Raw genomic sequence first — 57,671 nt, 5'->3', positions numbered from 1 at the left:
ATATTTTGAAGAAATTATAACTCGTTTAGAAAAAGTAACCGGGCAAACTGTAAAAAAACACGTTATATTTAAAGAATCCTTTTGCATCAATGATTTTATTTCTGAATACAATAGTTATAAAGGGAATGCCTATGGTTTGGCAAATACGTTATTGCAAACTGCATTTTTAAGACCAAAATTAAAGAGTGGAAAAGTAAAAAACTTATTCTTTACAGGACAGCTCACTGTGCCAGGGCCAGGAGTTCCACCAGCTTTAATATCTGGAAAATTAGCCGCAGGATTGATTGATAAGAACAACACAAAGTGAAAGAAATATTCGACATACTATCAGACGAGTGCTCTAAAAAGACGACTCAGGCTTACAGCACTTCCTTTTCTTTGGCAACGAAGATGTTGGGACCATCTATACGTCAAGATATTTACAACATTTACGGATTTGTTCGTTTTGCCGATGAAATAGTCGATTCATTTCATAAATACAACAAGGAAAAGCTTTTCGAGTGTTTTGAAAGAGACTTACAGCTTGCTTTAGATGACAGAATAAGCTTAAACCCTATTTTAAATTCGTTTCAGAATACCGTTCATAAGTACAATATCGACAGGGAGTTAATCCAAACTTTTATGAGTAGCATGCGGCAGGATCTCACCAAAAGCGTTTACACTACTGTAGAAGAATTTAACGATTATATTTATGGCTCGGCAGATGTTGTTGGCTTGATGTGCCTTCAGGTTTTTGTGAAAGGTAATTCCGAAAAATACGATGAACTGAAAAACGCTGCCACGAATTTGGGTTCTGCTTTCCAGAAAGTGAATTTTTTACGCGATATAAAAGAAGACGAGGAAATTTTAAGTCGAACTTATTTTCCAAATATCGACCTAAACACCTTAGATGAAATCTCAAAAGAAAAAATCATTTTAGAAATTGAAGATAATTTTAAAAAAGGATATCTAGGAATTCTGAAGTTACCACACGAAGCAAGATTGGGAGTCTTTGTGGCCTATAAATACTATCGAAGGTTATTAAAAAAATTACAAAAAACTCCTGCAGCCGAAATAAGAAACTCAAGAATTAGAGTTCCGAATATTGAAAAAATCGGACTTTTGACCGGCAGCTATCTGAAATATCAATTAAATTTGGTGAAGTGAGGTCTTTGATACATTCCGATTGCATCGGAATACTCAGAAACATTATAAATGAACAAAAAATAATACTATTAGTTTAATCAACGAATAAAATAAAGAGGCTCTATCTTATTTTGAGTGGGTAAAAGTAAGTGATTTATACCAACAATGTCACCTCGAGCCCGCGCCTGTCTGCCGACAAAGGTAGGCTCGACCAGACACAGTACAGACAATTTTCATTACCCACTATATTCAAAATCGAGTCAAAAAAGATGGCGGAGAAATACCATCCCGATAATAAATTGCATCGGGATTGTACCAAAGCCTTAACAACTATAATAAAATGTCTACCCTAATTTGGATTTTAATATTTGTAACAACCTTTTCGCTTATGGAATTCATGGCGTGGTTTACCCATAAATACATTATGCATGGCTTTCTATGGTCGCTACACAAAGATCACCACAAAAAAGACCACAACAGTTGGTGGGAGCGAAATGATTATTTCTTCCTCTTTTATGCTTTAGTGAGCATCGGTTGTTTTATTGGATGGAGCTATTTTGAATTTTGGGCGGGATTGCCTATCGGATTGGGTATCTTCGCATACGGATTGGCTTATTTTTTCGTTCACGATATTTTTATACACCAGCGCTTTAAGCTATTCCGAAATGCTAATAATAGATATGCTCGCGGCATTAGAAGAGCACATAAAATGCATCATAAACACTTGGGAAAAGACAAAGGCGAATGTTTCGGAATGTTGCTTCCCCCTTTGAAATATTTCAAAAAATAAATCATGTGGCATCTTTACTTTATATTGGACTTGGCTTCGCTAAGCATTCCATTTTTGTTCAGTTTTCACCCAAAACTTCAATTTTATAAGCTCTGGAAATATTTCTTTCCGGCAACATTGCTTATGATGGCGTTTTTTGTAACGTGGGATGTCATTTTTACTCATAATGGATTCTGGGGATTTAATGAAGCATATCTTTCTGGAATACGATTGGGGAATTTACCCATTGAAGAATGGCTGTTTTTTATTTGTATTCCTTACGCCTGCTTATTCACTGTATATTCGTTTAAAAATTTACTTCCAAAGTTTAAACTTTCAGAAAAAGCCACGTCAATCATTTATTTTAGTTTACAAACCATACTGATTTTGGTGTTATTGTATAATTATAACCGTTGGTACACCGCCGTAAATTTTGGATATGCAGTAATTCTATTGGCCTGGATTTTTAATAATGAACGCGATTTGTTAAAAGAGTTTCTACCAGTTTTCGCCATACTTTTAATTCCTTTTTTTATTGTAAACGGTTTTCTTACCGGAAGTTGGATAGACGAACAAGTTGTATGGTACAACGATGCTGAAAATCTTGGAATTCGAATCGGTACTGTTCCTATTGAAGATAGTATTTACGCACTTACAATGCTTTTGACTGTGTTTTTATTAATGGAAAAGCTTAAATCTTGGAACAGTAAAAGAATTCAGGACTAGTGAAATTTTTCTTCTGAAAAAATCGGCAAATAAACAGTTTTAATAAATAATATCCAATAGCTTACACTCGTATTACACATTGTTTTTCGCACTATTTTTGTATAAAAAATAGGCAATGATACATCCAAAAACAGAACTAAAACTTATAAGCGAAGAAATTGGTTATGGTGTTGTAGCAAAGGAATTTATTCCCGCTGGTACTATTACGTGGGTTTTAGATGAATTGGATAGGGAATTTACTCCTGACCAAGTTAAAAAGTTACAACCAATATATCAACAAGTATTAGAAACTTACAGCTACCGAAACAATAAGGGAAACTTAGTGCTATGCTGGGATTATGGACGTTTTGTAAACCACAGTTTTAAAAGCAACTGTCTTTCTACAGCTTACGATTTCGAAATTGCAATACGTGATATCCAAGCAGGAGAAGAGCTAACCGACGATTATGGATACTTAAATGTAACCGAGCCTTTTAAAGGTATAAATGAAGGAACGCGAAGAAAAACAGTTTACCCAGACGATTTGTTGAAGCACTATAAAACTTGGGACAAAAAATTAATTCAAAACTTCCCGAAAATTATTGAAGTAGCGCAACCTTTACACGTATTATTTACTCCAGATCGTTGGAACGAAATTGAAGAAATTGCAAAGGGCAAAAAAGAAATGGAATCTATTAAAACAAACTATTATCCAAGCTAAATTTATTCAGCTATAAGTCGATCTAATAAGCTTCTTATTTTTTTGCTATTCCAATCTGCCACTCCTGTTTCATTTACCACGATTTCCCCTGATTTTGACAAAACATAAGTTGTTGGCAATACACTTGACTGCATCTGCTCTGGAGCTTCAAAAAATTGTAAAAATACGGGAAGGGAGTAGTTGTGTTTTTCTAAAAACCTATTCACCTTATCAGGCTTCTCTGAAGTAACAAAATAAAAGTCTACGTTTGAACCATAAGCGTCGTATAGTTTCTGAAATGAAGGCATTTCTGCAACACAAGGTGGACACCAGGTAGCCCAAAAATTTACGACAACAACTTTGCCTTGAGATTGTGAAAAATTGATTTCTTCTGAATTCAAGGACACAAGTGACCAATTGTAATCCTGAAGTGTTTCTCGTTTTTCTTCCGAAGTTTCTGATGGAGAAAAAGAAATAAGGCGTTGTACAAAAACCTGAATAGGCATCCGTGTTTGGGGGATTATCATTAAAACAACTAACACCCCAAAGAGAATATTACTCCAATGCTTTTTAAAAAATTTCTCCATAATTTATATAAATAAAAAAACCTCACAGGTCTCGGAGAGCTGTGAGGTTTAGATCCTATTAAAATATTTTAAGCGTTTTGCTTTTTAATTAAGTTTAAAGCGGAACCTTCGTGATACCATTTAATCTGAGCATCATTATAGGTATGGTTTGCTTTAATAGTGTCTTTACTACCATCAGCGTGGACGATCTCAATTGTTAACGGCTTGTTTGGTGCAAAGTCAGCTATATCAACAAAGTTGAAAGTATCATCTTCTTGGATTAAATCGTAATCTGCTTCATTAGCAAATGTTAACCCTAACATTCCTTGTTTTTTCAAGTTTGTTTCGTGAATTCTTGCAAACGATTTCACTAAAACAGCAGCTACACCTAAAAATCTAGGCTGCATTGCAGCGTGTTCCCTAGAAGAACCTTCACCGTAATTATGGTCACCAACAACAATGGTTTTTATACCATTAGCCTTGTATTCTCTTTGAACGTTTGGAACTCCGCCATACTCTCCAGTGAGTTGATTTTTAACAAAATTTGTTTGCTTATTGAAAGCGTTCACAGCACCAATTAAGGTGTTGTTTGCAATATTATCTAAGTGCCCTCTGTAACGCAACCAAGGACCAGCCATAGAAATATGGTCTGTTGTACATTTTCCGAATGCTTTAATCAACAACTTCACTCCTTGTAATTCCGAGTCTTTAATCGGCACAAAAGGCTCTAATAACTGAAGACGCTCGCTATCTGGAGCAACTTTAACTTCCACAGCGCTTCCGTCTGCCGTAGGTGCTAAATATCCGTTATCATCAACGGCAAAACCTTTTGGAGGCAATTCAAGCCCAACTGGTTCGTCAAGTTTTACTTCTTGGCCATCTTCGTTAATAAGTGTGTCGTTCATCGGGTCAAAGTCCAAACGACCTGAAATTGCAATTGCTGCAACCATTTCTGGTGAACCTACGAATGCGTGGGTGTTTGGGTTACCATCGGCACGTTTTGAAAAGTTTCTGTTAAAGGAATGTACAATTGTATTCTTCTCATCTCCTTTTCTATCACTTCTGTCCCATTGTCCAATACAAGGTCCACAAGCGTTTGTAAATATTGTAGCGCCAAGATTTTCAAAAACATCTAAAAGTCCGTCGCGTTCAGCAGTAAAACGAATTTGTTCTGAACCTGGATTAATTCCGAAGTCACTTTTCGACTTTAAATTTTTATCAATTGCTTGTTGTGCGATAGAAGCCGCTCTAGACAAATCTTCGTAAGACGAGTTTGTACAAGAACCTATCAAGCCCCAATCAACTTTAAGAGGCCAGTCATTTTTTCTAGCTTTTTCGCCTAAATCACCAACTTCAGTTGCTAAATCTGGTGTAAACGGCCCATTTAAGTGTGGGCGAAGTGTTGATAAATCGATTTCAATTACTTGGTCGAAATATTTTTCTGGATTTTCATATACTTCATCATCTCCAGTTAAGTATTCACGGATTTTATTTGCTTCGTCAGCAATTTCGTGTCTATCGGTAGCTCTTAAAAAGCGTTCCATAGAATCGTCATATCCAAAGGTTGAGGTGGTTGCCCCAATTTCGGCTCCCATATTACAAATGGTTCCTTTTCCTGTGCAAGAAAGGTTTTTTGCTCCAGGTCCAAAATATTCAACGATAGCTCCTGTTCCTCCTTTTACTGTAAGGATTCCAGCCACTTTCAAGATAACATCTTTAGACGCTGTCCAGCCATTCAATTTACCAGTTAATTTCACACCGATTAGCTTCGGAAATTTTAATTCCCAAGGCATACCCGCCATTACATCAACCGCATCTGCACCTCCTACTCCAATGGCCACCATTCCTAATCCACCAGCATTTACAGTATGACTATCGGTACCAATCATCATTCCTCCTGGGAAAGCGTAGTTTTCAAGAACTACTTGGTGGATAATTCCAGCCCCTGGTCTCCAAAATCCTATTCCGTATTTATTTGAAACAGATTCTAGGAAGTCAAAAACCTCATTACTCGTTTCATTGGCACGCATTAAGTCTTTCGCAGCGCCTTGTTTTGCCTGAATTAAGTGATCGCAGTGAACTGTAGTTGGAACAGCAACTGTCTTTTTTCCTGCTTGCATAAACTGAAGCAAGGCCATTTGAGCTGTTGCATCCTGACAAGCGATACGATCGGGAGCAAAGTCGACATAATCCTTTCCGCGTTCAAACGATTTATTAGGAGTTCCGTCCCACAGGTGAGAATAAAGTATTTTTTCTGAAAGAGTTAAGGGCTTTCCAACTAGCTCGCGTGCCTTATCCACACGCTCAGCCATTTGAGAATACACCTCTTTAATCATGTCTATATCAAATGCCATATAATGTAAGTTTTTAAGATTTTTGAAAGTTCTGCAAAAATACAAAATTTTGATATAATTCAAAAGTATTTAACAGAAGGACTCTTTGACTGCGATATATTTATTAAATAATCAATTAAGCTAATATTTAATAAACAAACCATAAGAAGAAGCTGTTTAAAATATGAAATTCACAATTCAGATTTATAGAATTTCTTGATAGAATCTATTTAGAAGTTAACTACTTACCCAACACTATTCACGATTGAATAAAAATGAAGAAAAGAATTGAATTGAATTGAATTGGCAGTTATAAAACGACATAGTTAAAACAGACTCTGAATAATTTTTTCAATACTCAGCCCTTCTGCTTCAGCTTTGTAATTTTTAATCAAACGGTGTCGTAATATTCCGATTGCTGTTTTTTGAACATCCTCGATGTCTGGAGAGAATTTTCCATTAAGCACTGCGTTGGTTTTGGCAGCTAAAATCAGGTTTTGAGAAGCTCTTGGCCCGGCTCCCCAATCGACATAGTTTTTAACAATTTCAGGCGCTGTAGGACTGTTTGGTCGTGTTTTCCCCACAAGACCTACCGCATATTCAATAACATTGTCTGCTACTGGAATGCGTCTAATTAACTGCTGAAAGCCAATAATTTCTTCACTATTAAATAAAGGAGTTACTTTTTCATTTGTTCCAGCCGTTGTCATTTTTACAACTTCAACTTCTTCTAAAAATGTAGGATAGTCTAAGTTAATGGCAAACATAAATCTGTCCAACTGCGCTTCGGGCAACGGATAAGTTCCTTCCTGCTCGATGGGGTTTTGCGTAGCCAGCACAAAATATGGTAAGTCTAATTTATAGTGATGCCCAGAGACAGTAATCGATCGCTCTTGCATAGCTTCAAGTAATGCTGCTTGGGTTTTAGGTGGCGTACGGTTAATCTCATCTGCAAGAATAATGTTTGCGAAAATGGGTCCTTTAATAAATTTAAACTCTCTGTTTTTATCGAGAATTTCAGAACCTAAAATATCACTTGGCATTAAGTCAGGAGTAAACTGAATTCTTTTAAATTCTAATCCTAACGCCTGCGCCACAGTGTTTACCAATAGTGTTTTTGCAAGACCAGGAACCCCAATTAAAAGGGCGTGACCCCCGGAAAATATAGCTAGTAAAACCTGCTCTACTACCTCATCTTGGCCAACGATAACCTTTTTTATCTCGGTTCGAAGTGCATTATATTTGGAAACAAGTTGCGAAACCGCTGTTACGTCTGACATATCTTTAATTTCAATATTATTTTTTCAACCAATTTGCAGCAAAATCACAATCTTGATAATCGTCATTAACGTGAACATAAGTTTTTACGATGACCTCATCCTGCCACTTATTAATTTCTTTAATTTGTTTTTCGCGAAGAGCAAGTTGTTTAATACGTTCGTAATCTTCAACATAATCGGCGTTGTGTTCAGGGTAACGTCTTGTTACAGTGTAAATTTTCAGCAATCCTTTACCCGTACGGTCTCGATCGGTAATAACTTTAGAAACATCTCCTTCTTTTAGGTTATACACTTGTGCACTAAAGGTCGGGTCCATTTTGGTTAGATCAAACTTAGTATCAAACGTAAGTGGATTCACAATTTGACCTCCATTATTTCTAGTTTCTTTGTCTTCGGAGTATTTTCGTGCTGCTTCAGCAAAAGTAATTTCGCCTGCAACAATTTGTTTTCTAATATCTTCAATTTTGTTTTGAGCTGCTTCTATTGCTTCTTGTGAAACTTCTGGAAATGCAAGAATGTGTCGAACATCTACTTCTTGCCCTCTAATTTTTTCAACGTAAAGTATGTGCCAGCCAAAATCTGTTTCAAAAGGCTCACTTACTTCTCCTTCTAAAAGAGAAAAAGTCTGATCCATAAATTCCTTGGCAAGAGGGGAATCGCGCTTAATTCCAGTAATGAGACCTCCTTTACTTGCGGTACCAGGATCTTTAGAATACAGCACAGCTTTGGTTGAAAAGCTTGCCCCATTGTCTATAATGTCTGCTCTCATTTCATTTAATTTGGCAACGGCATCGTCTATTGCTTTTTGCGAAATTTCTGGTTCAATTACAATTTGCGCGACCTCAATTTCGGCTCCAAAAACGGGACGTTCATCTTCTGGTATGGAATAGAAAAAACTACGAACCTCTTCTGGCGTAACCTCCATTTTATCTATAATTTTTTGCTGCATCTTCGTAGCCAACGCATTGATTTTATTGGCATCATAAAGCTCTTGTCGAAGATCGGCAATATTGTCTTTTCGGTAATATTGTGCTACTTTCTCTTCACTTCCCAACTCACTAGCCATATATTGAAGTTGCTGATCTGTTCGTGAATTAATTTCAGCTTCTGAAACCATCAAGCTATCTTGTTTTGCTTGGTGTGCATATAGTTTGTCTTCCATTAGTTTTCCTAAAAGTCGACAACGAGAAATACCTTCTACTGAAATTCCCTGAGATTGCATTTCAAGATATCCTTTATCTATATCGGAATCGAGTATAACGTATTCGCCAACCACTGCGTTAATCCCCTCAGCTTTAAAGCGCTCAAAAGGTTTTAAGGTGTCGTTAGCAACGTTTTTTGCAGGAACCGTAATAGCATCACTGCTCTTTACTACTCCGGTACTATCAGGAACTACTACATTCTGTGCCTGTAAAATACAGGTGGATAGAAGTAGTAACAGGGAAAATTTATTCATTGTTGTAAATTTCAAATTTATTGTGTTCAATGGCATCTCTTGTAATATCTGTTTCAAGTTTTCTAATAAGTTCAAGCTTTCGCTTATTGAGTATTATCTGTCTCAAAGTAGGCTTAATATAAGAAAGAGGCGCAATTTCATTTTGGTTTAGGATATCTTCAATTTTCACCAAATATACTCCTATTGAATCTTGCAATTGTGTGAAATTTGATTTCTTTAACACTTCATCTTTTGCTGATCTCAATATGGGAATCGTCTCAAATAGAACTTCCTTTTTAATCCAAACAGAATCGTTCAAATTTGAGGATGCAAATTGCAGATTGCGATCACTAAGAAACTCTTTATCTTTTTGGTCGTAACGCACAAACTTTTCTTTTATAGTCTCAAAGCCTTCATAGCTCTTCGGCAGCTGAACAAACCTCATTTTAAGAAGCATATAGTTCAGCTTAAAGTTCTCTTTATTTTCTTGGTAATAGCTTTCAAATTCACTTTCGGTAATTGTGCTATCCAATTGTTGCCCAACTATTACATTTTTATATGCACCTGTAAGTAAGTCGTTTTTGTATTCTTCGACCAACTTGTCAAACCTTCCTAATTTATCGCTGGTAAGGTTGATTTTGGCCTGACCTATCAATAATTTTTGAGTAGCCCAGCGCGTAATATAATTGTTGACGATAAGTGTACTATCCTCTGGCGTTGTGTTTTCTGAAATTAAAGCTTGAATATCGGATACATATAAGTAATCATCGTGTACTCGAGCAACTATTCCCTCTTTCGGTTCTTGTTCAAAATACCCACAAGACGACACCAATAGGCTCGCTACCGCTATGTAAAGCCACGTTAATCTCACTTCAATCTTCTTTTCAACTTTCTAAGTGTTTTGCTATTTACTTCAACCTTATACTTGGCGTGAAGCTCATTCATCCACGTAGTTTCTAATTCATTTTGGTAATTACTAATAACCCTTCCTTTAACATCTTCAAGATCTTTGATGCTCTCAGGAAGTATTTCTTTAACGTTTACCACTGTAAATGAATCATTACTTGGATAAACAGAAGAAACGCCTTTTTTGATATCAAGATTCTCTGGAAGTTCTTTTTCGCCTATTTCAAACACACCTTGAGTAAGCAATACGTTTACCGACCCGTCTGGGTTAAGTTCTGTTTTAATATCTTCAGGAGCCATTCCTTCTTGAATCATTTTTTGAACGCGCTGCGCATAAATTTGTGATGTAGCTGAAAAAATATCAACATCTAATCTTTTTTTCCATCGGTAATTTTCCTTGCTTTTATTATAGAAGTTCTGTAACCCGATTGTATCATTTTTGGCCTTACTCCAAATGTTTTTATCCATTACATCAAAAATGAGTAGACCGTCACGGTATTCACCTAAAATAGCGGCATATTCTTCATTTTCAATTTCTAATTGGTCTCTAAAGTACTCTTTTAATTCATTTGTTTCAAGCTCATCGTACATTCCAATTAGCAGCTTCTCTTTGTCTTTAAAAGGCATTGTTGTTCCTTGTCTTTCTTCTATATAGGAAGCGAAGTCTGAATACTTAACAGCTTTATTTCCAATGGTAAAAAGTGTTTTGTTTTGTGCAGCGGCAATAGGCTCTTTTTTCCATTTTCTTGAAAGTACACTATCTGTTACATAGGTATCGAAAAAAGGTAAATAACTTTCTACTTTTTTAAAACCGTATATTTCTTTTATTTTGTTGTTAACCGCATTTATAACAACTTTACCACGATCTCCTTGTTTTACTTTTTTCTCTAACTGAACTCTTTGTTCTTCAAAGGTTGGATCTGCTACAATTTCATCTAGGCGAATAATATGCCATCCAAAATCTGTTTTTACAGGCTCACTAATGTCTCCTATATTCTTCAATTGATATGCTACTTCTTCAAATTCTGGGGCGCGAAGTTCTCCTTTAGTAAATGGTTTTAAAGCCCCTCCTTTTACTCCTGAGTTTTTATCGTCTGAATATTCTTTAGCGAGGTTCTCGAAAGATTGTCCTTGCTTTAACATTGTAGAAATTTCGTTAATACGCTCTTTAGGATCAAACGTTTTAGCGCCTTTTTTATCCGAAATCATAATATGCGAAACTGCTACTTTTGGAAGTCTTTCGCGACGGTCGTTCACTTTAATTATATGATATCCGAAGTTCGTGCGTACAATTTCAGAAACTGCACCTACTTTTGTGTTGTAGGCTGCGGTTTCAAATGGATAGACCATATTGAAAACAGAAAAATATCCCAATTTACCACCAGAACTTTTTGCATTAGGCTCTTCTGAGTTTTCTTTTGCTAATTGTTCAAAATCGGCTCCATTTTTTAAAGCTTTTTCACGAATAGACTTAATTTTATTATATGCCGCAAGGGTATCTTGTGGCGTAGCTTCATAACTCACCTTAATCAAAATGTGATTGGCGTTAATTTCTTCTTTACCCCTATCGTATGCTTCTTTTGCTAAGTCTTCTGTGAATTTATTTTCGAAGAGATAATTGCGTGAAAGTTGATCACGGTACTTGGTGAGCTCTGCTTTATACACTTCACCCTCGTCGAGACCTTGGGCCTTTGCTTCAAATATTTTTAATTTATAATCTATGAAGAGTTGTAAGTAGCCATCAATATCCTTTTGGGATTCATCTTGAACCAACTCAAGGTTTTTCTCATAGACTCTTTTAAACTCATTGGCATAAACGGGTGTACCGTCTATCGTTAACAAAACATCTTTCTTGTTTTGGGAAAAAATTGTGGTTCCACCAAGGAATACCAAGAACAATACAGTAAGAAAATTTTTCATTTTTACTAAAATATTAATTTTAAAGATTCCACAAGCGCCCTTATATGGCTTTGGCGCACAAAGTTGCAAAAATAGCAAAAGCAACGTAACTCATGCCCGAAAAATAAACGAATATAATTTAAAATGATTGTCCTTAGAATCGCATAAATAACAGCTACAATAATGAGTGAATAAACTCACCTCAGACATTTACTTACTTCAGACTATTTCAGTAATAAATTAGATTGTTTAGAAGAATGTTTCTATCCAACCTATTTTTGTATTTCAATAAAAATCAACCGTGATTTATTACCTAAAAAAATGTGTAATTACGACAGCAGTAGTTTCACAATGTATTTCTGAATTCCGTACTTTGCAATATGCTAAACAACTAAATAAAAAGGTTTCTTTTCGATACGACCTAATTTCAAAAACAAAGCACTATGACTGAAAGAATAAAATTTATATGGGATTTTCATGGCCCCAATGGCAAGCCTACAGCTGAGCATCACGTGAAGCATTTAGGAGAATTTATAACCATTAAACAACTTGACAACATTCCGCTTGGCGTGGAGCAAATTAGTTCGACACACCACATTGCTTATATGGCAGTTGAAAAAGAAATGGTTGATGATCTAAGAGCAATTTTAAAACCCAACCGAGGTCAACACTATAAAGAATAACGGTGATAATAAATAGATCTAAGCAAATATGCTATAAATCTTACTTCAAACCTCAATAGTGCCTATTTAAAAAACTTAGCGATTTGAACCTATTCCGAAGTTTGTTCTCGATCAACATCTTCCGCACCTCCTCATTTTCAATATTTATAGTAACTTTGCGCACTAATTTTATTAAACCTACAATTATGAGATTTCTAAAAATCGCCATTTTTTTCATAAGCCTTTCTGCATTTTCACAAGGAAAAGTAGGAGCTGTTGATATTGACTACATACTTTCCAACATGCCCGAAATGACTTCTGTGCAATCACAATTAGAAGCCTATGGAGCACAAATGGATCTTGACCTTAACAAAAAGATTGACAAATACAGATCTCTAGCTGAAGCGTACCAAGCAGAAGAAAAAGAACTGACAATTGCACAAAAGAAGGAAAAACAATCTGCGTTGATAGAAATTGAAAATGATATCCAGAAATTTCAGCAAAATGGAGCTAAATTAATGGAAATAAAACAACAAGAATTCCTGCAGCCGCTCTACAGTAAAATTGCAGCTGCCTTAGACAAGGTGGCAAAGGCACAAGGTTTTACACAAGTAATGCAAGTTACCGCAGATGTTGTCTATCTAGACCCAAATTACGACCTTACGACCTCAATTATTGCAGAATTAGGTATTACTATTGAGGAAAAAGTGGAAGGTGAAGAATAAACCCATCTCAACTTTATTTTAAGAAACAGAACGTGAAGTGCACAATGCTTCACGTTTTGTTTTTTCAGGGACAAAATCAATGTGCTAAAACACCTGCCTAAAACTAAAGAATGAATATTTCAATGATTTTATAATTATTACATTTCAATTGTACGATATAAATTAATGGTCCATTCCCTCCATAATAACAACCTAGAAACAGCAATTCAAATACATTCGCTTTTTCAATTATAGTATGCTGTTGAAGCCAAGACTTTAGAGTCAACAGATTTTCCACCACTTATAAGACCTATTGAAAATTATTTAGAAAGCGAGAATGATTTTTTTGGATACTTTGAAAATGGCGAATTAGCAGGAGTTATAGAGGCTAATCACGATGATAGCCATACCGCTATAAATAGCTTGGTGGTGCACCCCCTGTTTTTTAGACGTGGAATAGCGAAAACGTTATTACTTTTCGTTTTCAATAAATTTAATTCCGACCTTTTTACTGTTGAAACTGGCATCAATAATAAACCAGCGACTGAGTTATATAAAAAGCTCGGTTTCGTTGAAATTAAACAATGGAATACCGAATTAGGAATTAAAAAAGTGTTGTTTGAAAAACGAGGGGAAAATTAAACTAACACAGTTCAAAAAAAGAACGACACCAATTGCTTAATCGATATCGTTCGTTATAATCTTAAAGTTAAAATCTGGCAAAAGAAATGCCTTTCACCCTACCTATCTACTGTAATTAGGAGCTTCTTTAGTTATGGTTACATCATGAGGATGGCTTTCTGCAATTCCTGAAGAGGTTATTTTAACAAACTTTCCATTTTCTTTTAGGCTTTCAATATCTTTAGCGCCGCAGTATCCCATACCAGCTCTCAATCCACCGATGAACTGTGTCATACTCTCCAATAAATCTCCTTTATACGGAACACGTCCAACGATTCCTTCGGGAACAAGTTTTTTTATATCGTCTTCTACGTCTTGGAAATAACGATCTTTACTTCCTTGCTTCATTGCCTCTACAGACCCCATTCCTCTATACGATTTGTATTTTCTGCCTTCATAGATTATCGTTTCGCCTGGCGACTCTTTAGTTCCTGCAAGTAATGACCCTAGCATTACGCAGTCTGCACCAGCTGCAAGGGCTTTAGGGATGTCGCCAGTATATCGAATCCCACCATCGGCAATCACTGGAACTCCGCTGCCTTTAATTGCCGCAGCAACTTCCAAAACAGCTGAAAACTGAGGAAAACCAACACCAGCAACCACTCGTGTAGTACATATAGAACCTGGCCCAATCCCAACTTTTACGGCATCGGCACCAGCATCGACCAAATATTTTGCAGCTTCTGGAGTAGCAATATTTCCTACCACCACATCCAATTCTGGGAATCTTTCTTTCACACGCTTCAACACCTCTACCACGCCTTTTGTATGACCGTGAGCGGTGTCGATTATAACTGCATCAATTTGTGCATTTACCAGAGCTTCGGCTCTCTCCATTACATCTGGAGTAACCCCCAAGGCAGCAGCTACGCGAAGACGCCCAAACTGATCTTTATTGGCACTAGGTTTTTGAGTGAGCTTTGTAATATCCCTAAATGTGATAAGGCCGAGGAGTGATCCGTCGTCTGTTACCACAGGAAGTTTTTCAATTTTATGTTTCTGAAGAATTATTTCCGCCTCTTTTAAAGAAGTTCCTTGAGCAACAGTAATAAGGTTTTTGGAAGTCATAACCTCGCTTAGCTCGTGGTTCAAATCACGTTCAAAACGAAGATCACGGTTAGTAACGATTCCTATTAACTTTCCTGAATCATCAATAATTGGTATTCCGCCGATGCTGTACTCCCGCATTGTCTTTTGAGCATCGCCAACTGTATTGTGCTTTTGAAGCGTAACTGGGTCAATAATCATCCCACTTTCGGCACGTTTTACCTTTCTAACTTCAGCCGCCTGCTGTTCAATAGTCATGTTCTTGTGTAGAACTCCAATTCCACCTTCTCTTGCAATAGCAATAGCCATAGCACTTTCGGTAACAGTGTCCATTGCTGCGGAAACAATAGGTACATTAAGCGTTATATTGCGTGAAAATTTAGTAGCGATAGAAACTTCGCGAGGCAGTACTTCGGAATAAGCGGGAACTAAAAGGACATCGTCGTAAGTAAGTCCTTCTCCTAAAATTTTATTTTGATGTTCGTTCATGGCAATTAAATTAACTTCCGAGGCACAAAGTTGAAGATGAGTAAAGTCGGAATGTGTTTATGGATTAATTGCGTGCAAATATACAGGAATTAATTCAGAAATATATACTCCGAATTCAGTTTTATACTGCAAGGTTTTCAATACGTCCTGCAAGATTTCAAAAAACTTGTAGGTATAACGATATGCCAAAATCATGATGATTTCCTAAACCTCAATAGCCCTTGTGGAATTTAATTGAGAATTTTGAATTATCGAGCACGGTTTCAAAAACCTTGTCTAAATAAAACTAGACCTACAAAGAGCCCCGCTCAAAAGCGGGGAACACCTTGTAGGTCTAAAAGCTAAAACTTCATCTGCAAGGTCGCATACCAAGTTCGTGGTTGGCTTGGCAAAATTCCTGGTCCCGGGTATCCCGTCGCTCTTCGTGTAAAATAACTCGTATCCAACACGTTGTTTAAGCCGCTTTCGATTTTAAAATGACCAATCGTATAGGATACCGAGAGATCCATAATTCCATAAGCAGGTATTTCGCCGATAATGCCACTCTGACTTTCAAAATCACGCTCGCTATTGGTTGCGTCTGTAAATTGTTTACTTAGATAAGTATACTGAAGGCTTCCCAAAAAATCTTTATAACCAAAACCAAGTCCTGTTTTCAGGTTTACGGCTGGAATGAATTCTACCTTTTTTCCCTTCACATTCGTTTCTTCTGAAGAAGTGTACTCGCTATTTGTAAGCGCTAGGTTTGCGAAATAGTTCAATCTAAAACTTCTATCAATAGAAAAAGTCTCTAAAATATTCCAATCTACAAAGCTTTCGAAGCCATACGTAATAGCGTCGCCAATATTACCACGAAAACGTTCTTCTTGAATATCGCTTACTTCTCGAACAATCACACCTAATCGATCTTTATAACTCAGGAAAAAAGCACCAACATCATACGAAACATATTTTCCAAATCGACCTCGAGCTCCAATATCAAATGTATATCCTTCTTCATCCGAAATATCTGGATCAACAACCAATGAGGGGTTTGTTATTCGAATATCATTAAAGGTTACTGATCGGTAATTCTGGCTTAAGTTTCCGTAAAGCTCGGTTTGTTTTGTGGGTTTATAGCTTACACCAACGCCCAACAGCACAAATGCTCGTTCAAATTCACGATTATCGGGAATGTCCTCATTTAAGATCGGGTTTCCAGCAATGTCAAAATTAATTTTTTTGTACTCACCTTCACTTTGAGTCTTTATATATTCAAATCGAAAACCGGGTGTAACAGAAAACTTAGATGAAAGATTAAAAATGTTTTCACCAAAGGCTGCGAAATTTAAATTTGGAAATGTAAAATCACTCTGACGCTCGTAATTAGGATATGTGGAGGAAGCAAAATTAAAATTTGCGTCCATTCCATTGGTTCCTGGACCTTGACGCTCATCATTATTTGACTGGTAATATTTCCCTCCAAAAAGAACTATATTCTCTTTTCCTAAAAAGTCATAACGCGTTAAAATTCGTGCTTCGGCGCCCCAGTTATTGAAGTTTCCTGAAATTAACTCGCGTGGTTTCTCTAAATCGTCTACTTGTGAAACACGATTTTCCCTAAACCCAACTGTTTTTCGGCTGGCATCTAAAGCGAATACGTTTAGGCTAAAATCTGTTCTTTCTGAAAAACTATGATCAAAACGCAATGAATATAATTTCCAATTTACTTCAAACCAGTTGCGTGTGCGGTTGCTGAAAGTTGGATCTTCTTCAAATTGCCTGTCTGTTAAGCCTCCAGGCTGTTGTGCCAAATAATGAAGGTAACTCATTTCAAAAGTGAGCTTAGTCTTTTCAGAAAACGCATAGTCTAAGTGTGCAAAGGCGTTATGCGAATCGAATTGCGAATTAGGACGGAAATCATCGCCCGTTTTAAAATTATAATAAGTGTAATATCCCAATTTCCCTGCCGTTCCGCTAAAACTATTGAAGCTATTAAACAAGTTGAAGGAACCCAACGATTGCCGGGAAACCCATTCAAACTTCTTATCTGGATTTGGTTTTTTAAGAACAAAGTTGATCAACCCTCCAAATTGGGTTCCGTACTGAAGCGAAGCCGCACCACGAACCACTTCAATCTCGCTTAATGCATCGGCTGGCGGGGTGTAATAACTCTCTGGATAGCCCAAGACATCAGCAGAAATATCATACCCATTTTGACGTGTATTGAAATTGGCTGTCCTATTTGGGTTTAGACCTCTTCCGCCAATATTAAGTTGTAGACCACCATCATTGTTTTCGTAAATATTCAACCCTACAACCTGAGCGTAAATCTGTCGCGCATTGTTGGTTGCGGTATTGGAAGTGAGGTTATCAATCACTACTACTTCACTCTTTTTCCCAGCGTAAATGGCGGTTCCCTCTACTTGTTTTAAACTGCGTAAGGCAAAAACCTCTTCCTTCCTTCTCTTTATAACAACTTCGGAAAGCTGTTCGCCCAAGGGTTCTAATTCAAAATTTACAATTGTGTTTTGAGAAACAGTAATCGACTCCTTCAAAACCTTGTATTCCATATCAAATACAGCAAATTCGTAGGTTCCGGCAGGCACGTTATCGAATTGAAAACTTCCTTCGGTATCGGTAATTGTCGATTTCCCTAAATCGAGATTGTAAACTTCAGCATTTTGAATAGGCAGATTATTGGCTTTATAAAGCACTTTTCCCGAGACGGAAAACTGCGCGAAAAGAGGAATAGTAATAAATAAGAAGAAAACAGTGAGAAAAAGATTTCTGCTAAGATGAAAAACTTCATTCGGAATAATATCGTGGTTCCAAACCACAAAGGTTTTAAAAACCCTTGGGGTCTTCTTTGAGTGTCCCCAGACCTCACAGGTTTGAAAAACCAGTGAGGTCTCAACTGAAACCTGTGAGGTCTTTCGCAATATATTGGTTTTAAATTCTATCATTTTCAGTCGGATGACCTTTTTTTATAATCCTTTAATCTCATCGTTAAACGGCAGTATCCAATCTTTTCGGCAAAAGGACTCATTTTTCTTCAATAAATCAACTTTTGGGTCAATAAAAGGTTGACTTAATCGTCCGTTTAAGGCTACATAACTTTCAACAAACACGCTTACATTTTCATGACCTTGCTTTTTGAAATGATTTCCTAAGTAATGTGCATATTCCAAAATAAAATCGGGTTGAAAGCTCATTTGTTTCTCTTGAAAAGAAGTCAAAAAATCATCGTTATCAACAACAAACTGCTCCTCTGTTTCTGTGTTTTTTATCGTGAATTGTGCATACCCGGCTTTTTCCATCAACATAACGCGCCACGAAAATCGAAATCCTTCTTCCGTCCAAAACAATTCATTTGGATACAATAAATAGCGCCAAGGTAACAGTAGCTGAACAGCAAAAAAGATTGCAACAATTGGAAGCGTAAAGTTTCTTTTAAAGCGAAAACTTTTTTCATTGGCCATAGAAATAACCTTTGAATAATTAATCCGAAATATTCTTGAAATAAATCCGAGAATTCGATGATGTACTCCTGCGTCAAAAAAGATTAGCGCACTGACAATCATGATAAAAGGGAACATTCCTATTGGAAATAAAACCCTGGTTAGCACGTGAAAAATAACAACCAAGGCAAACGCAAACCAACGTGTTGGTTTATAAAGCAATAGAAATGGAATAATTAAATCGTAAGTAGCGCCACTCCAGCTAAACGCATAATGAATCCACTCTTGTTGCAGTAAATCTCCCAATATTGGCAAATCGTATTTTGAAGGAAGCCAAATTTTTAACGGCATTGCTTTAAAAAGCCAATCACTGTTTAATTTTGCCAAACCTGCGTGAATATAAACTAGTCCCAAAAGAAACTTGATGCTATCCACCGTCCATCTTGGAATTCTTAAAAATGCTTTGGATGGATTTTTATAAGCATCTAGCGAGAAAAAGGCATTTGCAGGAAGAAATACCATTAAAAACCCAACACAGCTTATAAAGTAATAGTGATTGAGATAGGTAGTTTTATCCATCAACTCAATATAGGTGAAGCTTAAAAAGAAAACAATAATCGCCAATCGGTATTTATAGCCTAAAGCCACAAAAAGAGAGGCTATTCCACAAATAATAAAAATGAGATAGGTGTAATCGCCAAGCGGTTGAACCCATTCAAAGCCGTAGTAACTGAAAAAGAATTTGGGTTCGATATAAAGTTTGTAAACCCAACCATTGAGCATAAACCGAATGATGCTAACCAACATCATCAACCCAAAAAACACACGAAAGACCGCAAGAGGTGCGGCCGATGTGCTTTTATTCAAATATTTTGAAAACGTTGGAAACATAGCTCCTAAACAACGGTATTGGTTATTAGATTGGTTCTCAGCATTAAAACATTAAAAAATGTTCCAATAAATTGCTAATCCCCATCTGCATCAACATAGTTGATTGAAATATTTAGGGCTTGAACCATATCTACTTTCATCAAAACTACATTTCGCTGTAGCTCATCAAAAGTTTGCAGCATTTTTGTGTTATCTGTTGCTATTTGTTCTACAAAATTAGGATTGAGTTCATTTGCTTTGTTGTGGGCAACTGTAAATTGCCCATCAATTAAGGCACTCAAATTTTCCCCATTTTTAATCGTGTTTAAATAATCGAGATAGGTTTTAAAGCTCGGCCCATTTGTGTTGCCATCAAATTTCTTCCCATTAAAAAAATTATGGGTCGCTGTAATCGACTCTAACAAAAGTTTTTTAGAAATATCTTCTTTATAAAATGCTTCCACTTTTTCTGGTAAAACCCCGTTAGAATATACTCCGGCTGGAATTCCAATTTTTCCTGCACGTAGGGACTTTTCATAATAGAAAATGTAGGCATTTGTAAACTTATCTACTGCTCCAGAAGCTGAAGAAGCGGTATTGGAAACAAACACATCGCGATAGCCAGCAGTCCAACTAGTCAATACTTCAGCACTTAAAGATGAAATGGTTGAAGCAAGGGTGTTTACGTAATTTTTATACCCTTCGGCATTAGTGTGTGAAGTATAAAATGAAATAATTTCATAATCATTGGTTGCCAATCCATTTATCATATAATCTAATGCTGGAAAGCCCTGAGCATCGATTGTTGAAGGCAAGTCAAGATTATACTCTCCAGTGGATATAAAACCTTCAATTTGAGCGGTATCGGTAGGATAAATATTAACTCTGTTTCTGAATCTTAGCTCTTCTGCTTTCCCTATTTCGAACATAGAAACGTGTTGAAATGAAACATAAGCGCTTTCCCAAGTGTTTCGAAGTTCTTGAAGCTTTTCGACCGTCGGATTTGTAGAAAATTCGCTGGTTTTAGTTTTTAAATCGGCTGCCTTAGCATTAAAGCTCGTATAAGCTGGTATAATAATATTGTCTGCCCAGTTGGCAAGCATGGCACCACGATCAAAATTATCATCAGCACTTTCTGGATTGTCGCTGCTGTTAGAACAGGAAGCAAGAATTAGCGCGAGTGAAAAAACGATGGTACTCAATTTTAAATATTTCATTTTGCTAGGTTTAAAAATCAAAAAAATCCAACCGAAAGGTGAAATCACGATTCGGTTGGTAAATAACTAAGGCTATTATTAAATGCTTGCTGCCTGCGCAACAGTAAAGTCGAATTTTGCTGCTACAGCTTCAGAAATCGATTCTAAGGTTTCTGGTGTAATTCCCCAAAAGCCATTATCTGCTGGATTGATTAACTGGGCTAACAACGCATCTACTTCAGATCGTGTAAATAGTGGCGTATTGGTTTCAGGATTTCGTGTAAAACGTAAACTATAGACAAATCCGTATGCTTCAGACAAAGCGTGAAATGCGCCTTGTACATTTCCGTTTTCAATTTTGTTTTTACCATTTTGTAAATAGAAAATGCCACGAACTGCAATTACTTTTGAAACATTTTTCTGAATTATTGCAATTTGCGAATCACGAACCTCGTAATTTTTGGCAGCAATAGCAGTACGTCCAAGCTTAAAGGCATCGAAAATATCAGTTGCAATTGATGAGAAATCAGGATCTTTACTAACCTGTCCTACATATTCATTCAAGAAAGCATCGTCTTCTCCTATTGTTAAGTTTGGATTTGTTGGGTCTTGAGAGTTACCATATAAATAGCCATAAGCTTCATCCCACTTATGTTCCATAGTAGTGTACGCTTTGCCTTCTTCTGTAATGTTATTGTCATTATTTATTCTATTGCTTCCTTCATCTAATATCGCATAGCTTAAATAATGGTTAAGCATTTGATCTGTCATTAAGGCTCCCAATAGACTTTTAGCGAAAGCTTGATTGTACTCTAGACCATATTGGTTTACGTAACGCGTTTTATCACCATCGGCAACTTGACCTGCAACGCCAGGAGAGGCAACCACCATTTTATTAGGAAAAACTTCATTTACTTGTGAAGAAATAAAGCCTTCTAAAGTTGCTTTAATGATTGTACTTTCTGAAGCATTTGCCGAGAAATAATCTTTAGAGGCCGCTGTTTTGCTTCGAAGACTTTTATCGGATGCATTTAATTCTGAATCGCTGAAATCATTATTTCCAGCTTCGTGCGCATACATAGCTAATAAGGAATTTTCGGTAGCATTGTCAAAATCCATAAGAGCAGACTTTAACTCACCCGCCATTTTAATTCGCGTAGTTTGACCTCCAAAAGAAACAGTAGATTCACCTCCACGCTTAAATGTATAGGTTGCTGGAGGAACGACCGTGTTATCGTCAGGATTAACAGAATCATCCGAAGAACAAGAAGTAAAGACTAGTGCACTAATTATGGACGCACTAAAGAAGAAATTTTTCATTAGAGTTTATTTAGACTTAATTTAAATAGATTGGTTTTACGCTTGCAAAAGTAAGATTGAAAAATCTAACTCACAAGCTTATTTAGAATAAATAAAGATAATATTTAAAGTTTTTTCAATCAGATAAGAAGTCATAAACACCTATAAACACTAGAAGTAAACAGTGTTTTCTGAAAATATAGAAGTAAAACAAATTACATCCGGAAGACTAACTTGCCAAAAAAAGATATAGTATTTAGTTCTTTTTCAACAGCTTATTTCTTTGAAAGATTGTCTACCCTTAACCTATTACAGCACTAATTTACAGCTATTGAAGCTTGTGGAATCTTGGTGCTATTGTAATTTAAAATACTCGATTATCGCTTTTCGAATATCCGAGGCTGTTTCTTTTTCGATAGGATAATAAACATTTAGCACTTCTGGATTCTCTGGAGTAAGGAAAGGTATATCATAGCCTTTTAATAAGAAATCGCTAAAAGCTACTGAATAGGTGTTTTCATTTTCGACTAAATCGGTTCCAATTTGCCAATTTCCGTTTGTATTTTTAGAAAAATTATAGCGTTGTAAATAAGCTCCTGTTCCACTTTTTTCTACTCCGTAATTCAATATTTCTATTAAAAGGCTACCTTTTAAATCAACTCGCAGAACGCTTCCTCCAAAAGGAAGCACCCTAAAAATATCTGTGCTAGTAATATCGCCAATTAAGTTATCATCAATTCGGATGGAGCCTCCGTTAACCAAGGCAGCATTTACTTTTCCTGTATACGCATTCGCCATAGAGCGGGTAATAATATCGCCCAGATTGGTTTGTTTACTTCTACTCGCTTTATCGGTTCCGTCTAACGGAATTGAAGCGTGATAAATAATTTCATTGGGGTTATCAATCACTTCTTTTAATTTGTTGTTCAATAATTCATTCCATTTGGTAACAACAACTTCTACTTTAGGACTGGAAGGCGTTTTGTCAGTAACCATCACCAAATCAGAATCAACCTGAAGGTTTTTACTATTTAGATTATACGTTAACGTATGAACATAAACACTCTTTGCATTGGCATCTGCTTTGGCTATTATTGTGCTACCTTCTTTTTCAAGCATATTAAAATGTTCGTGACCTCCCATTATTAGAGGAATTGACTGCAGACGTTTTGCAATTTCAAAATCCTCTTCTAAAGCAACGTGGGTAAGTCCTACGACAAAATCCGTATTCTGAAGCGCTAGGTTGTATGCCCTTTCGGCATTTTCATAAATATCGCCATAGTAAACGTAATCTTTCAGGTTTGAAGGAAGTGTAACCCCGAATACGCCGAATTTCAATTTATCACTTCCGGAGCCAACAGCTGTAAAGATTTCATAATCCGAAGTCACTATTTTATTTAGACCACTTCCTGTAACAAAAGGCAAAGTCCCGTTTTCAGTAACATGACGTGTATTAGCTGTAGTCCATTTAAAGGTAGACTCCTCCAATCTTTTTAGAAGCTCCTTTTCTTTTAAATCGAATTCGTGATTTCCGAAGGTTACCAAATCTATTTCCAAGGCGTTTAAAACATCTATCATATGCTTCCCATTAAGGCGTTCCCCATCCACTTTAACTGTTCCTAGAAGTGAAGGGTTTAAAAAATCGCCTGCCAAAAACAAATACGTGTTTGGGAATTTCTCTTTTATAGAATCACGGATAAAACCTACGCGTGCTAGTCCGCCATACTCACCTCCGTTGAGTGGGGCGATTTCATAGATATCATTAATTTGTACAATTTTAATGGTAATCTCACCTGTTTTATTGGTAGCATCTTTGGATACACCGCAACTCGTTAAGAACAAACTTGCGATTGCTATGAATAAGAATCTTCCCATTTCGAAATGTTTAATGGTATTTAGTGAAAATTTTTGTTGCTTCGTTATGTGCGCTTTCAAACGACATAGGGCTGATATTTGAAGAAACCTTGTTTGTTGTAAAGTAACTCAGCATTTTTTCTGTTGGCATATTCCCCGTTAAATCGTCCTTTGCCATTGGGCATCCACCAAAACCTTGAATAGCACCGTCAAACCTTCTACAGCCAGCCTTATAGGCAGCATCAACTTTTTCGAACCACGCAGTCGGTGTGGTGTGTAAATGCGCACCGAATTCTATCTCAGGATATTTCGGGATCAAGTTGGAAAATAAATAGGAAATAATATCAGGCGTAGACGAGCCAACGGTATCGCTTAACGAAAGAATCTTCACGCCCATAGACGCCAATTTTTCGGTCCACTCCCCTACTATATCTACATTCCAAGGATCGCCATACGGATTTCCAAAACCCATAGACAGATAAGCGACAACTTCCTTATCGTTTTTATGCGCTAGATTTAAAATCTCTTGGAGTATCACCAAAGATTCGGCAATCGTTTTATGAGTATTCCGCATCTGAAAATTCTCCGAAATGGAAAACGGGTAACCCAAATAATCTATTTCTGGATGTTTTACGGCATCTATTGCCCCTCGCTCATTGGCGATAATGGCTAGTAACTTACTTGATGTTTTTGAGAGATCGAGTTTTGAAAGTACTTCGGCTGTATCCTGCATTTGCGGAATGGCTTTAGGCGAAACAAAGCTTCCAAAATCAATGGTATCAAAACCACAGCGCAAAAGCGACTGAATGTATTGCACCTTTTTTTCAGTGGGAATCCAATCCTTAATGCCTTGCATGGCATCGCGCGGACATTCTATTATTTTTACTTGCTGCATTGGCTCAAAGATAAGAATTCCCACGAAGTCAGAAATCTTTCCTCTTTAAAAATGGTTTATAAAAAATAATTTGAAATTAGAAAGTGGCGAAAAGTATATTAAGGCAGTAGAATGAAAGTTGCAATCCCCACAAAAACCACAATCTGCAACCATTTTAAAACAACTCCCATATTTTTCCATTCTATAAGCAGCTTAGAGATTCGTCCTGCGGCGAGTGCAATGCTGCTGAAAGTGATAAAGGAAACAATCATAAAAACAATTCCTAAAATATAAAACTGAACTATCGTATTCCCTTCCTTATCCCATAGAAAACCTGGGAAAAACGCCAAGAAGAAAATCATCACTTTCGGATTCACCAAATTCATTATTACACCTGTTTTAAACAGTTGGAGATACGATTTTTTAGGTGCGTTATTAGCTACAGAAATATCCGAATCACTTTTATAAACTTTGTAAGCCAAATAAAGTAAATAGCAAGCTCCCAAAACCTTTATTCCATAAAAAATTTCTTCGGAAGCAATTAAAATAGCCGAAAGACCAAAAGCCAAAAGCGTGGTGTGGACAATGCAGCCACTTATCAAGCCAGCAGTGGTTGCAATTCCGCTTTTAGTTCCATTCGCCAAAGATTGCGTAAGCACATAAATATTGTCAGGCCCTGGAGAAATGGCGAGGGCAAGCGTAGCGATTGAGAAAGAAATTAGGGTTTCTATCATAAAAAATGGCGTAAGACCGCTGCACTATAGGACGTACGATATAAGACTTTCAATTTATTGAATTTAAATTTTATATTAATAGAATTGATTATCCGCAAAATATCATAATGAGTGAATTGTAACATTAAAACAACTTTTATAAGGAGTCTCAAATGCCAATTACCTTTTTTATTCTGCGTTAATCGGCGTGATCTGTGGGATAATTTTCGCGTTCTCAGATTTTCGGTTCCCGTTGATGTCGCACATACTCGCAGACCTATTACTCGTATGACAAAAAACAAATATATAATAAAAGGCGTCCTACGTCGTAAGTCCTTTAATCCTAAGTCCTTTTTAAAATTGCTTTGTTAATCCGCTTAATCAAACCTGGGCCTTCGTAAATAAAACCGGTGTAAAGTTGTACCAAGCTAGCGCCGGCGTCTAGTTTTTCCAGCGCATCTTCTTCGGAATGAATTCCGCCAACTCCAATTATCGGGAACGATTTATTGCTTTTTTCTGACAAAAAGCGGATTACTTCTGTCGCCCTGTTAGTTAATGGTTTTCCACTAAGGCCGCCCATTTCCTTTTGTTTTTCTGAAGTAAGTTCGTCGCGTGAAATAGTAGTATTGGTAGCGATAACCCCAGCTATTTTAGTTTCAGAAACGATATCTATTATATCCAAAAGTTGGTCGTTCGTTAAATCGGGTGCAATTTTTAGAAGAATAGGTTTGCAAGTTTTCGACTCATTTCGAGCTGACATTGCTTTGTTTCTATCTTGAAGTGTTTGCAGTAATCCGGTTAAAGGCCTCTTCTCTTGCAGTTCCCTAAGGTTTGGCGTATTTGGCGAACTAACGTTTACTACAAAATAATCGACATAATCATACAGCGCATCAAAACAGATTATGTAATCGTTGACCGCTTCTTCGTTGGGAGTGACTTTGTTTTTCCCGATGTTTCCACCGATTAAGACCCTTCCAATTCCTTTTGGATTCTCTTTCAGCCTTTCAACCGCTTCTTCCACCCCTCCATTATTAAAACCCATTCGGTTAATGACGGCCGAGTCTTCTTTCAATCTGAAGAGTCTCGGCTTTTCATTTCCAGCTTGTGGCTTTGGGGTTACAGTTCCTATTTCAATAAACCCGAATCCAAAATTCGAGAGTTCTTTGTAAAGTTTCGCATCTTTGTCAAAACCAGCTGCAAGTCCAACGGGATTCGGAAATTTCAATCCGAATAATTCGCGTTCAAGTTTAGGGTCTTCGATTTTATAGATACTTCGGAAAATACTTCCGAAGCCAATCTTATGAAAAGAGCGAACCATTGAGAATGTAAAATGGTGAATTTTCTCTGGATCGAAGCTAAAAAACAGGGGGCGAATGATGGTTTTATACATGGTTGACAAATATGGTACAAAAATACACTAAACCATGTATTTGTTATTTTGAATATGCTTTATTTTGCACTGTAAAAGAAAAGTTATGATTGAAAAAAAACACATTATTGATCGCTTCACCAGCTATGTAACGATTGACACAGAAAGTGACCCCAATAGCAATACAACACCAAGCACTGAAAAGCAATGGAACCTCGCCAATAAACTGGTTGAGGAGTTGAAACAAATAGGCCTGGAAGATGTAACCATAGACGAAAACGCCTATATAATGGCTACGTTGCCTTCTAACGTTTCGTACCCAGTGCCAGTAATTGGGTTTATTTCACATTTTGATACCTCACCCGATTTTACAGGAGCGAATGTTAAACCACAAATTATCGAAAATTACGATGGAAAAGATATTGTTCTTAACGAAGAACAAAACATTATACTCTCTCCAGATTATTTCGAGGATTTATTAATGTATAAAGGACAAACTCTTATTACCACAGACGGAACAACGCTTCTAGGTGCAGATGATAAAGCTGGAATTACCGAAATAGTGTCAGCGATGGAATATCTTATCAATAACCCAGAAATTAAACACGGGAAAATTCGAGTTGGTTTTACTCCTGATGAAGAAATTGGTCGGGGCGCCCATAAGTTTGACGTTGAAAAGTTTGGAGCGGAATGGGCGTATACTATGGACGGAAGTCAAGTAGGTGAGCTGGAATACGAAAACTTCAATGCTGCCGGAGCGGTGGTTACTATTAAAGGTAAAATCGTACATCCTGGATATGCCAAAGGAAAAATGATAAACAGTATGTACATTGCTACAGACTATATTAACTCGCTTCCAAGACTTGAAACTCCTGAACACACCGAAGGCCGTGAAGGATTTTTCCATCTTCATACAATTGATGGCAGTGTTGACGAAACAAAACTACAATACATTATTCGCGATCATAACAAAGAACATTTTGAAGCGCGAAAAGAAATGATGAAAGAATTGGCAAACGATATCAACGAGCAATTCCAGATGGAAGCTGTATCTGTTAAAATAAAGGATCAGTATTTCAATATGCGTGAAAAAATCGAACCTGTGATGCATATAGTTTCTATCGCAAAGGAAGCCATGGAACAGTTAGGATTTAAACCATTAATAAAGCCTATCCGCGGTGGAACTGATGGCTCACAATTAAGTTTTATGGGGCTTCCTTGTCCAAATATATTTGCTGGAGGTCACAATTTTCACGGAAGATATGAATACGTTCCTGTAGAAAGCATCATAAAAGCAACGGAGGTAATTGTTAAAATTGCAGAACTTACTGCTAAAGATCTTACGAATTACAAATCAGGAGAGGAATAAGTATTGAAACTTCAATAAATCAAGCACCAAATTCCAATGAATACTTTTGGAATTTGGTGCTTTTTATTTGGGTTCTAAATTCTTAAAGAAACAATTGAGTAAGCGTATAAATCAAAAGACCTACAAATCCGCCTACTAAAGTGCCGTTTATACGAATGAACTGCAGATCTTTTCCTACCTCCAATTCTAGCTTTTCACTTAGCTCCTTGCCTTTCCAACCAGCTACAGTCCTGCTTATTAAAGCTTCAACCTCATCTCTGTTTTTAAGAACCATTCGATATAAAAAGTGGCGCACCCAACTATTTATGCGACTACTCAATGCTTGATCGTGAGACAGGCTGTGCGAAAGTTTTTGAATGTTACTTTTTAAATAACCCTGTAGTTGCGAATCTGGATTTTCTAAGTTTTGAATCAGAAGTCCTTTAATAGATTGCCAAGCGTCATCTGTGTAGGGGCGTAGATTTTGTTCCGTTAGCACTTCTTGCTTCAGGTTATCAAATTTCTTCTTCCAACTTTCAGAAACTATTACATCATTTGAAAAATTCCGTAGATTTTCTGTAAGTTTCTTTCGAACAAAATGTTCTTTATCTGCATCTACTTCGTCAAGAAATTTAACTAATCCATCTACAACTTCAGTCGATATTTTTTTTCCAGCTAAAAAAGCTAGAAAAGGTCTATTTTCGTACAAGCGTTGCCGAATCAATTCTTCACTTTCATTGATATAGCCTTTAATTTGTGGGAGTAATACTTCTAGTAAATGAATATGTTCGTTCTTTTCAATAAAGTAATCGATACCAGAAGATGTTATTTTTTGAAAATCGATTTCATGTAAAATTTCGGTGCCTTTTATTGCAAGAAACGTTTCTACGTCTTTATCTTTAAGATCGGAAATAATTTTTTTTGTGAGACCAACAACTTCAGTTTCTAGAATTTTCTGGCTAGACGGTTTATTCAACCACTCAGACACCCACTTAACAACGTCTAGTTTTTCAATATATGGCCGTATGTTTTCGGAGTTTAAGAAATTGTCTTTCACAAATTTTCCTAAATTCTGACCCAGATCATCTTTTTTCCTTTCAATTAAATTAGTGTGTGGAATAGGAATTCCTAATGGGTGCTTAAAAATAGCCGTTACTGCAAACCAATCGGCGAGTGCACCAACCATTCCCGCTTCAGAAAAAGCTTCGACATAACCCATCCACGTTTGGCCACCGTTGTGCTGTAAATATACCATTGCAGCATAAACGATTGCCATGAAAAAGAAAAGACCAGTTGCTAATCTTTTATGTTTCCGGAGTTGGTTTTTTTTGTGGTTGGACATAGCTATTAAAGATAGAAAATTAAGTGTAAACCAAATTGTTTATGCCGCAACATAAAATAAAATTCGCTTTAAATTCTCGGCAATTATTATTTAAAATAAAGAACTCCCCTACTATTAATTATAGCAAGGGAGTTTTTAAATAAAAGGAACAATTAATTACTTCTTTTCCTTTACGGGTGCGTTTAGTTTTGCTGTTTTTTCCATAGAAATAGCAGATCTCTCAAACTTCATTTTTCCAGCCAAACTTTCGATAATGCAGGTTCCGTCGTCAAAAAGGTCAAGGACTTTTCCATGCATGCCTCCCATTGTAATCACTTTATCGCCTTTTTTAAGTTGGGCGGCAAACTGTTTTTCTTGTTTGGCTTTTTTCATTTGAGGACGTATCAAGAAGAGATACATTACTAGAAATAATAAAACTATTGGTAAAAATTGAGAAAGATCTCCCATAACAGTAACTATAAATATTGAATTTAATTAAGATGTTGGTGCTTTGGTTGTTGGATTAGTAGGATTTACGAATGCCTTAATAACCAAAGACTCAGTTCCAGCTTCTGTATTTGTTGTAAGTGTGATGGTTTTGCTAACTTGATTTTGTCCGCTTCCATCAAACTTCACTAATAATTCGCCTTCTCCTCCCGGTGCGATAGGATCTTTTGTCCATTCCGGTACAGTACATCCACAGCTACTTTTTGCATTTACAATCATCAATGGAGCGTCACCAGTATTCTTAAATTTGAAAAGGTGCTCTACGTGAGTTCCTTTGTCGATAGTTCCAAAATCGTATTGACTTTCTTCAAAAGTGATTTTTGGAAACTTACCCGACTCTGCATCACGATCTGCAGCGGCGGCAACATTCTCTTCATTTACTTTATCTGCTGCATTATCTTTGCAAGAAGAAAATGCAAAAACAGACAGAACTGCTAGTAATAAGATTGATTTTTTCATTGTAATAAATATTTTTTGTTTTTAGCACGCCAAAAATAGGCATTTTTTCACTATTAATGAAGGCCTCGTCCTATTTTATTGAGTTTGCCATTCTCGGTAAATTCTTTAACAATTTTGTCTAAAATTCCGTTAACGAAAATGCTGCTTTTCGGTGTAGAATATTCTTTAGATATTTCGAGATACTCATTAATAGTAGCTCTAGCAGGAATTGATGGGAAGTACAAAAACTCAGCAATGCCCATTTTTAAAATAATTAAATCTACATCTGCAATACGATCCTGATCCCAATTTGGGGTTTTACCCGTTATTTCAGCATTTAATTTATCTTCGTTTAAAATAACTTTTCTGAAAAGTTGAATAGCATACTGCCTGTCTTCTTCATTCTTATATAAATCAGGCACTAACAAGTCGGATGCGTTTTTCTCTGAAAGTTTGCCTAGCATTTTCACAATAGCAGTGTTTACAAGTGGAAAGTCGTCTATCCAAGTTAGACGTTTGTCTTCAATATACTCGTAAATTTTTTCGTTAGGAGCTACAATTTCTTTAAAAACGCGGATTACAAACTTTTGATCTTCTTTAAAATCAGTTTCTTTTAATTCGAGATAGGCTTGATACCAGTCTTTTTGTTTAAGCGCATTAAACAGAATATTCACATATTCGGAATCCAGATCCCAATAGTTCAGTTTTTTCTTTTCTATTGTTTCAACAAAAAGTGAATTGGTTGCTATTAAATTCAGCACTTTGTTCTTAACAAACGTTTGGCTAGGATTTTTTTCAGTTTCTGTTGCTAGGTGTTTTTGCTGTGATATTATCATAAATCGATCAGCTTGCCCTTGCATGGCCACCATTAGTTGAAGCATTAACAGGTAGAGATCCTGCATTTGCTCGATACTGTATTTCAAAAACTTTTCTTGTGTATCAATATCGGGGTTTTCCAACCTATTATAAGCATAAACCGACTGTAAAACCTTTACCCTGACATGTCTTCTTGTAAGCATATTTTTTAAAGAACTATTTTGATAAAAAAACAACGCACAAGTTTTTACCTGTGCGCTGCAAAGATACATAAAATTGTAAGTGCCAAGTGGCACAAATTAGTGACTATTTTTCGTTTTTTCTTGCATCAATACGTGCTTGTGCAATATTGAAAGCTGCTTGATACGTAGTAATGTCATTAACATCAGCATTTTTCAAAATTTCGAGCGTTGTGTTGTAGATGTTTTCTGTTTTTCGAATTATTTCAGCTCGGTCGTATTTTACGAGTTCAGCATAAACGTTAATAATTCCGCCCGCATTAATTAAAAAGTCTGGAGCCCAAACAATTCCTTTTTCCCGTAGTGCTTTTCCGTGTTTTTGTTCAACCGCCAATTGGTTGTTTGCTGCACCTGCGATTACTTTTGCTTTAAACTGACCAATAGTATCGTCATTTACTGTAGCACCTAAAGCACAAGGAGCATAGATGTCCATTTCTTCAGAATACAGGTTTTTACCTTCGTAAATTTTTACTCCGTATTTGTCGCGAACTTCTTCCAAACGCTCTTGGTTGATGTCGGAAATAACAACCTTAGCGCCTTCTTTGCTCAAGTGTTCTACCAAAGACTCACCAACATTACCAATACCTTGAACATAGATAACTTTACCTTGAAGATCCTCTGTTCCGTAGGTATATTTTGCAGCGGCCTTCATACCCATATACACACCATACGCTGTAATAGGAGAAGGATTTCCTGAACCTCCATTTGCTTCAGAAATACCAGTTACGTGCGGAGTTACGGTACGTACAAGATCCATGTCGGAAGTTTTCATTCCTACATCTTCGGCAGTAATATATTTCCCCCCTAATGAATGTACAAACTCTCCGAACTTCAACATTAGTTCAGGAGTTTTTTGTGCTTTAGCATCACCAATAATCACAGCTTTTCCTCCACCCAGATCAAGGCCCGTAATAGCGCTTTTAAAAGTCATTCCCCTTGAAAGTCGCAAAACATCGTTTAATGCATCCCACTCGCTAGAGTAATTCCACATTCTGGTTCCACCCAAAGCTGGTCCCAAAACTGTATTGTGAATCCCAATTATTGCTTTTAATCCAGTATCTTTGTCGTTGCAAAAAACAATTTGTTCGTGATTGTCAAAAGATCCTTGTCCAAAAACTGGATCTATTTTATGAAGTTCTTTAGTGTCGATTATATCGGTGCTCATAGCTTTATATAATTAATTATTTATTTCTCAAAATGGTAATGCAAAAGTAGTGGTTTGCTATATATTCTACAAAGCAAAGCCTGTTAATTTAGGAATATTTTAAACCGCTCGCAGTTTCTGAAAATGAAAGAATTAAAATACCTAAACCCTTATTTTTTTAAATACAAAGGCCGATTGATCGTAGGGGTGTTTATAACCATTATTGCCACAGTCTTTAAACTTGTAGTCCCAATGAAAATTGGAGACTCTGTAACTATCGTTGAACAGTATATGAATGGCGAAATAACCGATTTGGCATACGTAAAACAGCACCTTTTAATTAATGTTTTAATACTTTTAGGCGCAGCATTACTTTCTGGCTTTTTCACATTTATGATGCGACAAACGTTCATTGTGGTCTCTAGATATGTAGAATACGATTTAAAAAACGTAGTGTTTGAACAGTATCAAAAACTATCATTAGGATTCTACAAACAAAATAGAACAGGAGATTTAATGAATCGCATTAGCGAAGATGTGTCTAAAGTACGAATGTATGTAGGACCTGCTTTTATGTATAGCATCACGACAATTACCTTATTTATAGTGGTAATTAGTTATATGTTTTATCAGGATCCAATATTGACGTTATATGCCATTGCCCCACTACCCTTGCTATCTGTTGCTATTTTCAAGCTGAGTGTAATGATTAATAAGCGGAGCACCATTGTTCAACAATACCTATCAAAATTAACGTCGTTTACGCAAGAGAGTTTTAGCGGAATTTCAGTAATAAAAGCGTACGGAATAGAGCCACGAATTAATCAAGATTTCGAGAATCTTGCAGAAGGCAGTAAGGATAAAAACATCGATTTAGCTAAAGTTCAGGCATTGTTCGCTCCTTTAATGATTCTATTAATAGGCGTGAGTAATATTCTCGTAATTTATATTGGGGGAATGCGCTATATGGATGGAAAAATAGAAGAACTAGGAACCCTAGTAGAATTTTTGATGTACGTAAATATGCTCACCTGGCCCGTTGCAATCGTAGGGTTTGTTGCTTCAATGGTTCAGCAGGCAGAAGCTTCGCAAAAACGAATTAACGAATTTCTAAAAACAGAACCAGATATTCAAAATGAAGTTGAAGAAAACACTCCTATCGATGGAAATATAGTGTTTAACAACCTTACATTCACTTATCCCGATACCGGCATCGTAGCGTTAAAAGATATTTCATTTTCGGTAAAACCAGGAGACACCCTTGCTATAGTAGGAAATACTGGTTCAGGAAAATCTACTATTCTTGAACTTATAGGAAGACTTTACGACGTTGAAGAAGGAATGTTAACTATTGACGGCATTCCGATCAAAAACCTTAATTTATCCGATTTAAGAAGCAGTATTGGCTATGTTCCCCAGGATGCATTTTTATTTAGCGATACGCTTCGGAATAATATTCGATTTGGAAAAGAAGACGCTACTGAGGAGGAGGTTATTGAAGCTGCAAAAAGCGCTGTGGTTCACAAAAATATTATTGAATTCAACAAGGGCTACGACACAGTTCTTGGAGAGCGTGGAATAACGCTGAGTGGAGGTCAAAAGCAACGTTTGTCAATTGCACGTGCAATTATAAAAGACCCGAAAATCCTGCTATTTGACGACAGTCTTTCAGCCGTAGATACTGAAACAGAAGAACAAATACTTCAGCACCTTCACAAAATTTCAAAAGATAAAACAACGATTATTGTAAGCCATCGAATATCTTCAGTAAAAAATGCTACTAACATTATTGTATTAGAAGATGGGAAAATAATACAGAGCGGATCGCACAACGAACTTGTGAATCTAGAAGGATATTATAAGGAATTGTACGCAAAACAACTCTTGGAAAAAGAAATGTAAATTTTACTTTGGATGGTTTGGAAATTTTTAGGATTTTTGGCACCGTATAAAGAAAAAAACAAACAACATGGGCGATCAATTTACAATGGAGCAAGAAGAGATTTTTTCAAAAGTGATGCGAGCTGGAAGACGTACTTATTTTTTTGACGTACGGTCTACTAAAGCAGGAGACTTTTACCTGACAATAACCGAAAGCAAGAAGTTTACTAACGACGATGGATCTTTCCACTACAAAAAACATAAGATTTATTTGTATAAAGAAGATTTTAGCGAGTTCAAAGACACTCTGGCTGAAATGATAGATTATGTTATTGATGAAAAAGGCGAAGAGGTAATTAGCGAGCGTCATCAAAAGGATTACAAACCGCCACATGCAGATGAAAAAAGTACTGCAGACCTCTCAAAAGTAGCTCAAAACGGCGATGTTGATACAAGCACGTTTACCGACATCGAATTTGACGATATTTAAAATAATGTAAATTAAGGCTTACACCGGCACAGCGAAAACTGTTGCCGGTTTTTTTATTTCTAAATTTAAAGGTCGCTATAAATACTTTTTATATTTTACACCTTCGAAATTATTATTCGTACGCTTACAGTATGTCAAAGAAACTTTGCAAACCTTTTAAAAGAGACCTGAACTTTTCAGGCCTGGATCATATAGTTATTGGTAGCGGAGTGGGCGGACTAACAGTCGCTACTTGGCTTGCCAAAGCTGGAAAAAAAGTTGCTATTTTCGAAAAGCATTATGTGCCTGGTGGTTTTACACACAGTTTTAAAAGAAAAGACGGCTTTCAATGGGATGTTGGAGTACATTATGTTGGTAATATGGCAAAAGACGGCTCATTGCGAGGGTTTTTCGATTTTTTGACAGATGGAAAATTAGCTTGGGAAAGCATGGGCGACATATACGATGTTGCAAATATTGACGGCACCGAATATATTTTTAAAGCTGGTAAAGAAAACTTCAGAAAACAATTTATTAGCTATTTTCCAAATGAAGAAAAAGCAATTGACAAATATTTAGAACTAATTGAAAAAGCAAACAAACGCGGAAGTGCCTTCTTTTTTGAAAAGGTGTTTGAGCGTTGGCTAAGCAATTCGGTTGGTTGGATATTTAGAAAAAGATATGCCAAATACACCCAAAAAACTACGTACGAGGTTCTAAGTGAAATCACAAAAAACGAACGATTAATCGCTGTTCTATGCGCCCAATGCGGCAACTACGGCCTATCGCCACAAGAAAGCAGTTTTGGAGTTCATGCCATGGTAATTGGTCATTTTTTAGAAGGCGGTTACTACCCTGTTGGAGGCGCAGACCAAATATGCGAAAAAACGTTGGAGGTATTTACAGCAAACGGCGGAACCATTTATATAAATGCCGATGTTACAAAAATTGTTACCAAAAACAAACAAGTTCAAGGAATACAAATTGGAGAAAAGTTTATTTCTTGCAAGAGTGTAATTAGTAATATTGGCGTAAACAATACCTTTAACAGCCTACTTTCCGAAACAGATCGAAACATTTGTAATTTTAACCTAAAGAATGTAAAACCTGCAAGCGCCCATATTTGTCTATATTTAGGATTAAATAAATCGAGTGATGCGTTAAATCTACCTAAACATAATTTCTGGTATTACAAGAACCAAAATATAGACGAGATTTTTCATGAAGCTACGCTCCAAAACGCGCCAAAAAACTTCGCATATATTTCATTTCCTTCAGCAAAAGACCCTAACTGGGATATTGCTAATCCTAACACGTCTACCATTCAAGCTATTACTATTGGAAAAATGGAGTGGTTTGAAGCCTACAAAAACACAAACTGGATGAAACGTAGCAAGACATATCTAACGCTTAAAAAAGAATTTGAAGAAGAAATGCTAAAAGTGCTATTCAAATTTTTTCCCCAAATTGAAGGAACAATCATTGCTTCCGAAGTTTCTACACCGCTTTCAACAGCGAATTTCACAAGTTATAAAAGCGGTGAAATATACGGGTTGGCACATGCTACAGAAAGATTTAAACTCCCTTTTCTTAGACCAAAAACAAAGCTAAAAGGACTCTATTTAACTGGTCAAGATATAACGATAGTAGGTGTTGCTGGAGCCATGCTTTCTGGTTTATTATGCGCCACAACTATATTAAAGTTTGGTTCTTGGAAGATTTTTAAAGAAATTGGACGAAGTAAAAAGTAGACGACTTTTTAATTACTTTAGCCACAAATTTGAGCAATATGATGCGAACTAAAATTATAATCACAATTCTTGCAATTGCTTGTTTATCGGGCATAGGTTTTTCTCAAGAAGACACTACAGCCGTTAAAAAAGATTCGGTAAATATTGCATTGCTGGAAAGTTATAATAAACGACTTCTCGAAATAGAGAAACAACGTATTGCAGATTCTGTGCAAAAAGTCGCGTTAGAACAGCAATTAAACGCTCTAAAAACGACCGATAATTTAAAGAAAGAAGAACTGCAGGCACAGCTAATTGCTATTAATGAGAAAGAAAACTCACGGATTTCAGAAAAAAGAGCGCGTATAGACTCATTAAAAAAAGTAACAAAAGGCTATCCTGTTACTGGTTTTTTTGGAGACACGCTATTTCTGTTGTATTCTAAATCTGGTAGTTTTTCACCAAAAGAGCGCGCCGAAGCTGTAAATAAAAGAATTGAAAAACTAGGAAGCACGATTGATTTTGATGTTAATTCTCTTAAAATAGAAAATGCTGAAACCACCTTTGATATACTTCAAGGCGAATCCATTATAATGAGTATTAATGAATCGGATGCACTTTGGAATAATACTACAAAGGAAGAATTAGCCAAAGAGTACGTGGCTATTATTAATGCCGAAGTAATTGAATATAAAGAAGAAACTAATTATTTAAACCTAGCAATGAAAATAGGTTTGGCTATTTTAGTGCTTCTTATTATTGCGGCTCTTGTTAAATATATTTCAAAATTATTCGCTTGGACAGCATTAAAGATACAATCTCAAGAAAATAAAAAAATTAAAGGAGTTCAAATTAAAAACTACACCTTATTTGATGCAAAGAGGCAGATAAGTGTGCTGTTGTTGTTAAATAATGCCGTAAAATGGTTTACGATAGTTGTAGCTATTTATATTGCCCTACCTATTCTTTTTGGTATTTTCCCTTGGACACAACATTTTGCCGCAACTCTTTTTGGGTATGTTTTAGATCCGTTAAAAAACATCTTACTCTCGTTTTGGAACTACCTGCCAAATTTAATTACAATTATAGTTATCATAGTAGTCTATCGCTATGTACTTCGCGCAATACGATTCTTAAAAGACGAAATTGCACAAGGTAACCTCCAGCTTAACGGGTTTTATCCCGATTGGGCAGAACCGACATATCAAATAGTTCGAATTCTTTTATTAGCCTTCATGTTTGTAGTCCTATGGCCTTATTTACCAGGGAGTGACTCTCCTATTTTTAAAGGAGTGTCTGTATTTTTAGGTTTTCTGTTCACTTTTGGCTCTGCAGGTTCTTTATCGAACGTTATTGCAGGTTTGGTTCTTACTTATATGCGATTGTTTACCATTGGCGATCGTGTAAAAATCGGTGATGTTACTGGCGATGTAATTGAGAAATCTGCATTGGTTACACGAGTTAGAACTCCGTTTAATGAAATTATATCCATCCCAAATTCTACAGTAATGAATAGCCATACCATAAATTACAGTAGCGATGCCCCTGAAAAAGGATTGATAGTACATACAACAGTTACTATTGGTTATGATGTTCCTTGGAAAGACGTACATACGGCGTTAATAGACGCTGCTTTACGCACTGAACTTATTTTAAAAGAACCAAATCCGTTTGTGTTTCAAACCGGACTCGAAGATTTTTATGTAGCCTATGAGGTTCATGCCTATGTTCGTGAAGCTAATAAACAAGGAAGTATTTATTCCGATTTGCGTCAAAACATTCAAGATGTATTTAATGAACGTGGAATTGAAATTCTGTCGCCACATTACCGAGCTGCCCGCGATGGAAATTCGACTACAATCCCTGCTAATTATTTACCGAAAGATTATGAAGCTCCAAGTTTTAATATAAGAACGCAAGGAAAGAAATAGAAGTAAAAGAATTTCTGAATAAGCAATCGATAATGTCCGTGGATAGAAACAAGAAACTTTGACTTGCCCAGCAACCACCGCCTAACTTTAAGAACCAAGCGTCTAATCCAAAAATATAAATGGTTTAAATAATAGTTTAAGATTTTTAGATAAAACACCATTGAATCTATTGGTTTTGTTTCTAAGGAAAAGGAAGATGAAAAGGAAAGTTTTTATTAAGTTAAGTAGCTCAAACACGTTATTAATCTAGCCTTTTATAACAGGGGTTAAACTTTAGTTGCATAGGCGTAATTTACATAATTACAGTAAATTTTAACAGTCGCTTTTTTAATGGCTTTTAATGACTTATCTATGGCTTATCTATGGCTTATCTATGGCTTATCTATGATTGATCCGCATCTTTGCATCTTCTTAAAATAACTATATCGCTAACTTTCAAAAAAGAGGTTTAGGCCTATTTTCAAAAACACTATCTTTGCCGCCCTTAAAAAACCAAAAATGTTAGCAAAATACCTATTAACTTTCACTCAAAACCCAAAAAATGATATTCTTTCGGGACTTACTGTTGCACTTGCATTAGTCCCTGAAGCTGTAGCTTTTTCATTTGTTGCAGGAGTTGACCCTTTGGTCGGGTTATATGGCGCTTTTATTATGGGGATTGTTACCGCCTTGTTTGGTGGGCGGCCCGGAATGATTTCTGGAGCAACTGGAGCGATGGCTGTAGTTATGGTTCATTTAATCCAAAAAGGGAATGAAGTTGGGCTATCGTTAGATTCTCCTGTTGAGTATCTCGGTTTACAATGGCTTTTTATAACACTACTGTTTGTGGGAGCTATTCAAATTATGGCTGGGGTATTTAAATTAGGAAAATTTGTCCGACTCATCCCACATCCCGTAATGATGGGGTTTGTAAATGGCTTGGCAATAGTTATATTCCTTTCACAATTGGGGCTTTTTAAGGAAAGTCGTGGCACTGTTCCACAATGGCTAAGCGGTATGGATTTATGGGTTATGTTAGGCCTTGTAGGATTAACGATGGCTATTATGTTCGGACTTCCTAAACTTACAAAAAAATTACCAGCAGCTTTAATTGCGATTGTCGTAGTTGCTTCTATTACTATTTTCGGCAACCTAGATGTTAGCACTGTTGGATCGTTTATACGCGATGGTGGCGGGAGTGGCTTAAAGGGTTCTCTTCCTGTATTTCAAACCCATCTTTTTGGATTTATAGACACAATTAGTGGGCATTGGGATCTAATACTATCAACAGCATTTTTACTTGCAGCGGTTGGCCTTATTGAGTCGTTAATGACATTAAATTTAATAGATGAAATGACTGAAACTCGTGGAAGCGGGAATCGCGAATGTGTGGCTCAAGGAAGCGCAAATATCTTAAATGGCTTTTTTGGAGGTATGGGAGGTTGTGCTATGATTGGTCAATCTATTATTAACGTAAGCTCTGGCGGACGCGGAAGACTCTCGGGCGCAACGGCAGCAATTGCTCTTTTATGCTTCGTACTGTTTGGCGCTCCATTGATTGAGCAAATACCAATTGCAGCATTAGTTGGAGTCATGTTTATGGTTGTAATTGGCACATTTGCTTGGAGTAGTTTTAGAATTCTACATAAAATCCCTGTTGCAGATGCTATCGTTTTAATTACGGTTTCGGTAGTTACTGTATGGCAAGATTTGGCTATTGCGGTACTAGTGGGTGTAATAATGAGTGCCCTTGTTTTTGCTTGGAAAAGCGCAACACGAATTCGAGCTAGAAAAAGAATTAAAGAAGACGGCACCAAGGTTTATGAAATCTGGGGACCCTTATTTTTTGGCTCTACAACAGCATTTAACAGCAAGTTTAGTGTTTCTTCCGATCCAGAATCAATCGAGATAGATTTTATTGAATCTAGAATATCTGATCATTCGGGTGTGGAAGCCGTTCGAAATATAGCAAATAAGTATATCGATAGTGGGAAGGAAATAAAACTGACACACCTTAGTCCAGATTGTAAAGCACTTCTTTTAAAATGGAATCCAGAGTTTGAGACGATAATAGAAGATTCTGTTGAAGACCCGAGATATCACGTGGTAACAAATGTATTAGACGCAGAGGTTTAGCACCATTTATAAGTATTAAATTCCAGGTAATTTTCTGATATTTAAATCTACTCTAAGACTTTAGTCATTGATTGGGGAATCACGAGTTTTAACCAAATTATCGGTGTACGCTAAAAATATATACAGTAGAGCTTATAGTTTGCTGGTTTAAGTATCGGTCTTTTCAAACTATCGCTTTCCGAAAACCATTCATCCAGTTTTAAGAAACATCTTCCTGCTCTTTTCGAAGGTGATATTTCCTTACTTCAATATCCTTCTTTCCCATAGGTATCTACGGTTTTGTTTCGTACAGATTCCTCTTGCTTTAATTAAATTGCATTTATTCAGAATACTAATAGTTCTTCGCTCCTTCACATTAAGCTCCAACTATTTGATATTGAAAGAAAGCGAAGCGAAAAAAAATAGCCGCCTCAAATGAGACGGCTATTATTAATTAGTATTTAGAGTTTTAAAACGTACTACTCTTTTACAACCTTGAAGTTCTCTTCAAGTCCACCTTCAAAAGTTACACGGAAAATGAATGTTCCGGTAGGTAAAGAAGAAACATCTACTTTACCATCAGCAAATTGATTGGTATTCAATACTTGCTGACCCAATACGTTGTATGCTGAAACAGACTCGATGTTCTGATTAGCTGTAACGTAAAGCACTTCAGACATTGGGTTTGGATAATATGAGAAGTTTAGGTTTGAGAAATCTTCAACACCAACTGTACCATCAACAGTAACAGTGTAGTCTTCAGTTTCTCCATATCCTTGATCTTCATCACACGCTAGATCCCAAGTAGCTGAATCACCAGGTACTGCAGCAACACGAACTCTCATTCTATAGTCACCGTTTGCTAAACCTGTAGGAATAGCGATATCTCCAGTTAATGCTTCAGCAGATCCAGTTCCGATGAAGAAGAATTCATTTTCATCAAAAGTTTGACTGTTGTCGAAATCAATCCATACAGAAACTGATTCAACATCCCATCCGCCGCCTACGCTAACAGAAATTGGGAATGTTCCACCAGATTGAACGGTAGCTGCCATTGCAGTATAATCACCGTATCCATCTACGCTACAAGTTGTAGTGTTATCAATCCCTTCGAAAGTAACATTTGTAATACTATCATCGTCAGAGCAATCTAACATTGGGATACAATATCCAGCCGCACTAGTAACAGTAACGGTGTAGTCTTCGGTTTCTCCATAGCCTTGATCTTCATCACAAGCTAAATCCCAAGTAGCTGCATCGCCAGGTACTGCAGCAACACGAACTCTCATTCTGTAGTCACCATCTGCTGCATCTGCAGGAATAGCAATGTTTTCAGTTAAAACCTCACCGCTTCCTGTTCCAATATAGAAGAATTCGTTTTCATCAAAAGTTCCACTGTTGTCGAAATCAATCCAAACAGATGCTGACTCAACGTTCCATCCATCACCTACGGTTACAGACATTGGGAATGTTCCGCCAGATTGAACTGTGGCAACCATTGCTGTATAGTCACCATATCCACTTGGACTACAAGTAGTAGTATTGTCAATTTCCTGGAAAGTAACATTTGTTATGGCATCATTATCAGTACAATCCAATACTGGAATACAGTATATAGAAGGCTCAATAGTTGTAAATGTTGCAACAGAAGAATATGAAGATTCTGCTGAAGGTCCACAAGTTACTTCCAGTCTCCATTCTACAACAACCCCGCTAGTAGCAGGTGCAGTAGCCATAAAGTCGGCATAAGTAGTTGAAGAAGCTCCTTCATTTACCCATCCAGCAGCATCTGTATTTGATTGCCATTGGTAAGTAATTCCGTTTGCAGATGTAAATCCTGTAGCTGAAACTGTATAAGCTGAGTTAGCCTCACCGCTTTCTGGATTTGCAGTTGCTAGACCACCGTCAGGAGTACCAGTACAATCGTCTGTACTTCCTTCAAGGATGTTTAATGTAAAGTCTATGGCTTGACCGTATCCTGCTTCAACACCTTGGCCAAATGGGTCAAACTGAATTCCACAAGGTGTTACAATTGGAAGAGAAAGATCATCAAAATATGTTTTTGTAATTCTGATACGAGTTTCTCCAAGAACAGCATCTGCAGGCACTAGAATGTCCATATTCACAGAAATACCATCGGCTCCATCAGAATTGGCTAAAGTTCCAAGTTCATAAATTTCACCTGCATCATCTAGCATATCATTTTGGTTCCAATCGATAAACGCTACGATATTTGTTTCAAAATCGCCATACGTATTTCCTTCAACTGAAAGATTATATGTTTGACCAGCTGTGAAATCTACTATAACATCGGTGTGGTCTACTAATGGATCTGTTGTGTTCGTGTTTGTTATAACGTTTGTTGCATCAACATCTATACTAGTGATTTCTTCTACCCATACATCACCTGCATCGGCTATATCACAATACGGGCTTGGGAAAGGTCCGCTAGCTCCAGGCACACTCAGTGTATAGTCTTCAAATTCACCATAGCCAAAACCTGTCTCACAAGGGTCAATGTCTCCTTCAGGATCAAGCCAATGGCTAACAACTCTCATTCTTGTATCTCCTGAAGCTGCATCCATTGGGATAGTAAACGACCCCATATGTTGAGCTGAATAGGATGTAGAGTTATAAACTACTTCTTCAGTAGTATCAAATACACCATCCATATTCCAATCTACCCAGATTCTAAATCCAGCAGTACCACCTAAAACATCAACTGTAAAGCTAATTTCATCTCCTGGGTTTCCTTCAACCGTCATTGCTGTGAAGTCACCATATCCATTTGGAGCGTAACCACTGCCAAGGTTAGAAATGTTTTCGATCCCTCCTGTAGTTGAGAAGTTATCGATATAACGAGCAGAGTTAGTTCCTTCTGGAATACAATAGCAATCAGATGGATTTGGGTTTAAAGTTACCTCAATAATTTCAGAATCATCCATATCTCCGTTAGTACACTCTACGTGGTAACGATAATCTGTTGCTACATCAATACCAGCAATGGTAATTGTTGAAGAAGCTACACCTAAATCTGTCCAAGTTCCTGATCCTGCAGGAGAAGATTGCCACGTTCTGGTTAAACCATCAGCTGGCTCAGAATTTCCTGTAACAGTCATGCTGAAAGGTGCCAAGGCACAAACTTCCATTTCTGTTTCACCTACAACTGTTCCTGCAACGGCTTCCGTACAAGTATCAAGCGTAGCAATATTAATTGTATAATCCTCATATTCTCCCTGTCCTGTATGGGCACAAGCGTTAGCAGGTCCAGAACTTGGTGTATAAGAAGATCCGATTCTCATTCTATAGTTTCCAGTGGCACCTACTGGCATTGTAAGTGAGCCAGTATAGTTTCCGCTGTAACTAGTAGATTGGTAAACCATTTCAGTTGTCTCGTCAAATGTGAGATCATTGTTCCAATCTATCCAGATTTTCAAACCTGCAGTTTCTCCACTTTCTAATGCTACAGTGTAGCTAATGGTTTCCTCTGGAGTAACGACTACAGTTTGAGCACTGAAATCACTATATCCAGATCCTGTTATTCCAGCTCCTGAATCTAAGTTGCTAATATCAGCTCCAGAATCTCCTGTTATAGTAACACTTTCAATATAACCAGAGTCTCCAGTATTAGTAGGAATACAATATCCAGTGTAAACACCTAAAGGTCCAGTCCACAGACTTAAGTCTCCAGCTCCGCAATCTGCTTGAACATAGACATCATATGCAGTTTCAGCGGTTAAGCCAGTTATTTGAAAGTTTGTCGCTGTAGCAACTGCAGTTCCAACTTCGTCTGCATCGCCAGGAGTATAACCAGTAGCACCCCAAGAAACATTCCAGGAAGTTTCAGTATTACCAGCCATCCAATCGATGTCTACTGTAGAATCAGTAACACCTGTAGCGGCAAGAGTAGATGGTGCCATACAAGAAGGTACTACTTCCCAATAAACGTCATCCCAATAGTGACTAGTTCCATTGGCTGCACTTTTAATACCCAATCTAGCCCCAGCAGGAACTGTATTAGGAACAACCACTGAATATTCAGAATTTGTAGCATACGAAGTGTTAGTAATGCTTACTTCTTGAATTAAAGTAAAGCTATCATAATCAGTAACATCCGTAACATAACCTACTAATAAAGCACCAGAACCTGAGCCTACTCTTGCAGAAAGCTTTAAACGGTGAGTACCTGCGTCTATATTAGAAAATTCTGGCAATGCTACAATAATTGAATTCGATGTAGCACTAGCATATTGATAAATATTTCGAGTTCCTGAAGCTGGAGAAGTTGAAGATATAGTCTGACTTCCTGCGGATGCAGCTGGAACTATTCTTTCCCAACAATCTGGAACAATGCTTCCTGTATCGTACGAATCAAAGTTTTCGACCATAGTGTCAACAACACCACAAGCAGTTTTAAATGAATAGCCTATCCAGGCACTTTCTTCTCCACCACAATCTGCTTGAACATAAACTCTGTAACTAGTGTTTGGTGTTAACCCCATTACTTGGTATGAAGTCGTACTTACAGTAGCCTGACCGATTTCATTACCATCACCAGGAATGTAGTCTGCTAATCCCCAAGTTAGATTCCACGAAGTTTCAGTAGCACCAGCTGTCCAGTTAACATCGGCTGTAGTTTGAGTTATTGCAGAAGCAGCAACTTCAGTTGGACTTGGACATGATTGTTGGATACCTCCCAAGATCATAGTATTGATATAATCTACTCTAGTAGAAGCTGAAGGAGGCGATGTAGGATCAGGGTTCGTTGTATCATTTCTATACGTCATTCCTCTGTTAGTCCCTGTAATAGTTTCAGTTTTTGCGAAATTAGCAGAACAAGTATATCCTGGCATATTTTCATGAACAGCTACAACTAAGTGGTCTGTTCCGTTATAACTAAATGGAGTATCGAATGTTATTGTCATCCAATTTCCTGCAGCTGGATATGTTACTGTACCTGAATAAACTTGTTCAAGTCCTGCAGCGTCAACCCAATCAGTAGTAGAAGCAAATGTTGTTTGAGTTGAATGACCTAAATAGATATCCCAATCTAAACTGTTATCAAATCCACCGCTTGTATAGTAAAAAGAGATAGAAGTAATATCTCCAGAGGCGTTAATCTCGCTTGAATATACTATTTGCTGCGTGTATGAATACCCCCAACACCCAGCAATTGGTATGGTAGAGGTCGTCCCGTCTTGTTCCCCAATGGAAACTTGCGCCATTCCTTGCCACGAAAACGTGGAAATCAGTAACGCTAAAAATAAAAAGGTAATTTTTTTAATCATTATGAATTGTTTTGGTTAATAATAAAGGCGTGAAGTTAAAAAATTCTAAACGGACTCACAATGTTTTACTAGATTGAATTAAAATAAAATAACACAGATAACCCCGCGTGTGTTTTTAACAGATTTTGAAAATTTTATCCATACACTAAGAAAGTTACCTCAAAAAATCTTTATTTTACTTTCAGGTTTATGAAATAAAATAAAGATTCTACCTATTAATTTTTAATTGGACCAAAAACACACACGGAGTATTGTTAATAATTTTATATTCTCTGAAAAATCAAAAGCCTCAACATTCGATTTTTGGATAGATAAACCTCAGTTAATTTGAGAACAATTTTAAAAGCATTCTTCTTATTGACCTTAATTTTGAGTTAAATTGCGGTTTAAAATAAAGTTCTAAGGCATCGCGAACAAGAATTAAGAATTTATGCTTTTTAGCTAGACAACTTATTCCCCCTATTCAAAACAAGCATCTGAAGTAGTTATCAACTGAATTGAACTTATAAAGTTTGCAGGATAATAAAAACAAATAAACTCATAATCACTAACTATCATTCCTATCACAGATATAGGACGACTAAATAAGTGTACTCAGCCAAGCAAATGGTGCTGAACAATCATTTAGAAGCGTGCATAAAATTCACTTTTTTCAAATATATCACCTCACCAAGCTTTTATGGAATTAATTGTAATCGCAATTTAGAATACAAAAAAAGCTTCCTTATTTTGAATTATCATTTCTGATTATTTAAAAAGTAGCTTAGCAATTCTATTGTTTCCAGAAGCGAAAGCGACACTATCGTTTACAAATTCAATGGCGAAAAATGCTTCTTTTGAAAGTTCTTTCCAGCTTTTACCACCATCTCCACTAAACGAAATTCCGGGAGATCCAACAGCAACTATCCCCTGCCCTGCTGTGCCTGGAATGTATTTTACTGAAGACTTATACCCAGGCTCCTCGCCATCGGCTATTAATTTCCAAGACTTGCCACCATTGGTTGTAATAGCTTTGTTTTTTGAGTTATCAGATTTTTGTTCCCAGTTACCTCCAATTACAATTCCATTGTTTTCGTCTCTAAAATCAATACTAAAAATTCCTGTCATGGCTTTTCCGCTAGCAATAGGAGTATCGTAAACTTTCCAGGTTTTTCCTCTGTCTGCGGTGTGCATTACTCTCGATTTTTTACCACCTGTTGCGACCCAAGCGTTGTCACCATATATTGCAATATTTGAGTTACTTGCTGCAAAGGCAACCTCTCCTTTTTCAACCTTTGGTAGCATTTCACACGGAAGCTTTTCCCATGAATTCCCACCATCTCTGGTAACAATTACCGACAAACAATCTCCTATTAAATCTCCAACTGCAATTCCTTCATCATCATTCCAGAATTTCATCGAGTCGTAAAAAACTTCAGGACCTATCTCATTATAGACCTCTTCAATATTTGTAGCTTCTGTTCCATTAAAACCAATTTTATATAAAACTGCAGGATTGGCAATACTCAATACAAACACAGCTTCAGTTGTAGCCGCAATAGACCGAAAATGCAATAACGAATCGGCATATTTAATTACAGCTAACTTTGGAGTATCGCCATCTATTAACCCCACTTTTCCTTTGTTTGCAGCAAACCACACTCGGTTTTCATCGAGAGGATGAATTGCCCGAATGCTTAAACTGTCCATAAATACAGGAGTAATTTTTACTGAATTAATTTCAATTTCGGCTTTATTAGTACAAGAAACAAAAGCCAATACGACAGCAATCGCAATTATAAAACGCATATTTCGATTTTTTGCCAAAAGTAATAAGCTTCGGTACAAATTTCAACTTTAACTGCGTAAGTTGAAATTCACTCAGTTACTTTAAACAGGCTGGTTAAAACAAATTATAGCTTGATGCACCTATTTTAACTTTACTACAAAGGTTGAAATTTGTATTGAAGTTCAGTTTAGAATTCAGTTTCAAAAAGATACCTTTGCATTTGCTAAAGTTTTCAATAGAACGAACACTTTAAAAAACATGCCCGCAATAATTTTAAATCTTATTGCGGTAAAAAATACCTAGAATGAAACTACACCGAAATCTCGTTTTCGCCACAATAGATTCGCTTGATCTTATTTTCAATGAGAATAAACAAGCCGACAAAGTACTTAAAAACACCCTAAAGCGAGACAAGCGATGGGGCTCACGCGATAGAGGGTTTATTGCCGAAACCACTTACGACATAGTGAGGTGGAAACGATTGTATGCTGAAATTGCAGAGGTTCGCGAACCATTTAGTCGTCCTAATTTATTTCGTCTATTTACAGTTTGGGCAACCTTGAACGGCATAAAAATTCCAGATTGGAAACAATTTGAAGACACCCCTACCCGTCGAATTAAAGGTAAGTTTGACGAATTATCAAAAATTAGAAAGTATCGTGAATCGCTTCCTGATTGGTTGGATGAACTAGGAGAACAAGAACTTGGAAAAAAATGGGACAAGGAAATTGCAGCCTTAAACCAACAAGCAGATGTTGTTTTGCGTGTAAATACTTTAAAAACTACCGTTGAAAACCTTCAAAATGAATTGGCCGATCTCGAAATTGAAACCGAGACATTACCTGGATATCCGTATGCATTAAAGCTAAAGGAGCGTACAAATGTATTTACTACCGATGCTTTTAAAAATGGATTGTTTGAAGTTCAGGATGCTTCATCACAAAAAGTGGCAGAAATTCTAGATGCAAAACCTGGTATGCGCATTGTTGATGCTTGCGCTGGAGCTGGTGGAAAAAGTTTGCACATTGCCTCAATGATGGAAAATAAAGGGCAGTTGATTGCAATGGACATCTATGATAGCAAGTTAATCGAATTGAAACGTCGCGCAAGAAGAAACGATGTTTTTAACATCGAAACCCGCGTTATAGATTCAACTAAGGTTATAAAAAAGCTTATTGAAAAAGCAGACAAAGTATTAATCGATGCTCCTTGTTCAGGATTAGGGGTTTTAAAAAGAAATCCCGACGCCAAATGGAAACTACAACCTGAGTTTTTAGATTCTATCCGCGCTACTCAAAAAGAGTTGCTTAACTCCTATTCCCGTATGGTAAAACCCGGAGGCGAACTTGTATATGCCACCTGTTCTATCCTGCCTTCTGAAAATGAAATGCAAGTCAAAGCATTTTTAGCTAGAGAGGAAGGAAAAGATTTTTCTTTGTTAAAAGAAGAAAAAATACTGCCAAGTAAAAGTGGTTTTGATGGATTTTATATTTCTTTGCTCCAGAAAAAAGAAAAGTCGAAGAAAGAATAGTCTAATTATTACTTTCAAACGAGGCTACCTTCACTTTAATTTCAAAAATCAAAGCCAAAAGATAAATTGGACAAACCTTCTGGCGCATTAAAAACAAATATCAATTCAAGATGAGAAAATTATTTACCCTACTTTTTTTGGCTAGCATACAAGTTGTATTCGCCCAACAACCATATTATAATGATGTAGACCTTACACTTACTGGTCAAGACCTATACTATGAACTTCAGAATAAAATTGACAATGCAAGTTCTTCCTTCAATTATGGGGATAATAAGGACACTATGAAAATAACTGACAAAGATCCTAACAATAGCAATAACGTACTTCTAATTTATGGGTATAACGACAACGATGGAAATTGTGTTACAGACAGAACCCGTAATAAAAATAATTTTGGAGGTGGTAATTGCGAATACAACCGCGAGCACACTTTTGCTAGATCGAATGCAAATCCAGCCATGACAGGCTCTACCGGAATTATCGCCGACCCTCAAAACCTACGCCCATCAGATCAACGTATGAATAACAACCGCGGTAATTTAAAAATGGCCGCTGGTTCAGGAACTGCAGGACCTTCTTCTGGTGGCTTTTATCCAGGAGACGAGTGGAAAGGCGATGTAGCTAGAATAATGATGTATATGTACACCCGTTACGGAGACAGATGCAAACCTTCCCTAAATGGAATGGGTAGCTTGCAAAGCGGAAACGATATGCTTCAAATTTATCTGCAGTGGAACGTGGAAGATCCTGTAAGTGAATTTGAAGACCAAAGAAATCCATATTTGGAAAATGTCTACGGAAACAGAAATCCATTTATTGACAACCCATACTTAGCAACTATAATCTGGGGAGGTCCAGTAGCCGAAGACCGTTGGAACATGATTGGAGTGCAGGATTTTGCCGCAGACTATATTAGTGTGTATCCAAATCCAACTTCGGACGTTGTTTGGGTAAGCGACAATACTTCTTCTCCTGTTGAAACCTATGCTGTATATGACATTTCAGGAAGAAAAGTAATGCACAATACCTTCAATTCTTCTGAAAAAAGTATCGACGTTTCTAACTTAGATTCTGGAATGTACTTAGTAGAACTTATAGCTTCTGAAAAGCGCGTTGTTAAAAAGATAATGGTTCAATAGTAACCTTATTATTTTCTAATACAACCAAAAGCGGGTCCATCTGGATTCGCTTTTTTTTTATTTAAAGATTTTCAGTGTTTTCCAAAGAAAGCAACAAGATATTTCGGCTTCGATCAGCAACCGCCGCTGCGCTACAAGAGCCAAGCCTGCCCGTCGTCGAGGCGGGAACCAAGACTAAAAACAAGAACTAATATATGAAGATTTAAAGATTGTAAATCAGATTGCATTTTAATCTTTTGGCACTGTTTCTAAACAAGATGAAAAGGAAGGTTTTCATTAAGCTAAAATCCTTCTAACAACCTCGTAAACACACTATCATATTTTACACGAAATAAGTTACCTTTGCAGCTCAATAACATTTAAAGAAAGTTCAGGATGATTCACTTTTTTGGGAATACCGAAAACACCGTATTTGCCGTTCAAACCCACGCAAATATTTCAGAAGAAAATACTAAAAAGCTGGAATGGCTTTTTGGCAATCAGGCTAAGTTAGAGGAATCCGTCCTGTCCACAAACACGTCGGATTTTTTTATTGGTCCTCGCGCAGCTATGATTACGCCTTGGAGTACTAATGCCGTTGAAATCACTCAAAATATGGGGATTGAAGGTGTAATTCGTATAGAGGAATTTCACAACAGTTCAGTTGTAAAAGAGGCTTTCGACCCTATGATTTCTCAAAAATTTCAGGAACTAAATCAAGAGCTTTTTGATATTAACGTGCAACCTGAACCAATTTTAGAAATTGAAAATATTTCTGAATACAATGAAAAAGAAGGTTTAGCGCTAAATGCTGAAGAAGTTGAATACCTAGAAAACTTATCAAAAAAGATAGGTAGAAAGCTTACCGATAGTGAGGTTTTTGGTTTCAGCCAAGTAAATAGTGAGCATTGCCGTCATAAAATTTTCAACGGTGTTTTTGAAATAGATGGAAAAGAAATGCCTTCTTCCCTATTCAAACTTATTAAAAAGACCTCATCAGAAAACCCGAACGATATTGTTTCGGCATATAAAGATAACGTAGCTTTTATAAAAGGACCTAAGGTAAAACAATGGGCTCCAAAAAGTGCAGATAAGCCAGATTGGTACGAAGAAAAAGATTTCGATAGTGTGATTTCATTAAAAGCTGAAACGCACAACTTCCCAACTACAGTAGAGCCTTTTAACGGTGCTGCAACTGGTAGTGGAGGTGAAATTCGCGATCGTTTGGCAGGAGGAAAAGGTTCATTGCCGCTTGCTGGAACAGCGGTTTATATGACTTCATATTCACGATTAAACAATGAGCCCTTCGACTCCGTTCAGGACAGGCCTTGGGAAAAAGGAATGAAAGAACGCGATTGGCTTTACCAAACGCCTTTAGATATTTTAATTAAAGCTAGTAATGGAGCTTCCGATTTTGGAAACAAATTCGGTCAGCCATTAATCGCTGGATCTGTTCTTACTTTCGAACACGAAGAAGACGCTCGTAAATTAGGTTTCGATAAAGTGATTATGCTTGCTGGTGGTATCGGTTACGGAAAAGCAAGTCAAGCTATAAAAGACAAGCCTCAAGAAGGTGATAATATTGTAATTTTAGGTGGTGATAACTACCGAATTGGAATGGGTGGTGCTGCAGTTTCATCGGCAGATACAGGTGAATTTAGCAGCGGAATTGAACTTAACGCAATTCAACGTAGTAACCCAGAAATGCAAAAACGCGCTGCCAATGCCATTCGAGCAATGGTAGAAAGCGACCATAATCCAATTGTTTCTATTCACGATCACGGTGCAGGTGGACACTTAAACTGTTTAAGTGAGTTAGTTGAAGAAACTGGAGGACGTATAGAAATAAGCAAACTTCCTATTGGCGACCCTACCCTATCCGACAAAGAAATAATGGGGAATGAAAGCCAGGAGCGAATGGGCTTAGTTATTGGTGATAAAAACATTCAAAACCTTAAAAGAGTTGCAGACCGCGAACGTTCTCCTATGTACGAAGTAGGGAAAGTTACAGACGACCAACGTTTCTGTTTTGAAAACAAAGACGGCAAAAAACCTATGGATTTTGCTCTTGAAGATATGTTTGGTAGCTCACCAAAAACAATAATGAAAGACAAAACCGTAAATAGAAACTATAAAAACTCTGTTTACGAAGCTTCAAAAATAAAAGAGTACGTTACACAAGTTCTTCAATTAGAAGCTGTAGCTTGTAAAGATTGGCTTACCAATAAAGTTGACCGTTGTGTAACGGGTCGTGTTGCAAAACAACAAACCGTAGGGCAATTACAATTACCATTAAACAACTGCGGTGTAATGGCTTTAGATTATCAAGGTAAAGAGGGCGTAGCCACTTCTATTGGGCATTCTCCGCTAACAGCCTTAATAGACCCTGCTGCAGGATCGCGCAATGCTATTACCGAATCTCTAACCAATATTGTTTGGGCTCCGTTAAAAGATGGTTTAAAAAGTGTTTCACTTTCAGCCAACTGGATGTGGCCTTGTAATAACGAAGGTGAAGACGCAAGACTATATGAAGCTGTTAAAGCTGTTTCAGATTTTTCAATTGATTTAGGAATCAACGTTCCAACCGGAAAAGATTCACTTTCAATGAAGCAGAAATACAAAAACGAAGAGGTTATTTCTCCAGGAACCGTAATTATTTCTGCTGCAGGAAACTGTAACGATATTCAAAAAGTAGTTGAGCCTGTTCTTCAGAACGGTGGTGGTAGTATTTACTATATCAATGTATCTCAAGACAACTTTAAACTAGGCGGATCTTCTTTTGGACAAATTTTAAACGCTATCGGAAACGAAGCGCCAAATGTAAAAAGTGCTGAATACGTAAAAACCGTTTTCAATACACTACAAGAACTCATTAAAGAAGGTAAAATTCTTGCTGGACACGATGTTGCTTCAGGTGGATTGATTACTACTTTATTAGAAATGTGCTTTGCCAACCTTAATCTTGGAGCAGATTTAGACCTTTCAAACTTAGGTGAACGTGATATGGTAAAAGTTCTTTTTGCTGAAAACGCAGGTCTTGTAATTCAAGCTTCGGAAGATACTTCAGTTGAAAAACTTCTATCTGAAAATAATATCGATTTCAAAAAGATTGGAACTGTTACAACTAATGAAACCCTAACCATTAAAAATAACAGTGAAGAACTTTCATTCAGCATTCCTGAAATGCGTGATTCTTGGTATGAAACTTCATATTTATTAGACCGAAATCAAAGCGGTTCAGAACTAGCTAAAGAACGTTTTGACAATTTTAAAAATCAGCCATTAACTTTCGAATTTCCAAAGAATTTCACAGGCAACCTCTCGACTGCGCTCGAGGAGACATTGTCAGGTCGAGCGCAGTCGAGACCCAAGGCAGCTGTAATCCGTGAAAAAGGAAGTAACAGTGAGCGCGAAATGGCTTATATGATGCACTTGGCAGGATTTGATGTAAAAGATGTGCATATGACCGATCTTATTGAAGGTCGTGAAGATCTTGAGGATATAAAATTCTTAGTTGCTGTTGGTGGATTTAGTAACAGTGATGTTTTAGGAAGTGCAAAAGGTTGGGCTGGAGCTTTCCTTTACAACGAAAAAGCGAATAAAGCATTAAAGAATTTCTTTGCTAAAGACGACACATTATCCTTAGGTGTTTGTAACGGATGCCAGTTATTTGTGGAGTTAGGATTACTTAATCCTGAAGATGAAGAAAAACCAAAAATGCTTCATAACGATACCAATAAATTTGAATGTGTGTTTACTTCGGTAAAAATTCAGGAGAATAATTCTGTGATGTTATCTTCAATGGCAGGAAGCACATTAGGAATTTGGTCGGCTCACGGGGAAGGAAAATTCAGTTTCCCAAAAGAGGAAAGCCACTACAATATTGTTGCAAAATACGGTTATGATAAATTGCCATCAAATCCAAACGGAAGTGATTTCAACACTGCTATGATGACTGATAAAACAGGTCGCCATTTAGTAATGATGCCTCACTTAGAGCGTTCTACGTTCCCTTGGAACTGGGCATATTACCCACAAGATAGAAAGGATGACAAAGTTTCTCCTTGGGTTGAAGCCTTAGTTAATGCAAGAAAATGGATTGAAAAGAAATAGATCTATTCTATAAATAATAAAAAACCGTTTGCATAAAATTTGTAAACGGTTTTTTTATATTGCTGACACCTCCTATCTCATTGGTAGAAAGAAATTTAAACCAAATTAACAATGTATTAATAAATTAAACTCTTAGCATTTAATTAAAGAAATTAGTGAGCGAATTAACAATAAGAAACCTATAAAACCCGCAATCCATTAACAACATCCTTACTTGGCTGCAGGAGTGTAACGTCTTTTCCATCTACGGCACCCAAAACCAGGCATTCGCTCATAAAATTGGCTATTTGTTTTTTAGGAAAATTCACAACAGCAATAACTTGTTTGCCTATCAATTCTTCCTTTGAATAAAGTGAAGTAATCTGGGCAGATGTTTTGCGACGCCCTATCTCACTTCCGAAGTCTATTAGGAGTTGAAAGGACGGGTTTCGGGCTTCAGGAAAATCATTGACTTCTAAAATAGTGCCGACCCGCATTTCTACTTTTTCAAAATCTTCCCAAGAGAGATTATTCATCGTGTCTAATAGAAAGTTTTTGAATCATTTTTGAGGAAATTGCACCGCGTTCTGCACCATAAGCATCAACAAGCAATCCTTTTCTTCCGTCTTGGGTTTCTATTAAATATAGAATTGTGTTATCTCCAGGATCGGTCATTCCTTCAAAACGGTAGAATTTAACGACCTCTAATTCGCCTGCCTTCCACTCTTTTTTTAAGGATTTTGACTCAATTCCATCGGCTATAAGATTGAAATCTTCAGAATAACCTTTATTTTGTAAATCTTCGATTGCCACCGAAAGTGATGAATAAGAATTTTTCATAATAATTGATTTAATTTTTAAAGTTAATAGAGTTATTCTTCACTAGCAAAGATTTAAATTTTATTTAGCACAAATAAATATGGCATGAAGACTTAGAAAAGTTTATATGCTTACGAATCAACCTCATATTAACCATTCAAAATTTGTAACTTTAAACCGTAATTTAAAATCAAAATTATATTTAAAAATGGCCGATACTGAATCCACAATGCTTCCTTTAAATACTATTGCACCTGATTTCACTTTGCTAGATGCAGTTAGCTTGAATACGGTTTCCTTAAAGGACGTCCGCGGTGAAAAAGGAACTGTAGTAATGTTTATCTGCAATCACTGCCCTTTTGTTAAACACGTGAATGATGAAATAGTGCGCATCTGTAATGATTATAGAGTTACAGGTTTTGGATTTGTAGCCATTAGCAGCAATGATGTTGAAAAGTATCCAGAAGATAGCCCAATCGAAATGTGGCGAACCGCGCAACGTGTTGGGTATCCATTTCCGTACTTATATGATAAAACTCAAGAAGTAGCAAAAGCCTACGATGCTGCCTGCACTCCCGATTTCTATCTTTTTGACGCTGAACTAAAGCTTGTTTATCGCGGACAGTTAGACAACTCCAGACCTGGGAATGGTATTCCAGTAAACGGGCGTGACCTTCGCGAGGCTTTAGATAATATTTTGAATAACAACCCACAGCGGAAAGATCAAAAGCCTAGTATGGGTTGTAATATTAAATGGCGGAAAACCACAACTCAGCCTTAACTGAAGATTACAAGATATTATCACCATAGAATATAGAAGAAAGGGTAAGATGCTTAAATTGGTCTAATGTAACTTTTGTTTATATTACGACTTCTCTCCTGTTCCACCATTTCTCCTACTACTTGTTTATGCTTTAAACTTCATTTAAGATTCCTTATTCTAACTACATTCTATTCAGATTTTTGGTTGGTTAATACCGTTTATGTTTTATTAATAAACTGGAAATGATATTCACGTAATATATGGGGGAGGTTTCGACCTGAAAAGTAGAATACACTTCGTAGTATTGGTTAAAAGTTGGAAGAGCGGCTCCCTCGGGAACCGCTTTTTATTTTTGGGGATTGTCCCGTCCTGAAATAGCGATACACTAAAACCTTAGAGTAATGAAAACATCAGAAAACAGTGGGTATAGGAAACGTACCCAAAAAGACTACTCACTTTCTTTTAAGCTCCAGTTAATTCAAGAAATAGAACAAGGTGTTCTTACAAAAAGCGAAGCAAAGACCAAGTATGGTATCCAAGGGGATTCAACCGTGAGAAAATGGTTACAGAAATATGGTAACTTTGATTGGGAAAACCAAGCTCCCATAACAATGTCAAAGACTCCCGAACAAAGAATACTCGAACTGGAGGCCAAGGTCAAGCTGCTCGAAAAACAGAAGGCCAGGGCCGAACATCTAGCCGAGCGTGCTGATAAGAAAGCGATAATATTTGATATGCTTGTAGATTTGGCTGAAAAGGAATATCAAATAGATATCAGAAAAAATTACACACCCGACTTATCGACCTCTTCAAAGAAGAGCACAGAGAAACAGTAGTTTCCACCTGTGATTTGCTCGGGGTAAACAGACAGGTTTATTATAGATCAAAAAAGACTAGACTGCATAAACAGTCCATTGCTCAAAAGGTAATAGCGATGGTGAGGGAGGTCCGAATGATTATGCCCAGGTTGGGCGGTAAAAAACTATATTTTTTACTTAAAGATCAATTGTCACCCCTTAAAGTCGGGAGGGATAAACTCTTTAGAATATTAAGCGCTAACCATATGCTGATAACTCCAAAAAGACGGTACCATATTACAACAAACTCGCACCATCGATTTAGAAAACATAAAAATCTTGTAAGCACATTGGATATAGAAAGCCCAGATTCTGTATGGGTAAGCGATATAACATATGTAGGGACCAGAGCCAATCCATCGTATCTGGCATTGATTACGGACGCATATTCAAAAAAAATCGTAGGGTATAATGTATCGACCTCACTTTCTGTGGATGGTTCAGTAAAAGCATTGGAAATGGCTCTGAACAATCGAAAACAAAGAGAGTACCCATTAATACACCACTCTGACAGGGGATTGCAATATTGCTCAAATGACTATCAAAAATTATTGGACGATAATGGGATCACCCCAAGCATGACTGAAAAATACGATCC

At 36.9% G+C, this 57,671-nt stretch carries 44 protein-coding genes (1 of these 44 running past the window's edge); 20 read left to right on the top strand and 24 right to left on the bottom strand.

What is annotated here, in order from left to right:
• The 5 genes from BLW28_RS10270 to BLW28_RS10250 all read left to right on the top strand — a co-directional run.
• Positions 1-307, top strand: the end of a protein-coding gene (locus BLW28_RS10270; RefSeq protein WP_073218952.1) for a phytoene desaturase family protein. The gene continues 1,160 nt to the left of window position 1, outside the view; the window shows 307 of its 1,467 coding nt (coding positions 1,161-1,467); its start codon lies off the left edge, out of view; it ends in the stop codon at positions 305-307.
• Entirely contained in the window at positions 304-1,146 is an 843-nt protein-coding gene (locus BLW28_RS10265; RefSeq protein WP_073218956.1) for a phytoene/squalene synthase family protein, read from the top strand. The genes BLW28_RS10270 and BLW28_RS10265 overlap by 4 nt, the downstream gene beginning before the upstream one ends.
• Before the next feature lie 319 nt (positions 1,147-1,465).
• On the top strand, positions 1,466-1,915 hold the full coding sequence (locus BLW28_RS10260; RefSeq protein ID WP_073218959.1) for a sterol desaturase family protein: 450 nt from the start codon (positions 1,466-1,468) through the stop codon (positions 1,913-1,915).
• 3 nt (positions 1,916-1,918) lie between these two features.
• Positions 1,919-2,620, top strand: coding sequence for a lycopene cyclase domain-containing protein (locus BLW28_RS10255; protein WP_073218962.1), 702 nt, complete (start codon positions 1,919-1,921; stop codon positions 2,618-2,620).
• A gap of 115 nt (positions 2,621-2,735) precedes the next feature.
• A complete protein-coding gene (locus BLW28_RS10250; protein WP_073218965.1) occupies positions 2,736-3,320 on the top strand; it encodes an SET domain-containing protein in 585 nt (194 codons plus the stop codon).
• Between the two features lie 2 nt (positions 3,321-3,322).
• Here the strand turns inward: BLW28_RS10250 and BLW28_RS10245 are convergent, their stop codons facing one another.
• The 6 genes from BLW28_RS10245 to BLW28_RS10220 all read right to left on the bottom strand — a co-directional run bounded on the left by BLW28_RS10245 (position 3,323) and on the right by BLW28_RS10220 (position 11,739).
• Positions 3,323-3,886 carry a TlpA family protein disulfide reductase gene (locus BLW28_RS10245; RefSeq protein WP_073218968.1) on the bottom strand — a complete coding sequence of 188 codons (564 nt, stop codon included), beginning with the start codon at positions 3,884-3,886 and terminating at the stop codon, positions 3,323-3,325.
• Positions 3,887-3,954: 68 nt separating this feature from the next.
• Entirely contained in the window at positions 3,955-6,219 is a 2,265-nt protein-coding gene (locus tag BLW28_RS10240; protein ID WP_073218971.1) for an aconitate hydratase, read from the bottom strand.
• 305 nt (positions 6,220-6,524) lie between these two features.
• Complete coding sequence (locus BLW28_RS10235; protein WP_073218974.1) at positions 6,525-7,478, bottom strand: AAA family ATPase; 954 nt, start codon at positions 7,476-7,478, stop codon at positions 6,525-6,527.
• Between the two features lie 16 nt (positions 7,479-7,494).
• A complete protein-coding gene (locus BLW28_RS10230; RefSeq protein WP_234946477.1) occupies positions 7,495-8,934 on the bottom strand; it encodes a peptidylprolyl isomerase in 1,440 nt (479 codons plus the stop codon).
• Positions 8,927-9,784 carry a peptidylprolyl isomerase gene (locus BLW28_RS10225; RefSeq protein ID WP_073218980.1) on the bottom strand — a complete coding sequence of 286 codons (858 nt, stop codon included), beginning with the start codon at positions 9,782-9,784 and terminating at the stop codon, positions 8,927-8,929. The genes BLW28_RS10230 and BLW28_RS10225 overlap by 8 nt, the downstream gene beginning before the upstream one ends.
• Positions 9,781-11,739: a peptidylprolyl isomerase gene (locus tag BLW28_RS10220; RefSeq protein WP_073219058.1), complete on the bottom strand. Its 1,959-nt coding sequence runs from the start codon at positions 11,737-11,739 to the stop codon at positions 9,781-9,783. The genes BLW28_RS10225 and BLW28_RS10220 overlap by 4 nt, the downstream gene beginning before the upstream one ends.
• Before the next feature lie 422 nt (positions 11,740-12,161).
• Here BLW28_RS10220 and BLW28_RS10215 point away from each other — a divergent pair, with 422 nt between their 5' ends.
• The 3 genes from BLW28_RS10215 to BLW28_RS10205 all read left to right on the top strand — a co-directional run bounded on the left by BLW28_RS10215 (position 12,162) and on the right by BLW28_RS10205 (position 13,726).
• The gene (locus BLW28_RS10215; protein ID WP_073218982.1) at positions 12,162-12,401 is read left to right on the top strand and encodes a hypothetical protein; all 240 of its coding nucleotides are present in this window, start codon (positions 12,162-12,164) and stop codon (positions 12,399-12,401) included.
• A gap of 185 nt (positions 12,402-12,586) precedes the next feature.
• The gene (locus tag BLW28_RS10210; RefSeq protein ID WP_073218984.1) at positions 12,587-13,105 is read left to right on the top strand and encodes an OmpH/Skp family outer membrane protein; all 519 of its coding nucleotides are present in this window, start codon (positions 12,587-12,589) and stop codon (positions 13,103-13,105) included.
• A gap of 282 nt (positions 13,106-13,387) precedes the next feature.
• Positions 13,388-13,726, top strand: coding sequence for a GNAT family N-acetyltransferase (locus BLW28_RS10205; protein ID WP_317042284.1), 339 nt, complete (start codon positions 13,388-13,390; stop codon positions 13,724-13,726).
• A gap of 102 nt (positions 13,727-13,828) precedes the next feature.
• Here BLW28_RS10205 and guaB read toward each other — a convergent pair whose 3' ends face one another.
• The 9 genes from guaB to BLW28_RS10160 form a co-directional block, all read right to left on the bottom strand.
• A complete protein-coding gene (gene guaB / locus BLW28_RS10200; protein WP_073218987.1) occupies positions 13,829-15,301 on the bottom strand; it encodes an IMP dehydrogenase in 1,473 nt (490 codons plus the stop codon).
• Positions 15,302-15,642: 341 nt separating this feature from the next.
• Entirely contained in the window at positions 15,643-18,246 is a 2,604-nt protein-coding gene (locus BLW28_RS10195; RefSeq protein WP_083540724.1) for a TonB-dependent receptor, read from the bottom strand.
• Between the two features lie 21 nt (positions 18,247-18,267).
• Positions 18,268-19,632, bottom strand: coding sequence for an HTTM domain-containing protein (locus BLW28_RS10190; protein ID WP_073218989.1), 1,365 nt, complete (start codon positions 19,630-19,632; stop codon positions 18,268-18,270).
• 74 nt (positions 19,633-19,706) lie between these two features.
• Positions 19,707-20,828, bottom strand: a complete 1,122-nt coding sequence (locus tag BLW28_RS10185) for an imelysin family protein (RefSeq protein WP_073218992.1) — start codon at positions 20,826-20,828, stop codon at positions 19,707-19,709.
• A 78-nt stretch (positions 20,829-20,906) separates the two neighbouring features.
• Positions 20,907-22,127, bottom strand: a complete 1,221-nt coding sequence (locus tag BLW28_RS10180) for a DUF4856 domain-containing protein (RefSeq protein WP_073218995.1) — start codon at positions 22,125-22,127, stop codon at positions 20,907-20,909.
• Positions 22,128-22,460: 333 nt separating this feature from the next.
• Entirely contained in the window at positions 22,461-23,981 is a 1,521-nt protein-coding gene (locus tag BLW28_RS10175) for a bifunctional metallophosphatase/5'-nucleotidase (protein ID WP_073219064.1), read from the bottom strand.
• Between the two features lie 10 nt (positions 23,982-23,991).
• Positions 23,992-24,855: a hydroxymethylglutaryl-CoA lyase gene (locus BLW28_RS10170; RefSeq protein WP_073219067.1), complete on the bottom strand. Its 864-nt coding sequence runs from the start codon at positions 24,853-24,855 to the stop codon at positions 23,992-23,994.
• 98 nt (positions 24,856-24,953) lie between these two features.
• Entirely contained in the window at positions 24,954-25,568 is a 615-nt protein-coding gene (locus BLW28_RS10165) for a LysE family translocator (protein WP_073218998.1), read from the bottom strand.
• Positions 25,569-25,890: 322 nt separating this feature from the next.
• A complete protein-coding gene (locus tag BLW28_RS10160; protein ID WP_073219001.1) occupies positions 25,891-26,937 on the bottom strand; it encodes a quinone-dependent dihydroorotate dehydrogenase in 1,047 nt (348 codons plus the stop codon).
• An 85-nt stretch (positions 26,938-27,022) separates the two neighbouring features.
• Between BLW28_RS10160 and pepT the strand changes: the two genes are divergently transcribed.
• Positions 27,023-28,285: a peptidase T gene (gene pepT / locus BLW28_RS10155; RefSeq protein WP_073219004.1), complete on the top strand. Its 1,263-nt coding sequence runs from the start codon at positions 27,023-27,025 to the stop codon at positions 28,283-28,285.
• 82 nt (positions 28,286-28,367) lie between these two features.
• On the opposite strand, the gene BLW28_RS10150 is transcribed toward pepT, so the two are convergent.
• From BLW28_RS10150 to BLW28_RS10130, 5 genes are all read right to left on the bottom strand, one after another.
• Positions 28,368-29,606 (bottom strand): DUF445 domain-containing protein, encoded by a 1,239-nt coding sequence (locus BLW28_RS10150; protein ID WP_073219006.1) that lies wholly within the window; start codon positions 29,604-29,606, stop codon positions 28,368-28,370.
• A gap of 156 nt (positions 29,607-29,762) precedes the next feature.
• The gene (gene yajC, locus BLW28_RS10145; protein WP_073219009.1) at positions 29,763-30,053 is read right to left on the bottom strand and encodes a preprotein translocase subunit YajC; all 291 of its coding nucleotides are present in this window, start codon (positions 30,051-30,053) and stop codon (positions 29,763-29,765) included.
• Positions 30,054-30,080: 27 nt separating this feature from the next.
• Entirely contained in the window at positions 30,081-30,551 is a 471-nt protein-coding gene (locus BLW28_RS10140; protein ID WP_073219012.1) for a DUF1573 domain-containing protein, read from the bottom strand.
• Between the two features lie 53 nt (positions 30,552-30,604).
• Entirely contained in the window at positions 30,605-31,549 is a 945-nt protein-coding gene (gene nusB, locus BLW28_RS10135; protein ID WP_073219070.1) for a transcription antitermination factor NusB, read from the bottom strand.
• A gap of 103 nt (positions 31,550-31,652) precedes the next feature.
• Positions 31,653-32,750: a Glu/Leu/Phe/Val family dehydrogenase gene (locus BLW28_RS10130; protein WP_073219015.1), complete on the bottom strand. Its 1,098-nt coding sequence runs from the start codon at positions 32,748-32,750 to the stop codon at positions 31,653-31,655.
• Between the two features lie 123 nt (positions 32,751-32,873).
• Between BLW28_RS10130 and BLW28_RS10125 the strand changes: the two genes are divergently transcribed.
• From BLW28_RS10125 to BLW28_RS10105, 5 genes are all read left to right on the top strand, one after another.
• Entirely contained in the window at positions 32,874-34,631 is a 1,758-nt protein-coding gene (locus BLW28_RS10125; RefSeq protein WP_073219018.1) for an ABC transporter ATP-binding protein, read from the top strand.
• Positions 34,632-34,698: 67 nt separating this feature from the next.
• Complete coding sequence (locus tag BLW28_RS10120) at positions 34,699-35,100, top strand: PUR family DNA/RNA-binding protein (RefSeq protein WP_073219021.1); 402 nt, start codon at positions 34,699-34,701, stop codon at positions 35,098-35,100.
• Positions 35,101-35,231: 131 nt separating this feature from the next.
• Positions 35,232-36,830, top strand: coding sequence for a phytoene desaturase family protein (locus tag BLW28_RS10115; RefSeq protein WP_073219023.1), 1,599 nt, complete (start codon positions 35,232-35,234; stop codon positions 36,828-36,830).
• A gap of 38 nt (positions 36,831-36,868) precedes the next feature.
• Positions 36,869-38,740 carry a mechanosensitive ion channel family protein gene (locus BLW28_RS10110; protein WP_073219026.1) on the top strand — a complete coding sequence of 624 codons (1,872 nt, stop codon included), beginning with the start codon at positions 36,869-36,871 and terminating at the stop codon, positions 38,738-38,740.
• A gap of 498 nt (positions 38,741-39,238) precedes the next feature.
• On the top strand, positions 39,239-40,855 hold the full coding sequence (locus BLW28_RS10105) for a SulP family inorganic anion transporter (protein ID WP_073219029.1): 1,617 nt from the start codon (positions 39,239-39,241) through the stop codon (positions 40,853-40,855).
• Positions 40,856-41,313: 458 nt separating this feature from the next.
• On the opposite strand, the gene BLW28_RS10100 is transcribed toward BLW28_RS10105, so the two are convergent.
• Both BLW28_RS10100 and BLW28_RS10095 read right to left on the bottom strand, forming a co-directional pair.
• Positions 41,314-46,122, bottom strand: a complete 4,809-nt coding sequence (locus BLW28_RS10100; RefSeq protein WP_073219032.1) for a GEVED domain-containing protein — start codon at positions 46,120-46,122, stop codon at positions 41,314-41,316.
• A gap of 747 nt (positions 46,123-46,869) precedes the next feature.
• On the bottom strand, positions 46,870-47,910 hold the full coding sequence (locus tag BLW28_RS10095; RefSeq protein WP_073219035.1) for a WD40/YVTN/BNR-like repeat-containing protein: 1,041 nt from the start codon (positions 47,908-47,910) through the stop codon (positions 46,870-46,872).
• A 284-nt stretch (positions 47,911-48,194) separates the two neighbouring features.
• Here BLW28_RS10095 and BLW28_RS10090 point away from each other — a divergent pair, with 284 nt between their 5' ends.
• The 3 genes from BLW28_RS10090 to purL all read left to right on the top strand — a co-directional run bounded on the left by BLW28_RS10090 (position 48,195) and on the right by purL (position 54,655).
• Positions 48,195-49,421, top strand: a complete 1,227-nt coding sequence (locus BLW28_RS10090; protein WP_073219038.1) for an RsmB/NOP family class I SAM-dependent RNA methyltransferase — start codon at positions 48,195-48,197, stop codon at positions 49,419-49,421.
• Between the two features lie 110 nt (positions 49,422-49,531).
• On the top strand, positions 49,532-50,563 hold the full coding sequence (locus BLW28_RS10085; protein WP_073219041.1) for an endonuclease: 1,032 nt from the start codon (positions 49,532-49,534) through the stop codon (positions 50,561-50,563).
• Positions 50,564-50,938: 375 nt separating this feature from the next.
• A complete protein-coding gene (gene purL, locus BLW28_RS10080) occupies positions 50,939-54,655 on the top strand; it encodes a phosphoribosylformylglycinamidine synthase (protein ID WP_073219043.1) in 3,717 nt (1,238 codons plus the stop codon).
• A 179-nt stretch (positions 54,656-54,834) separates the two neighbouring features.
• Here the strand turns inward: purL and BLW28_RS10075 are convergent, their stop codons facing one another.
• Together BLW28_RS10075 and BLW28_RS10070 are read right to left on the bottom strand one after the other, a co-directional pair.
• Entirely contained in the window at positions 54,835-55,170 is a 336-nt protein-coding gene (locus BLW28_RS10075; protein ID WP_073219046.1) for a tRNA-binding protein, read from the bottom strand.
• The gene (locus BLW28_RS10070) at positions 55,163-55,474 is read right to left on the bottom strand and encodes a phosphoribosylpyrophosphate synthetase (RefSeq protein ID WP_073219049.1); all 312 of its coding nucleotides are present in this window, start codon (positions 55,472-55,474) and stop codon (positions 55,163-55,165) included. The genes BLW28_RS10075 and BLW28_RS10070 overlap by 8 nt, the downstream gene beginning before the upstream one ends.
• 187 nt (positions 55,475-55,661) lie before the next feature.
• Here BLW28_RS10070 and BLW28_RS10065 point away from each other — a divergent pair, with 187 nt between their 5' ends.
• The 3 genes from BLW28_RS10065 to BLW28_RS15730 all read left to right on the top strand — a co-directional run.
• Complete coding sequence (locus BLW28_RS10065; RefSeq protein WP_073219073.1) at positions 55,662-56,234, top strand: thioredoxin family protein; 573 nt, start codon at positions 55,662-55,664, stop codon at positions 56,232-56,234.
• Between the two features lie 383 nt (positions 56,235-56,617).
• Positions 56,618-57,052 (top strand): transposase, encoded by a 435-nt coding sequence (locus BLW28_RS10060; RefSeq protein ID WP_073219053.1) that lies wholly within the window; start codon positions 56,618-56,620, stop codon positions 57,050-57,052.
• 14 nt (positions 57,053-57,066) lie between these two features.
• Positions 57,067-57,671 (top strand): IS3 family transposase (locus BLW28_RS15730; protein WP_234946478.1); only part of this gene is annotated, 605 nt, incomplete at its 3' end.

It is taken from the genome of Aequorivita viscosa, from assembly GCF_900106795.1.
In the GTDB taxonomy this organism is placed as follows: Bacteria; Bacteroidota; Bacteroidia; order Flavobacteriales; family Flavobacteriaceae; genus Aequorivita; species Aequorivita viscosa.
Note: the sequence above shows the minus strand (reverse complement) of the source record. Positions and strands in the feature narration are given on the sequence as shown.

Coding starts and splice junctions, on each gene's coding strand:
- BLW28_RS10250 (WP_073218965.1), top strand. CDS start 2,736: ATGATACATCCAAAAACAGAACTAAAACTTATAAGCGAAGAAATTGGT.
- BLW28_RS10110 (WP_073219026.1), top strand. CDS start 36,869: ATGATGCGAACTAAAATTATAATCACAATTCTTGCAATTGCTTGTTTA.
- BLW28_RS10165 (WP_073218998.1), bottom strand. CDS start 25,568: ATGATAGAAACCCTAATTTCTTTCTCAATCGCTACGCTTGCCCTCGCC.
- BLW28_RS10230 (WP_234946477.1), bottom strand. CDS start 8,934: ATGAATAAATTTTCCCTGTTACTACTTCTATCCACCTGTATTTTACAG.
- BLW28_RS10090 (WP_073219038.1), top strand. CDS start 48,195: ATGAAACTACACCGAAATCTCGTTTTCGCCACAATAGATTCGCTTGAT.
- BLW28_RS10075 (WP_073219046.1), bottom strand. CDS start 55,170: ATGAATAATCTCTCTTGGGAAGATTTTGAAAAAGTAGAAATGCGGGTC.
- BLW28_RS10185 (WP_073218992.1), bottom strand. CDS start 20,828: ATGAAATATTTAAAATTGAGTACCATCGTTTTTTCACTCGCGCTAATT.
- BLW28_RS10060 (WP_073219053.1), top strand. CDS start 56,618: ATGAAAACATCAGAAAACAGTGGGTATAGGAAACGTACCCAAAAAGAC.
- BLW28_RS10190 (WP_073218989.1), bottom strand. CDS start 19,632: ATGTTTCCAACGTTTTCAAAATATTTGAATAAAAGCACATCGGCCGCA.
- BLW28_RS10195 (WP_083540724.1), bottom strand. CDS start 18,246: ATGATAGAATTTAAAACCAATATATTGCGAAAGACCTCACAGGTTTCA.
- BLW28_RS10125 (WP_073219018.1), top strand. CDS start 32,874: ATGAAAGAATTAAAATACCTAAACCCTTATTTTTTTAAATACAAAGGC.
- BLW28_RS10100 (WP_073219032.1), bottom strand. CDS start 46,122: ATGATTAAAAAAATTACCTTTTTATTTTTAGCGTTACTGATTTCCACG.
- BLW28_RS10210 (WP_073218984.1), top strand. CDS start 12,587: ATGAGATTTCTAAAAATCGCCATTTTTTTCATAAGCCTTTCTGCATTT.
- BLW28_RS10105 (WP_073219029.1), top strand. CDS start 39,239: ATGTTAGCAAAATACCTATTAACTTTCACTCAAAACCCAAAAAATGAT.
- purL (WP_073219043.1), top strand. CDS start 50,939: ATGATTCACTTTTTTGGGAATACCGAAAACACCGTATTTGCCGTTCAA.
- BLW28_RS10180 (WP_073218995.1), bottom strand. CDS start 22,127: ATGAAAAATTTCTTCTTTAGTGCGTCCATAATTAGTGCACTAGTCTTT.
- BLW28_RS10220 (WP_073219058.1), bottom strand. CDS start 11,739: ATGAAAAATTTTCTTACTGTATTGTTCTTGGTATTCCTTGGTGGAACC.
- BLW28_RS10115 (WP_073219023.1), top strand. CDS start 35,232: ATGTCAAAGAAACTTTGCAAACCTTTTAAAAGAGACCTGAACTTTTCA.
- nusB (WP_073219070.1), bottom strand. CDS start 31,549: ATGCTTACAAGAAGACATGTCAGGGTAAAGGTTTTACAGTCGGTTTAT.
- BLW28_RS10175 (WP_073219064.1), bottom strand. CDS start 23,981: ATGGGAAGATTCTTATTCATAGCAATCGCAAGTTTGTTCTTAACGAGT.
- yajC (WP_073219009.1), bottom strand. CDS start 30,053: ATGGGAGATCTTTCTCAATTTTTACCAATAGTTTTATTATTTCTAGTA.
- BLW28_RS10120 (WP_073219021.1), top strand. CDS start 34,699: ATGGGCGATCAATTTACAATGGAGCAAGAAGAGATTTTTTCAAAAGTG.
- guaB (WP_073218987.1), bottom strand. CDS start 15,301: ATGAACGAACATCAAAATAAAATTTTAGGAGAAGGACTTACTTACGAC.
- BLW28_RS10235 (WP_073218974.1), bottom strand. CDS start 7,478: ATGTCAGACGTAACAGCGGTTTCGCAACTTGTTTCCAAATATAATGCA.
- BLW28_RS10140 (WP_073219012.1), bottom strand. CDS start 30,551: ATGAAAAAATCAATCTTATTACTAGCAGTTCTGTCTGTTTTTGCATTT.
- BLW28_RS10095 (WP_073219035.1), bottom strand. CDS start 47,910: ATGCGTTTTATAATTGCGATTGCTGTCGTATTGGCTTTTGTTTCTTGT.
- BLW28_RS10255 (WP_073218962.1), top strand. CDS start 1,919: ATGTGGCATCTTTACTTTATATTGGACTTGGCTTCGCTAAGCATTCCA.
- BLW28_RS10215 (WP_073218982.1), top strand. CDS start 12,162: ATGACTGAAAGAATAAAATTTATATGGGATTTTCATGGCCCCAATGGC.
- BLW28_RS10070 (WP_073219049.1), bottom strand. CDS start 55,474: ATGAAAAATTCTTATTCATCACTTTCGGTGGCAATCGAAGATTTACAA.
- BLW28_RS10085 (WP_073219041.1), top strand. CDS start 49,532: ATGAGAAAATTATTTACCCTACTTTTTTTGGCTAGCATACAAGTTGTA.
- BLW28_RS10240 (WP_073218971.1), bottom strand. CDS start 6,219: ATGGCATTTGATATAGACATGATTAAAGAGGTGTATTCTCAAATGGCT.
- BLW28_RS10065 (WP_073219073.1), top strand. CDS start 55,662: ATGGCCGATACTGAATCCACAATGCTTCCTTTAAATACTATTGCACCT.
- BLW28_RS10170 (WP_073219067.1), bottom strand. CDS start 24,855: ATGCAGCAAGTAAAAATAATAGAATGTCCGCGCGATGCCATGCAAGGC.
- BLW28_RS10245 (WP_073218968.1), bottom strand. CDS start 3,886: ATGGAGAAATTTTTTAAAAAGCATTGGAGTAATATTCTCTTTGGGGTG.
- BLW28_RS10260 (WP_073218959.1), top strand. CDS start 1,466: ATGTCTACCCTAATTTGGATTTTAATATTTGTAACAACCTTTTCGCTT.
- pepT (WP_073219004.1), top strand. CDS start 27,023: ATGATTGAAAAAAAACACATTATTGATCGCTTCACCAGCTATGTAACG.
- BLW28_RS10150 (WP_073219006.1), bottom strand. CDS start 29,606: ATGTCCAACCACAAAAAAAACCAACTCCGGAAACATAAAAGATTAGCA.
- BLW28_RS10160 (WP_073219001.1), bottom strand. CDS start 26,937: ATGTATAAAACCATCATTCGCCCCCTGTTTTTTAGCTTCGATCCAGAG.
- BLW28_RS10130 (WP_073219015.1), bottom strand. CDS start 32,750: ATGAGCACCGATATAATCGACACTAAAGAACTTCATAAAATAGATCCA.